The following is a 57671-nucleotide window of genomic DNA, read 5'->3' on the forward strand; positions in this document are numbered from 1 at the left end:
CAGACAACGAACCAATTATAACATTAATCCTTATTACGAATACAAAACAGATACAGACAAATTAGTCATAGATTTTAATTACGTAGATTTTACAAACGATAACACAAATACACTGTATGATATTGCGGGTAGCACTATTACTTTTGATGATAGAAAATACATTCAAGATGGTACATATAATATAAAAACATACAGATTAGACTATTCTAAAACAATTTCTGACAACCTTAAAATTAGTGCGGGTTCTAGATTTGCTGATGTTAAAACAGACAATGACTTGCAAACTTTTGAAGAAAAAGATGGCAATTTCGAAAAAAATGAAGAAGCAAGTAGCAGATTTGTGATAGATGAAACTATTTTTGCCTTGTATTCTAAAGTAAATGCTACTTTAGGTAATTGGTCTTTTTCTCGGAGGATTAAGATACGAAGATAGTAATACAGACGGAACATCTACTTTCTTAAAAGATGGTAACCTAACATCCGAAGTACAAAAAAGACCAATAAAAAAACTTTTTCCTAGCGCTTCTATTAGTAGAAAAATTACTGATGTTCTTGGTGCAAGCGTATCTTACAGCTACAGAATTCAAAGACCTTCTTATGGTAGCTTAAATTCTTTTGCTACTTTTTTAGATCCTTATTCTGCAGGAGAAGGAAACCCTAATTTAACACCTGCTTATACAAACAACTATCAATTTAATTTAACCTTTGATGGGCAACCTTTTTTTACTGTTGGTTATAGCAAAACAGATGATGTAATCTTTCAATTAATTAGCCAAGACAACGCAACTGCACAAATAAGACAACAAGATGTTAATGTAGAAAATAATGCTAATTGGAATTTTAGACTATTTGCGCCATTAAACTTAACAAAAGGTCTAGAAGGTTACACAGGTATAATTGTAACAAATACAGATTTTAAATCATCTACTTATGGAGTTGATTTAAATAAATGGAATTTAATTTGGTTTGTGCAAGCAAGTTATCAATTACCATGGGATGTGAATTTTGAATTAAGTGGAAACTACGGAACCGGTGCGTTAGAAGGTCAAATAGAAGTAGACTGGTTAGCAGAATTAGATTTCTCTTTCGGAAAAAAGTTTCTAGACGATAAACTAAAAGTAAATCTTGGTTTTAATAAAATGCTAAATCGAGGTTTTGTAGGTAACATCGATTATGGTAATGGTATTGCTGATGTAGAAAGTAATGGTTCTAGACAAAATGTACAATTAAGGTTGGTTTATAGTTTTGGTTCTAAATTCGGTAAGAAAAAATCTGGAAGAAAAACTAACAATGATGAAGAGAACAGAATTAGAGATGATAACTAATAAATTAGCAAAATGAAAACTACATTAAAACATATTCTTTTATTTACTTTTTTCCTTTTATTTTTTCTTTTATCAAGAAACTTATTTAGTAATTATTTATTAAATATTGATATTAATAGTTACAATTATCATTTAGTTTTAAAGATATTTTTAAATATCATTTTAGCCTCTGTTTCTTTTGTAGTAGCTAAGAAATTAAATCTAATTAATTTAGGAGGATTATCAAATGTAAAACCTCAAAAACTAACTTTACTAATTTTTCCAATAATATTTTTAACATTATTAAATGGTATTTTTTTAGATAACATTCCTAACTTTTCATTAACAAATCTTCTTCTACTTATAATTTACTGTATAAGTATTGGTTTTTCCGAAGAATTAAGCCTTAGAAGTGTCTTATTACCTCTATTATCTCGTTTTTTTAACAATTCAAGAAAAGCAAAAATTAAAGCAATCTTAATTTCATCTTTAATCTTTGGATTATTACATCTTATTAAGTTTGATAAAGGAATTTACGGAGAAGTTTCTCAACTATTTTTCGCCACTTTTATAGGGGTTATGTTTGGTGCTTTACTCGTTGTTACTAAAAGAGTTTATCCTTTAATTATAATACATGCTATTGTTGATTTTGTAGCAAAATTAGATTCAATAGGGTTGCCAATAAAGTCTACGATATATAATCCTATGGATTTAGAAAGTGCAATTATATCTAGTTTATTAACATTACCATGTTTAATTTATGGTTTGTTTTTGATAAAAAAACATATTCCAAAGTTAAATTAGCAAGAAAAAGCAACACATAAAAAAACCTTCTAGATTTCTCTAAAAGGTTTTTTTATTCTTTATATTTTTATTTTAAAATAAATTAATCATTCAACTTTAAAACTGCCATAAATGCTTCTTGCGGAATTTCTACATTACCAACTTGACGCATTCTCTTTTTACCTTTTTTCTGCTTTTCTAAAAGTTTACGCTTTCTAGAAATATCACCACCATAACATTTTGCGGTAACATCTTTACGCAGTGCTTTTGTAGTTTCACGAGCAATAATTTTTGCTCCAATTGCTGCTTGAATAGGAATATCAAACTGCTGTCTAGGAATTAAAGTCTTTAATTTTTCTACAATTTTCTTACCAATTGTATAAGCATTGTCTGCATGTAATAAAGCAGAAAGCGCATCTACAGGTTGTGCATTTAATAATATATCTACCCTCACTAATTTCGATTCTTTCATACCTATAGGATGATAATCAAAAGAAGCATAACCTTTAGAAACTGTTTTTAATCGATCATAAAAATCGAAAACAATTTCTGCCAAAGGCATTTCAAAAATTAACTCTACACGTTGTGTAGTTAAATATGTTTGATTTATGATTTGTCCTCTTTTCTCGATACACAAACTCATTACCTGACCAACAAAATCAGACTTTGTAATAATAGAAGCTTTAATAAATGGCTCTTCTACTCTATCTAATCGAGACGGATCTGGTAAATCTGTTGGGTTATTTAAGACAATAATCTCATCAGGATTTTTCTTTGTGTATGCGTGGTAAGAAACGTTTGGTACCGTTGTAATAACAGTCATGTTAAACTCACGCTCTAAACGTTCTTGAATAATCTCCATGTGCAGCATTCCTAAGAATCCACATCGAAAACCAAAACCTAAAGCTGCAGAACTTTCCGGTTGAAAAACCAAAGACGCATCGTTTAATTGCAATTTCTCCATAGAGTAACGCAACTCTTCGTAATCTTCTGTATCTACAGGATAAATACCTGCAAAAACCATTGGTTTTACATCTTCAAAACCATCAATAGTTTCTGTTGTTGGCTTGTGAGCATCTGTAATTGTATCTCCTACTTTTACTTCTTTTGCTGTTTTAATTCCTGTAATTAAATAACCTACATCACCTGTTTTTACAGATTTTTTAACTACTTGCTCTAATTTTAAAGTACCAACTTCATCTGCAAAATAGTTTTTACCAGTTGCCATGAATTTTATTTCTTGGCCTTTTTTAATTTCTCCGTTTAAAACACGAAAATAAGTTTCAATACCTCTGTAAGAATTGTAAACAGAATCAAAAATAAGTGCTTGTAACGGCGCTTCTGGATCTCCTTCTGGTGCAGGAATTCTATCAATAATAGCTTCTAAGATATTATCTACACCAAAACCTGTTTTACCACTTGCGTGTATTACTTCTTCTGGATCGCAACCTAATAAATCTACAATATCATCTGTAACTTCTTCTGGATTTGCAGAAGGTAAATCTACCTTATTTAAAACCGGAATGATCTCTAAATCGTTCTCTAAAGCTAAATATAAATTAGAAATTGTTTGCGCTTGTATACTTTGTGCAGCATCTACAATTAACAAAGCACCTTCACAAGCAGCAATAGATCTAGAAACTTCGTAAGAAAAATCTACGTGACCAGGTGTATCAATAAGATTTAAAACAAACTGTTCTCCTTTATGAATATAATCCATTTGAATTGCATGAGATTTAATGGTAATACCACGTTCTCTCTCTAAATCCATATTATCTAATAACTGATTTTGCTTTTCACGCTCAGTTACAGAGCCAGTATAATCTAATAACCTATCTGCTAATGTACTTTTACCATGATCTATATGTGCGATAATGCAAAAGTTTCTAATATTCTTCATACTTCGTTTTCTAACTGCTTTCAACTTACAAATATATGCTATTTAAAAAGCTTGTCAAATAAAAAAAGTACAATGAAATTGATTGTACTTTTTTATTTTTTTTGATGAGAATTATAAATCGGTTTCTAATTCTGCAATTGCTACTTTAAACTCGTCCCAACTTATAGTATCATCGCTAGATTTATCGTAGCCTTTTAGCAATTCGTTTGCTACAACTCCTCTTAAAAAACCACTAACTTCCGCAGCTTTTAATAGCTTTTTTATTTCAGATTTTCTTAACTCTTTATCACCATCTGCATCAAAAAACGCAAATGCTTCTTCTGGTGAGTCAAATTGATTTGTTATTAAAATTCTAATTTTTCTTAAAATATTCTCTTTTGTTCCCAATAGCTTTAAGTTTTAGGTTTATAATTTTATAAGATACTAATAAAAATAGATTTTAACAATTAAATTTTAAGTGTCACATAGCAAATCACATCTTTTTATAAAATTAATATTAATTCTCTAAGTTTGTATAACCAAACTTAACACTATGAAAAACATTCTTTTACTTTTAGCTTTATGTCTAATAATTTGCTGTAACCCGAATACAATTATTCAAAATAATTTAAAAAAAGATGTTTCTTTTTTAGCTTCGGATGAATTAGAGGGAAGACAAACAGGAACCAAAGGAGAAAAAGCTGCTGCTGCATATATAGAAAATCGTTTTAAAGAATTAGAATTATTACCTAAAGGAACCAACGGGTTTTTACAATCTTTTACTTTTAAACCAAAAACGAATCCGCATGAAGAGGTGAAATTTGATGTAAACGGAGACGGAACAATTACCGGAAATAATGTTATTGGTTATCTAGATAATAACGTAGAAAATACAATAATTATTGGCGCTCATTACGATCATTTAGGTTTTGGTGGCGAGGGTTCTTTATACAGAGATTCTATTAAGGCAGTACATAATGGCGCAGATGACAATGCATCCGGCATTGCAATTTTATTGCATTTAGCAGCCGATTAAAACAAAAAAACACAAATAACAATTACTTGTTTATGGCTTTTTCCGGAGAAGAAATGGGCCTTTTAGGTTCTAATTATTTTGTAAAAAATCCAACAATAAATACTAAAAAAGTTTCTTACATGATTAATATGGATATGGTTGGTAGACTAAAACAAGACTCGGCTTTAGCTGTTTATGGTACCGGAACTTCGCCTATTTTTAATCAAACTTTAAAATCAAACAACAATAATTTCAAATTAATCGAGCAAGAATCCGGTGTTGGGCCAAGCGATCATACAAGTTTTTATTTAGCAGATATACCCGTTTTACATTTCTTTACTGGGCAACATGAAGATTATCACAAACCTGGCGATGATGCAGAAAAATTGAATTATGACGGAATGGAAACCATCAGTAATTATATTTTTAATATTATTTCTGATTTAAATGACAACGAAAAACTTGTCTTTACCAAAACGAAAAATGAAGGTAAAAATACACCAAGATTTAAAGTTGGTTTGGGTGTAATACCAGATTATATGTTTGATGGCAAAGGAATGCGTATCGATGGAATATCCGAAGAAAAACCTGCACAAAAAGCTGGTTTGGAAAAAGGTGATATTGTTTTAAAGTTAGGAGATAGTCTTGTTGTTGATATGATGAGTTACATGCGTGCTTTATCTGTATTTAAAAAAGGTGATAAAAGCATTGTAGTTGTTAAACGTAATCAAGAAAAAATCGAAAAAGAAATTCAGTTTTAATGTTTAAAAAAAGCAAGATTATTTTACAAAAATACATTTAATAATATCTGTATTAATTGTTGTACCGGTTTCTTTTACCTACGGATTTAATCCTGGATTGCAATTCGACATTCAACTTCAAACAATAGACGAACACAACTTTTTTAAAGCAGTTATGGGTTTGTATTTGGGTTTTTCTCTACTATGGATTTTAGGTGTTTTTAAAAATGAGTATTTAAAAACTGCATTGATAACTAATGCAATCTTTATGCTAGGTTTAGGCTTTGGTAGATTGCTTAGTTTTATTTTTGATGGTGCACCAACTTTTGGTTATCAATTTGGTACAATTGCAGAACTTTTATTAGGTTTTTACGGAATTTGGGTTCTGACAAATAAAAACACTAATTTTGCAGAAAAATAATATACTTTGGTTAAAATAGGCAACATAGAATTACCGAATTTCCACTTTTATTAGCTCCAATGGAAGATGTTTCAGATCCTCCGTTTAGAGCACTTTGTAAAGAAAACGGAGCAGATGTTGTATATACAGAATTTATTTCTTCGGAAGGTTTAATTCGTGATGCAGCAAAAAGCGTAATGAAATTAGATATTTACGAGAAAGAACGTCCTGTTGGTATTCAGATATTTGGTGCAAATCTAGATTCAATGCTAAAAACGGTAGAAATTGTAGAAAAATCGAATCCAGATATTATAGATATTAATTTTGGTTGCCCTGTTAAAAAAGTAGTTTCTAAAGGTGCAGGTGCTGGTATTTTAAAAGATATCGACTTAATGGTTTCTTTAACAGAAGCCATGGTAAAACACACAAATTTACCAGTTACAGTAAAAACTCGTTTAGGTTGGGATCATGACTCTATAAGAATTGTAGAAGTTGCAGAACGTTTGCAAGATGTTGGTTGTGCCGCAATTGCGATTCATGGTAGAACCCGCGCGCAAATGTATAAAGGTGAAGCCGATTGGAAACCAATTGCCGAAGTAAAGAACAACCAAAGAATGCACATTCCTGTTTTTGGAAACGGAGATGTAACATCGCCAGAAAAAGCGATGGAAATGAGAGATTCTTATGGTTTAGACGGCTGTATGATTGGTAGAGCTGCTATCGGATATCCTTGGTTTTTTAATGAAGTAAAACATTATTTTAAAACTGGTAAATACTTAGAAAAACCAACAATTGCCCAACGTGTAGAAATGGCAAGAAGACATTTACAAATGTCTATTGATTGGAAAGGGCCTGTTCTTGGTGTTTTTGAAACAAGAAGACATTACACAAATTACTTTAAAGGAATTCCGCATTTTAAAGAATACAGAATGAAAATGGTAACTTCGGATGATGCCAAGGATGTATTTGCAGCGTTTGATGAAGTTGAAGCTAAATTTGGGAATGCAATTATTCCTGAAATTAAATAGAAGTTACTTTAATTTAAAACTGTCAAAAAATATTTTTTGATATTTTAAAAAATCTTCAGAATCTTTTCCTTTACAAAAAAATGAAATTTGAGATATATCATTATTTTTTTTGTAAAATCTTGTAGCCCTTTTAAAATAAGAGTGCTTTATTTTATATGTACTAATAACTTCTGTATATGAATTAAAATGATCTATCGATAAAATATTTGCAGATCTCAAAATTAAATCTTTATCGATAAGGTCGTTAATTAATTTATTTAGTTTTTCATCAGATTTATACAAATCTAATTCTAATGCAAACCATGCATTTGTGGAGGTATTATAATTAAATCTTTCTATTTTTATTGAATTTATTTGAGTATGATTTCTTCTAATTTTCCAATCTTTAGGATATTTCAATATATATTTAGAATTAACTAAAGTTTTTAATTCTACTTCTCCTTTTGGTAAATTATATCCGCTTTTACATCCTAAGGTAAAAATAAAGAATAGCAAAAACAGTATCTTTTTCATAATAACATCACTTTTCTATAAACTCTTTTGAGATTCTACTACTTGCAATTTTAGCTGCTATATATCCTAAAACGGTAATAGTGCAAAAAACGATTAGTAAATTTAGAAACCTAAATTCTACAGGATAGGCTAAATTGGGTACAATCATAAATAGTTCAAATTTCTTTTGAACAAACACTAAGATTATCCCTAAAAATAAGCCAATACACATTCCAAAGAACGTTAGCAAAAATCCTTGAAGAATAAATATTTTTTTATTTCTTTAATAGTTGCTCCTAAACTAAAGAGTGTTTTTAAATTTTGCTTTTTATCAATAATCATCATAATTATTGCTCCGATTACGTTAAATAAAGCAATAATAACGATTAGCGTAAATATTAAGTAAGAAACAAAATTTTCTGTATTAATTACTTTGTAAAAACTTCGTTTAGCTGTGCTTTAGTTTGCACCTTAAATGCATCACCAAGGGCATCACTTAAACTTTCTGCAACATTAGCTGCTGTATTAGAATCGTTTAATTTTATTTCTATTGCAGATATTTGATTTTCTTTAAATCTTAATAAAGCTCTCGCTTGATCTATCGAAGTAAAAACAAATTTATTTTCGAAATCTTCTGTCCCCATATAAACACCTACAATTTGTGTTTCAATCTTATAGAATGGATTTCTAGGGTTTATAAATCCTTTACCTGGCTTGGGCACCATTATTTTTAAAGGAGCGCCGTAATTTAATATTCCTAAAGAAAGTTTATTAGAAATTCCTCTACCAATAACGGCTGTATTTTCAAATTCTTTATACAACCAACTACCAACACTTAAAGAAGAATCTATGTTAGAAATATTTGTGTAGTTTTCTTCAACACCTTTTATATAAGCTATCTCTGTTTTTTCATTATACTCTAAAAAAACTCTTTCTTCGATTACCTTGGTATATTCAGAAATTTCTAGATTAGAAATTATTTTGTTTTGAATCGTATCATCAATAAGAAATGATTTTCCTTTAACCGAAGTTATTTTAATATCGGGGTCTGATACATCGAGTAAACTATAACTAAAAGTTTTAAGTCCGGAAAAACCGGATAAGATTATAAACAAAGCCAACGCACCTACTATAACACCAAAAGAAGCAATAATGGTAATTATATTAATTGCATTATTGCTTGTTTTAGAGAATAAATATCTTTTAGCTATGTAATAAGGAAAGCTCAAATAGTGTAGCTTGTATTATTTTTTTGACGTCTTGGTAAAACATCTCGGATTTTGAATAGGATTTTCATCTTCTCCTTTTAAAGACTTATCAATTTCTTCGATATAATCTAAAGTATCATCACCAAAAAATAATAATTCGGCATTCTTCTTAATTGATTTCTTGTTCTTTTTGCCATTTCATGGCGAATTAAAGGTGTATTAGATTGAATTCCTTTAACCATTTCTTCTCTTTTTTCTGAAGGAAATATGCTTAAATATACTTTTGCAACTCCTAAATCTGAAGTAACATGCACTTTAGAAACAGAGATTATAACTCCTTTCATTCCATCTTGCGCTGCTTTTTGCAACACATCTACCAAATCTTTTTGTAAAACACCTGCTATTTTACGTTGTCTGTTTGTTTCTTCCATGCTGCAAATTTACGATATTTTTATGGAGTATAAATCTTATTTTTTATTGCATACATTACCAAACCTACCCTATTCTTAACGTTTAATTTTGTAAAAAGAACATCTCTATAACCGTCTATAGTTTTAGGGCTTAAACACATTACATCTGCTATTTCTTTATACGTCATTTCAGAACAAGCGTGTTTCATAAAAGTAATTTCTCTTTCTTTTAGCGTAATTTCTTCTGACGAATTGCCCGAAAGAGATTTCATTAGTAAATTGGTTACTGTTTTTGTATGATAAAATCCGTTTTGTGCAATTTCTAAGAGCGCATTTTCTAACACACTTTTTTCGGTATCTTTTAGTAAATAGCCAATTGCACCAACTTTAAGCATTTTTAAAATGGTGTTATCTTCATCTTCTACAGAAAGCGCCATTACATTTACAGATTCATGGTTTTTAGTAATCCAATCTGTAGTTTCTATACCATTCATTATTGGCATGTTAATATCCATTAAAACAATATCTCGGAATATATTTAGCTGAAGCTGAAAACTTCTCTACCAATTCTTGTCCGTTTTTACAAGTATACAACACTTTAAACTTACTAAATGTATTTACCATTGTAGCAATTGCTTGAGAAAGCAATGTATGATCATCTACAATAACTACAGAATATTTAATCATAATTTATATATTATTGATAAAGAAGTTCCTTTATCTATTTCGGATTCGAAAACAGCTTCTGCACCTATTAATTTTGCTCTATTTTTAATATTCTCTAAACCTATTCCTTTAGATACAATCTCTTTAGAAAAACCAACACCGTTGTCTTTTGCCAAAATATGTAAACTATCAAGTTTAAAATTTAAAGATACAGATAGTTTAGATGCCTTAGAGTGTTTAATTGTATTAGAAAAGAATTCTTGCAGAATTCTAAAGATTATAATACTCGATTTTTTTCTATATCAAATTCTAACCCTTTAATTTCTAATTTAGAATCTATAAATTGTAATCTATTAAACCTATCTATTTCTAACTGAATTGCTTCTCTTAAGTTTATATTTTTAATAGCTTCTGGATTTATTAATTTTGATAATGCCCTAACTTCTGTTAATCCTTTGGTAATTGTGTTAGAAACATCTTTAATAGATTCTGGGCTTGGATTTTGTAATTGTATTTTTGCTAAAGTTAATAATTGCCCAATATTATCATGCAACTCCCAACTTATATTTCTCAAAGTTTCTTCTCTAATTTCTATTTGAGTTTCTGCTATTTCTCTTTCAAAACGTTTTTTTCTTCTTCTCTTTGCTTTAAAAGAAAATCTTTATTTTTTTAAACACAGAAAATAGCACCAACAAGGCGATAGTAATTAATACAATAATAAAAGTAGAAATAAGTACTACTAATTCTTCTTTTTCGAACTGCATATTAAACCATATATATAACATAAGTTAGTAACTACTACCAAAATTTTCTGAACTAAAAATAAACTTTGACTTCCTTCTCTTGTATCAATTTTTAGAACGTACAAAACCAAATAAAAAGGCACTGTAGATAAGTAATATATTAAAAAAGCTACAGTAATCCAAAATGGTAAATGTTTTTGAAAAATTAAAATTGAATCTGATTTTAATAATTCTTTCAAATAAAATATCATAAAAACACAAACTGTTATTGCACCTAATAAATAAGAGTAGTCTTGTAGATCTTGATAATAAAATCCTGTAAAATAAAAGACATTAAAAATTCCTATCAGATAGAATATCAGTTTGTGTGATTTCTCCTCTTTAGTAAGTTTGTAATAGATAATAGCTATTAAATTGTATTCGAAAAATGTATAAATATTGTAATATGGTGCAGATAAAACTCCATACTGTCTTAAAACGACGCCAAGTGTTTCTATAAAGACTAAAGCAGAAAGATAGGCTACAAAATATGAGTAATAACTTTCTTTATATTTTTTGATATAAAAAATAGCTACCAATAAAGATAACACCTCTAAGAAGTAAAAATAACTATTAAACATTCTTATTAATTAGGTGGGTTTGTTTCTAATCTATTAGTACCAGAACTATCCATATCTTCTAAATCATCTTGAAATAATGGAATCATTGAAGCTCTGCTTACACGCTGAGTTTCCTTAGTACTATATTTATGTAAAAACTCTGTAAATTTGATAGGATTCTTATATTCTGAATATAATGGTTCGAAAGCTACATTATTTTTATTTCCTATTTTAGCTGTTGGCATAAAAACCAATGTATGTCTGCCTCTTAAACTTTTATCAGCATAATTTTTTGGATATGCAGCAGAAAAAATTCTTAAACCAGTTAATGGAATCTCTTTTTCTTTAGAAATTCTTTCTAAATAACTAATATATTGTTTCAGTTGATTAATTTCATAAAAATGAGAAACCGTTTCTACAGCATCATTTGAATCGCCAGTATAGTTTTCTCTGTATTTATCTAAAACAATCTTCTGCCCTGTATCGTATTCATGAAACATACTTGCCATTTCTTTATAAGTTATCGCGTTAGAAGGCCTTTTACTATTAACGATTGCCTCTGCATGATGCATTATCTCTTTTTTTGTTTCTTTTCGTTATTGCAACTCATTAAAACAATTGTAAATGACAAACAAAATAATAATTTATTAGTTTTTTCATAATGTAAAATAGTTAAGTTAATTGTACACAAAATACAATTTTTATAAAATTGAAAAAAATATAACATACATAAAAAAATAATACCCTATAAACAAAGGAAGTAAGATTAAAAACAAAAAAATAAAAAAGGTGTTTTTCCTTATTTAAAAGGATAATTAACCTCTAATAGTATTTTAAAAATAGTTAGACATTTACAAAAAGAAAGAAAAAATTTTAACCGCTAAGTGGGAAAATTGTTATTGCATTATTTGAATTTAAATTTCCCCAAAAAAACCTCAAAACAAACGTTTTGAGGTTTTTAATTTAATGTATTATATATGATTAATCTGCTAAAATAATAGCTTTGTTATCATTTAATTCTAAAGTACCGAGTTGATTTTTAAAGTTAAAACTTTATCATCATCTATATGAGACTCTAACTTACCATGTAAATCATCTAAAACCAAATGATCTTGATTGTGTACATGTATTTTAATCTCTCCATCAACTAAATTAGAAACTATAGGAGCATGATTATTTAATATTTGAAACTCTCCATCAATACCTGGTGCCGAAAATAAATCAACTTCAGATGAAAATAAGATTGCTTCTGGTGTTACAATTTCTAAATACATATTTCTATTCTTTAGGCTTTAGCTTTCGCTATAGCTAGTTTTTAAGCTTCTGCTAACATTTTCTCTCCAGCATCAATTGCATCTTGAATTGATCCTCTTAAGTTAAATGCCGCTTCTGGATATTTATCTAACTCACCATTCATAATCATATTAAAACCTTTAATAGTGTCTTTAATATCAACTAAAACTCCTGGTATACCAGTAAATTGTTCTGCAACGTGGAAAGGCTGAGATAAGAAACGCTGAACACGTCTTGCTCTATGTACAACTAATTTATCTTCTTCAGATAATTCTTCCATACCTAAAATTGCGATAATATCTTGTAATTCTTTATAACGCTGTAAAATTTCTTTTACATTTTGTGCACAATTATAGTGTTCTTCACCTAAAATATCAGCAGATAAAATTCTAGAAGTAGAATCTAATGGATCTACTGCAGGATAAATACCTAATTCTGCAATTTTACGAGATAATACTGTAGTTGCATCTAAGTGAGCAAATGTTGTTGCTGGTGCTGGATCTGTTAAATCATCTGCAGGTACATATACTGCTTGTACAGATGTAATAGAACCTTTTTTAGTAGAAGTAATACGCTCTTGCATAGCCCCCATTTCAGTAGCTAACGTTGGTTGATATCCTACTGCTGAAGGCATACGACCTAATAACGCTGACACCTCAGATCCTGCTTGTGTAAAACGGAAAATGTTATCTACGAAGAAAAGAACATCTTTACCTTCTGCTTCACCTGCTCCGTCTCTAAAGTATTCTGCAATCGTTAAACCAGATAATGCAACTCTTGCACGTGCTCCAGGTGGTTCATTCATTTGACCAAAAACGAAAGTAGCTTTAGAATCTCTCATACCAGGTTTATCTACTTTAGATAAATCCCATCCTCCTTCTTCCATAGAATGCATAAAGTCGTCACCATACTTGATAATACCGAGACTCTAACATTTCACGAAGTAAATCATTTCCTTCACGAGTTCTTTCTCCTACACCTGCAAATACAGATAATCCTCCGTGACCTTTTGCAATGTTATTAATTAATTCTTGAATTAATACAGTTTTACCTACACCTGCACCTCCAAATAAACCAATCTTACCACCTTTAGCATAAGGCTCAATTAAATCGATTACTTTAATACCAGTAAATAAAACTTCAGTTGAAACAGATAATTCTTCAAACTTAGGTGCAGACCTGTGAATTGACAAACCGTCTTCACCGTCTTTTTTCAAATCACCTAAACCATCAATTGCATCACCAGTAACATTAAATAAACGACCGTATATGTCATTTCCTATTGGCATTTGTATTGGATTTCCTGTAGCTAAAACCTCTGTTCCTCTACTTAATCCATCAGTAGCATCCATAGAAATGGTTCTTACTGTATCTTCACCAATATGTTGTTGTACTTCTAACACTAAAATAGAACCATCAGCTTTTTTAATTTCTAATGAATCATAAATTTTAGGAAGTTCAGTATTTTCTGTATTGAATTCAACATCAATTACTGGCCCAATAATTTGAGAGACTTTTCCTGTAGTTGTAGACATCTATATCTAATTATAATTATTATTAAATTTTGAGATTTAGCATCTCATTTTCAGGATGCAAAGGTAATTGTTTTGGTTGTAATTAAAAAAGTTTTTTTATTTAAAAAATAAACTCTCTTAAAACAAAAAACCTCACCAATTGGTGAGGTTTTTATTATAGAATTGAAATAGAATTATTTCTTGTTAGTTACTTTAACAACAACTCTTCTATTTTGAGCTCTTCCTGCTCTTGTTTTGTTAGTTGCAACTGGCTCTCCTTCTCCAAATCCGATAGCTTCTAATCTTGTAGTGCTAACTCCTTGTTTTACTAAGTAGTCTCTTACAGCGATTGCTCTCTTTTCTGAAATTCTTAAGTTTAATGGTGCAGAACCTGAACTATCTGTATGACCTTCGATTACGAAAGTAGCACTTGGATTGTTGTTCATTACTTTAACCATTTCGTTTAACTTAGCAGTAACACCTGGCTTGAAAGAAGATTTACCTACGTTAAATAAAATTGCTTTAGCATATTCAGATAACATGTTTTCATCTTCTACATTGATAACTGGCTTAGGACAACCGTTGTTAGAAGCTGGTCCAGCAACACTAACACACTTGTCATCTTTATCTAATACACCGTCACCATCAGTATCCGCCAAGGACATCCACCGTTTGCCATTGGTCCTGCTTGAGAAGGACACTTATCGTTTTTATCAACAACACCGTCACCATCAGCATCAGGACAACCTTTGTTAGCTTTAGTTCCTTTTGCATTAGGACACATATCATCTTTATCAGCAACACCGTCACCATCAGCATCAGGACAACCATTCATAGAAGCTAAACCTGCAACATTAGGACAAGCATCATCAGAATCTTTGATTCCGTCACCATCAGCATCAGGACAACCGTTAAATTCTTTTAAACCTGCAACCTCTCGGACAAGCATCATCTTTATCATATACTCCGTCACCGTCAGTATCTTTTCCTCCAAATTTAATTACTAAACCTAAAGTAGTTTGGTAGTGAGCTTTTACTTCGTCAGCAAAACCTTTTTTAGTACCAGTTTGGAAGTTTAAACCTAAATTATCGTTAAACCAAGTATTGAAACCAACACCAGCATTTAACATACCTTCACCGTTAGAATCAACTGAAGTATAACCACCACCTAAATATACATAAGGATCGAACCAAGCAGTTTCACCTACTAAGTTATTTAAATCATACTTTACAATTGCATCTACAGCCCAGTATAAAAAGTCTGAATCATCTTTTCTTGTAACTGTTTCAATTTTGTTTAAAGACCCTGCTAATTGTAAAGAAAAACCTTTGTTAAGGTATTTATCTGCAGAAATTCTAGAAATTGACGGTAATACATTCCAGTCATTGTTTCCTAATAAATCTTTTACTTGCTCACTGAAATCATCAGTATTGTAAAAATCTACATTGTTTAAACCAAAACCAACAGCCCACGGGTTGTTTTCATCTTGTGCATTTACGTTGCTTACAGCTACTAACGCAAATAAAGCTATCACAGCTAATTTTAATCGTTTCATTATCAAATTTTTAAATTAAAAGTTCGTTATTATAATACGCAAAAGTAAACTCTTAAAACGTATCTACAAAGACAAATCTACAAAATATTCGTAAAACATCAAGTTTTTATAAAACTAAATTACCTTTAACTCTTTACCCACTTCGGTAAATGCAGAAATTGCTTTATCTAAATGTTCTTTAGTATGAGCAGCAGATAACTGTACTCTGATTCTTGCTTTTTCTTTTGGCACAACCGGAAAGAAAAATCCAATCACATAAATTCCTTTTTCTAATAATTTGTTAGCCATTATTTGAGACAATTTTGCATCATACAACATTACAGGTACAATTGCTGCATCTGCACCAACTAAATCAAAACCTGCTTTTTCCATCTCTGTTCTAAAATAGTTTGTATTCCATTCTAGCTGATCTCTTAAAGTTGTGTCTGTAGCTATTAAATCAAAAACTTTTAATGAAGCACCAACAATAGCGGGAGCCAAAGAGTTTGAAAATAAATAAGGTCTAGAACGTTGGCGTAAAATTTCTATAATTTCTTTTTTACCTGTAGTATAACCTCCCATTGCACCACCTAAGGCTTTACCCAAAGTTCCTGTTACGATATCTACTCTATCCATAACATTTTTTAATTCTACAGTTCCTCTACCTGTTTTACCGATAAAACCAGTTGCATGACACTCATCTACCATTACCATAGCATCATATTTATCTGCTAAATCGCAAATTTCATCTAGTTTTGCTACAATACCATCCATAGAGAAAACACCGTCTGTAACAATTATTTTAAATCTATGGTTTTCTTTATTGGCTGCAATTAATTGCTCTTCTAAAGAAGCCATGTCATTATTATTGTACCTATAACGAGCTGCTTTACACAAGCGAACTCCGTCGATAATAGAAGCGTGATTTAAACTATCAGAAATAATGGCATCTTCTTTTGTTAAAAGTGGTTCAAAAACACCCCCGTTTGCATCAAAAGCTGCGGCATATAAAATAGTATCTTCCGTGGTATAAAAATCTGCTATTTTTTGTTCTAATTTCTTATGAATATCTTGTGTACCACAAATAAATCTTACAGATGACATACCAAAACCATGCGTATCCATAACATCTTTTGCTGCCTGAATTACCTCTGTATTATTAGACAAACCTAAATAATTATTGGCACAAAAATTAATAACTTCTTCTCCTGTAGAAATTTTAATAACTGCATCTTGCGAAGAAGTAATAATTCTTTCAGATTTATACAAACCTGCTTCTTTAATATCTTGAATTTCTTTTTTTAAAGTATCTTTAATTTTACCGTACATTTTTTATCAATTTGAAAAAACAAAGTTACAAAGTTTATTTTTTTTGTTTATACTTCAACAACATCAATTTTATCATTTATGTAGACAAGTAATTTTCTAGATACATTAAAATGCATTGATTCTAAAACAATTCCATATTTTAATAATTGCTGATGGTGTTCATTTGATGGCGCACCGGTTTTGTAATCTATAATTATCGCTTCATTTTTTGAATTAACCACCAATCTGTCAGGAATAATAATTTGGTTGTCAAAATCTACAATTTCGCGCTCATTAAAAACGGTTACTTCTTCAGAAAAATAACTATTTAAATCTTTGTGGTTTACAATAGTATTTACACTTTTTAATATATATTCTAACTGTTCTGTATTGATAAAACCTTGCTGATGATATTGATTTACAATAAAATCAACATCGTTTTTAGTTTTTATTTTAGATAAAATCTCATGAAACAAATTACCAAAATCAATTGCTTTTCCTTGCTCTGTATTCCATAATTTTGAAGCACTTGCCAACAAGACAATATTGTGTTCTTGCCACGGATTGGAAATAAATTTTTGATGCACTTCTGATAAAGATTCTTGTTTTACTTTCTCTATCTTACGAGAAACATCACCAAACTCATACTCTAAAAGATCATCTTGCCAAAGATTTTGTTCTTTTAAATAATTGATAAAAATACCTGAATAATAATTGACACTTTCTACACCTTTTGCAGATATTTTCTTCTCGGTAATAACATGTAATTGCTCTACAGTTCTTGTTAACGCTACATATAAAAGATTAAAATTATCGAGTTCTAACTCTTCTCTCTGTTGATTAAAAATATCTAAACCTCTTTGATTTATTAAACTTAAATCTTTCTTGTAATCTATTAAAAGCTCTTTAAAATTGTAATCTTCTGGCAAATCGTTAAACCAAACTTTCGGTTTAATTTGCCTGTAAAGTTCTACATCACAAGGAAAAATTACTACAGGAAATTCTAATCCTTTTGATTTATGAATCGTCATTACCTGAACAGCATCTGAGTTTTCTGACGCCACAATACTCAACTTGTCTTTCTTTAATTCCCAAAACTCTAAAAAGTCGCCAATTTCTGTACCTTTTCTTTGTTGCTCTAATACTACATCTAAGAAAAACTGAATATAAGCATCCGAAGAATTCACCAAACAAAACCCTCTAACAATCTCTTCTATTTTCTCATAAAAAGGCGCTTGCTGAAAAACATTGTAATCAAATACAATATTATGCTGTTGCAGTTCTGCAAAAATAGTAGCATTATCGGATTTTATGTGTTTTTGAAAAAATTGATGTTTTGGAATTTCAATCTGCAAATGTTCATGTAAAAAATATAAAAACTCAAATCTCCTTTCTTCATCTTTAGGGTTTTGAATAATTTTTAAAACATCTATTATAAAGTTGATTTTAGCATTGTTTTTTAATAGTAAAGTTTCAGAAGAAATTATAGAAATTCCGTTTTCTGATAAATAATCAGCAACTGCAATTCCATCTTTTTTAGTACGAGTTAAAACACAAATTTCATTTAAATAAAAATCTTCTTTCAAGAGATTTATTTTCTCTAAAACTTTTTTCGGATACTTTAATTTCTCTTCATCTTTTTCTAACTTATCTAAAAAATTTAAAGAAACATAGCCACCTTTTTTAGAATTTTCTAACTGCGTATTCCCTTCTACAAATAATTTTTTGTACGATTCATTTTGAATGAATTTAGCAGTATGTTGAAAAAATGAATTATTAAAATTAATTACTTCAGAATAGCTTCGATAATTCGTTTCTAAATTTTGTACATTTTTTTGAATATGAAAAGGGTTACCATTTTCAGATCCTAAATCGATAAACTGTTCTGCCTTTCCACCTCGCCACCTGTAAATTGCCTGTTTACCATCGCCAACCAATAACAAATTACTATTTTCTTGCGCTAATGCATTGTCTATTAACGGAATTAAATTTTGCCATTGCAACTCAGACGTATCTTGCATTTCATCAATAAAATAATTCTGAAACCTTTGCCCAATTCTTTCATAAATATATGGCGCAGGCTGGTCTTTAATATTATCTGAAATTAATTGATTAAACTCTGCATTTAAACGAATATTATTATCTTCTTTTATAGTGTTTAGTTCTGAATTTATATTGTTTAAAACCGCTAAAGGAATAATACTTTTTAAAGCAATTTTGTTTAACAAATACCCGTAAAAATTATTTTCATACAATACTTTAGATTCGTAATAAAAAGCCCTTAATTCAGGAGAAATGTCTTTAATTGTTTCTTTAACGTCTGCAGAAGCCTTTCCTGCAAATAAGTTTTTTTCATTCTCTATTGTAGCATTTAATCTACCATCAAATTTTAGCTCGTCACTTTTAAGAAATCTTAACTTTGTAAATTTTTTGAAATGTTTAAAATACTCACCTGTGTATGCAAAATCAGAAATATTTAAACCATTTTGATTGATGAAACTTAAAACCTTATTACCAAGTTCCTCAAAAGAAGCTTCTATTTTTTTATTTTTTTGCTGAAGTTTTTCTTTCAGTTCAAAAAAATCATCTAAACTCTTATCTTGTAATTTTCTAAAATGTTTTACATCATCTTCGTTTAACAAAACCCTAGAAAACTCGTTAAGATCATTTGAAATATCCCAAGATTTATCATCATCTGTTTTATCAAGAGAATAATCAATTAAAAGTTTGGTTAATTTTTTATCCGTTCCTATTTTAGAAATCAATACATCTACAGCTTCATTCAATAAAGAAACTGCATCCATTTCTACTTCAAAATTTAAAGACAACCCTAAATCGTATGCAAAACTTTTAATAATTTTATGCGTAAAGCTATCTATTGTTGTAATTGAAAATGCAGAGTAATTTTGCAAAATTGCATCTAAAATTCTTTTACTTCTCTCTACAATTAATGTTTTATCTAAAGAAGTTTCATCAATAATAATCTTTAGTACATCATTTTGTTTACCAGCTGCAAATTCTTCCAAATTAAAAAGAACTCGTTCTTTCATTTCACCAGCAGCTTTATTTGTAAATGTAATTGCCAGTACATTTTGAAACGTAAAAATATTATCTGATGCTAACAGTACTTTTAAATACTGTTTGACCAATGTAAAGTTTTACCGCTTCCGGCAGAAGCGTTATAAACATTAAAAGTTGAAGGTTGTTGCACTGCGAAATTTTATTGCAAAATACAAAAAGCCAAACAGAAATTGTTTGGCTTTTAATATTAAATTTTTTGATAAAGATTTTAACCTAAACCAACATCTAAAGACATCATTACTATAAAACCACCTATAAAACCAAGTGTAGCAATATCTGTATATTTATCTCTTTGAGTTTCTCGAATTACTTCTTCTACTACAACAAAAATCATTGCTCCTGCAGCAAATGCCAACGCATAAGGTAAAATCGGTGTAAAAAATGATACAGCTAAGGCTCCTAAAACCGCTGCAATGGGTTCTACAATTGCAGACATTTGTCCGTACCAAAAACTTTTTAACCTACTTACACCTTGCCTTCTTAAAGGCATTGCAACAGCAAAACCTTCTGGAAAATTCTGTATACCGATACCAATTGCTAAAGAAATTGCCGCTATAATCATTTCGGTTTGCTCTACACCAACTAACGTAGATGCTGCACCAAAAAGTACACCAACTGCCAAACCTTCTGGAATATTATGCAGTGTAATTGCCAAGACCAATAAAGTAGTTTTATGCCATTCTGTTTTTACACCTTCTGCTTCACTTTCTTTAAAATTTATGTGTAAATGTGGTAAAATTTTATCCATACCAAATAAAGACAAAGCTCCTAAACCAAAACCAACTGCCGCAGGTAAAACTTTTACGAAACCTTCTCCAGGACTGTTTTCTATAGCCGGCGCTAACAAACTCCAAAAACTTGCCGCAACCATAACACCACCAGTAAAACCTAACATACCATCTAAAACTGCCCTATTTGCTTTCTTAAAAAGAAAACTAACGCGGCGCCTGCAGCAGTTAAACCCCAAGTAAATAATGATGCGTAAAGCGCTGCTAAAATTGGATGTTCTTTTCCAAAATCAACTAATTGATCAAATGTACTCATGCTTTTTTAATGTATAAATTGTTTGCTATTTTATTAGAAATATTTAGTTTTTTATCTTCTATTAATATTGATAATGAATTATCGAAATCTTCTTTATCTATAATGGTAATTTTCTTACCCAATGTTATTCCTTTTTTATCTAAAAACTGTAAAAACTCTGATGAAGAATCATCAACCCCAACACAAATACCACTTTCATTTTTAGATAACGTAGCTAATAAACTTTTCTCTATCGTTTTTAAATTACCATCTTTATCTCGGTATAGGATCTCCGTGAGGATCGTGTGTAGGAAAACCTAAAAAACTATCTAATTGATCTATTAATTTAGCCGATTTTATATGCTCTAATTGTTCTGCAACATCATGCACCTCATCCCAAGAAAAGTTTAATTCTTCCACTAAAAAACCTCCCACAACCTATGCTTTCTAACAACATTTGCTGCAATTGTTTTTCCTAGCTCGGTTAATGTAACCCCTTTGTACTTCTTATAAATAACAACTTCTTTTTCAGATAGTTTTTTAACCATATCTGTAACAGAAGAAGCTTTTGTAGCTAATTTTTCTGCAATAGCATTTGTACTAATACCTTTATTAGCATCTAACTCTAAATGATATATTGCTTTTAAATAATTTTCTTCAGAAAGGGTAAACATTCATTTTTATTTAGACAACAAATATATACTTTTTATTTTTATCAAAATATATTTTTAGACAAGTCTAAAAATTAAGTTATATTTGTAAAAAAATATATTTACAATAATGAAAATATTTGCAAATTTTTACTTGTTATTTATTTTAGGTGTTTTTACTACCAATGCACAATTAAATTCTATTAAAGGTAAAATTACCTCTAACGGAAAGCCATTACCTTATGTAAATGTATATTTAAAAAATACAAAAATCGGAACCTCTTCTAATGAAAACGGCTTTTTCGAATTACAAAACATCGAAAATGGAGTATATACAATTGTAGCAAGTAGTATTGGTTTTAAATCAAAATCTGCAAAAATAAATGTAAAAAACGCATCTACAATTACTAAAAATTTCGACTTAAACGAGAACAATGATTTAGATGAAATTGTAGTCTCGGAACTTTAAGACCTGTATCAAAATCTAACAGTCCTGTTCCTGTAGAAGTCTACAGCAAAACTTTTTTAAAAAAACCCTACGCCTTCTATTTTCGAATCACTTCAAAATGTTAACGGTGTAAGACCTCAATTAAATTGTAATGTTTGCAATACTGGTGATATTCACATAAATGGTTTAGAGGGACCTTATACATTCGTTTTAATTGACGGAATGCCAATTGTAAGTGGACTTTCGACTGTTTATGGTTTAACCGGAATTCCGCAAGCTTTAATAGAACGAGTAGAAGTTGTTAAAGGACCTGCATCGACATTATATGGTTCTGAAGCCGTTGGAGGAATCATAAATATAATCACAAAAAAACATCTAATGCACCTGTTATTTCTACTGATGTATTGGGAAGTTCTTGGGGAGAAATTAATACAGATATTGGTGTAAAATATAATATTTCTGAGAAAACAACCGGTCTTTTAGGTGTAAACTACTTTAACTACCAAAATAGAATTGATAATAACAACGATGGTTTTACAGATTTAACACTTCAAAATAGAATTTCTGTTTTCAACAAAATTAATATCGAAAGAGAAAGCAAAAAACTCTTTACAATTGCTGGTCGATTTGTATATGAAGATCGTTGGGGAGGAGAATTAGATTGGGAAAAAGAATTTAGAGGTACAGATGTTAAATACGGCGAAAGTATTTACACGAATAGATGGGAAACTTTTGGGACTTATCAACTACCAACATCCGAAGATATCAGTTTTCAATTTAGTGCAAATGGGCATTATCAGAATTCTTTTTACGGCACAGACAGTTACAATGCAGAACAATTAATAGGTTTCGGACAATTTATCTACAATAAAAAAATTGCAAAAAAACACGATTTCCTATTTGGCTTAGCCTACAGATACACTTATTATGAAGACAATACTTTTGCAACTTTAGAAACAGATGGTGTTACCAACAAACCGTCTGTTACGCATTTACCTGGTGCTTTTGTTCAAGATGAAATCTCTTTAAATTCTCAAAATAAATTATTATTGGGTGCAAGATGGGATTATAATAGTTTACACGGAAACATTGTATCGCCAAGAGTAAATTACAAATGGAATTCTAAAGATAATTCTAACATTTTTAGAGCAAGTGTTGGTAACGGATTTAGAGTTGCCAATGTTTTTACAGAAGATCATGCGGCTTTAACCGGTGCGAGAGAAGTAGAATTCGACGGAGAATTAAATCCTGAGACTTCTTGGAACGCAAACGTAAATTTTGTAAAAAAATAAATACAAAAAATGCCTTTATAACGTTAGATGCAAGTGCTTTTTACACTTATTTTAACAATAGAATTTTACCTGATTACGAAACTGATCCTAATAAAATTATCTATGCAAATTTAGAAGGTCATTCGGTTTCTAAAGGAATTTCTCTAAATACAGATTTTACGTTTACAAACGGTTTAACAATTAATGCAGGTGCAACACTTATGGATGTTTCTATTACCGAAAACAACATTAAAAAAAGACAATTATTAACAGAATCTTTTAGTGGTGTTTGGTCTATTTCTTATCGATTTAACAACAACTACACATTAGATTATACAGGCAATGTTTACGGGCCAATGCGATTACCTTTGTTAGGAGAAAATGATACAAGAGATGCTAATTCACCTTGGTTTAGTATTCAAAATATTCAGCTAACAAAAAAGTTTTCGTCTAATTGGGAAACTTACGGCGGCATTAAAAATCTATTAAATTTTACACCAGCAGCAAACAGTATTAATAATGCTAGTAATCCTTTTGATAAAGGAATAGACACAGAACAAAATCCAGAATTAGCATTCGACCCAAGTTATGTTTATGCTTCAAATCAAGGTATAAGATTATTTTTAGGCGTTCGATATACACTCTTTTAAAACAATGAAAAAATATTTTATTCTTTTAGTTTTCTTCGGATGTATTTCTAGCTTTGCTCAAAAGAAAGAACTACTATTAAAAACTTATACTTTTAAAGAAGTTGAAAAAAATGAAGCAAACACCAAAGCCAATTGTCGTATTTAATTATACAGATTGGTGCAAAATTTGCTTCGGAATGAAACAAACTACTTTTAATAATAGCAACGTTATTGCGCTACTAAACAAACATTTCTATTTTATTAAACTAAATGGAGAAGAGAAAAAACATATCCGTTTTTTAGGTAACATTTTTAAATATTTACCTTCTGGTTCTAATACCGGCGTTCATGAACTTACAAAAGCACTTGCAACGAATCATAAAAAAATTGCATATCCAACAACCACTATTTTAAACTCAAATTTAGAAATTGATGCGCAATTAGTTGGCTTTTATAACTCTAAAAAATTTAGAAAAGTTTTAGAAAAACTGCTTTAATCGTTCCAAATTCTTGGATTTAAAGATCTATATCCAAAACTATACACCAAACCAACCGATGGATATAAATGAGATTTTTGACTTTCGAATTTAGATTCAGAAAATTTATACATTAATTGAAAGTTTAAACCATATTTCTGATTAAACCAAAATGTAGAACCCGCACCAAAATTAGCTGTTGGTGTCGTTTTTATTGCACTTATAAAACTTCCTCCTACTAGAATATATGGTACAACTTTATCGTGAGAAGTACCAAAATCGTATCTTAAAGAAGCATCAAAAGTTGTATAACTTTGGCTATCTCCAACAGTAGTTGCAACTGCTGCATCTGCAATTAAACCTTTATAAAGATATTTAGAAACATTAAATCGTGGCGTTTGATGTGCCAATTGGCCACCAACTATCTTAGCCGCTTCGAAAGAATATTTTGCACCTGCAAAACTTATTCCTGCGGTCCAAGGTTGTTTTTCTGTCTGAGCATTTATGCTAATTATATGTACAAACAATAAAACTATAATTGCTGTTATATTTTTCATGATTTGAGGTAGTTAGTATAATTTACACATCATTATTAACAAATATATCGCAAAGTTTAAGAAAACAAAATAGATAATGGGTTTTTATTAATATACGCACTACATTTGCAAAAACTTTTACTTTGAGCAAGCAGAATATTGTAAATCAATTTCAAACATCTGCGAGTGTATCGCAGATTGTAGCACAATTAAAACAAGAAAAAAACCATTTTCAAATATCGAATTTGGTGGGTTCTTCGTTGTCTTTTGTGATATCAGAAACTTTTAAAAAAGCAGATAAACCTTATCTTTTAATTTTTAACGATAAAGAAGAAGCTGCCTATTATTTAAATGATTTAGAACAACTTTTAGGAGACAAAAACGTACTTTTTTATCCTGGTTCTTACAGAAGACCTTATCAAATAGAAGAAACAGATAATGCTAATGTTCTACTGCGTTCTGAGGTTTTAAATAGAATTAATTCTAGAAAAAAACCTGCAGTAATTGTTACATATCCTACAGCTCTTTTCGAAAAAGTAGTTACAAAAAAAGAATTAGACAAAAACACATTAAAAGTAACTATTGGCGAAAACTTATCTTTAGATTTTGTAAATGAAGTTTTGTTTGAATACAAGTTTAAACGCGTAGATTTTGTTACAGAACCCGGTGATTTCTCTGTAAGAGGTGGTATAATAGATGTATTTTCTTTTTCTAATGATGAACCTTATCGAATAGAATTTTTTGGTGATGAAATAGATAGTATTAGATCTTTTGACGTAGAAACTCAACTTTCGAAAGAAAAGCTTAAAAAGGTTTCTATAATGCCTAATGTAGAAAATAAAACTCTACAAGAAAACAGAGAAAGTTTTTTAAAATACATCCCTTCAAAAACTGCAATATTCACAAAAAATATAAACTTACTATCAGGCAATTTAGACAAGTTTTTCTCTAAAGCAGAAGATGCTTTTAATGATTTATCCAAGGAAATCAAACATGCAAAACCATCAGAATTATTTTGTGATGGTAACTTTATAAAAAATCAGTTACAAGATTTTACTTTGGTAGATTTTGGCAATCAAAATAAAGAAGAGGTTGCGATTGAGTTTAACACGATTCCGCAGCCATCATTTAACAAACAGTTTAATTTATTAATTGATAATTTAGAGGAATATCATAAAGCAGATTTTACCAATTATATTTTTTGCGCCAACGAACAGCAAGCAAAACGTTTTCATGATATTTTTGCAGATTCTGACAAAGAAGTACATTATGAGACCATAGTTTTTCCTTTATACCAAGGTTTTGTTGATGTTGATAATAAGTTAGTCTGCTATACAGATCATCAAATTTTTGAGCGTTACCATAAGTTTAGATTAAAGAATGGTTATGCAAAAAAACAAGCAATTACACTTCAAGAATTAAATAAATTAGAAATTGGTGATTATGTGACACACATGGATCACGGAATTGGAAAATTTGGTGGTTTACAAAAAATTGATGTTCAAGGAAAAAAACAAGAAGCTATTAAACTAATTTATGGTGAAAGAGACATATTATATGTTAGTATTCACTCGTTACACAAAATCTCTAAGTTTAATGGCAAAGATGGTAAAGCTCCAAAAATATACAAATTAGGTTCGGAGCTTGGAAAAAATTAAACAGAAAACCAAAGCAAGAGTTAAACACGTTGCTTTTAATTTAATACAACTTTACGCAAAAAGAAAACTACAGAAAGGCTTTGCTTTTGGTCCAGACACACACATACAACATGAACTAGAAGGTAGTTTTATGTATGAAGATACACCAGATCAATTTACAGCAACACAAGATGTAAAAAATGATATGGAAAAGGAACAACCAATGGATAGATTGGTTTGTGGTGATGTTGGTTTTGGTAAAACAGAAGTTGCAGTAAGAGCAGCTTTTAAAGCTGTAGATAATGGCAAACAAGTTGCAATTTTAGTTCCTACAACTATTTTAGCTTTTCAACATTACAAAACGTTTTCAGAAAGGTTAAAAGATTTTCCTGTAAGAATCGATTATTTAAATAGATTTAGAACCGCAAAACAAAAAACTGAAGCAATTAATGGCGTAAACGATGGCTCTGTTGATATAATTATTGGTACGCATCAGTTAACAAATCAAAGAATTAAATTTAAAAATTTAGGACTTTTAATTATTGATGAAGAACAAAAGTTTGGAGTTGCTGTAAAAGACAAATTAAAAACTTTAAAAGAAAATGTAGACACTTTAACTCTTACCGCTACTCCAATTCCTAGAACTTTACAATTTAGTTTAATGGCTGCAAGAGATTTATCAGTAATAAAAACGCCACCGCCAAACAGACATCCAATAGAAAGTAATGTTATTCGTTTTGGTGAAGAAACTATTCGAGATGCAATTTCTTATGAAGTTTCTCGTGGTGGACAAGTTTTCTTTATCCATAATAGAATCGAAAATATAAAAGAAGTTGCTGGTTTGTTACAAAGGTTGGTTCCTTCTGCTAAAATAGCTGTTGGTCATGGCCAAATGGAAGGAAAAAAACTCGAACAATTAATGCTTGGTTTTATGGCTGGTGATTTTGATGTTTTAGTTTCTACAACCATTATAGAAAGTGGTTTAGATGTACCTAATGCTAATACAATTTTTATAAATAACGCCAATAATTTTGGTTTATCTGATTTACACCAAATGCGTGGTAGAGTTGGTAGATCTAACAAAAAAGCATTTTGTTACTTTATTACGCCACCTTATCACATGATGACAGATGATGCTAGAAAACGTATAGAGGCCTTGGTTTTATTTTCTGATTTAGGAAGCGGAATTAACATTGCCATGAAAGATTTAGAAATTCGTGGTGCTGGTGATTTATTAGGCGGTGAACAAAGTGGATTTATTAATGATATTGGATTTGACACCTATCAGAAAATACTACAAGAAGCCATTGAAGAATTAAAAGAAAATGAATTTAAAGAATTGTACCCTACAGACAATTCGAAACCTAAAGAATATGTAAAAGAAGTTGCTATTGATACAGATTTCGAAATTTTGTTTCCAGATGATTATATCAATTCTATTACAGAAAGGCTAGCCCTTTATAACAAATTAGGTAATTTAGAAACAGAAGAAGAGTTACAAGTTTTTGAATCTGAAATTATTGATAGATTCGGAGAAATACCAACACAAGTAGAAGACTTATTAGATTCCGTAAGAATTAAATGGTTAGCTAAAGAACTTGGTTTAGAAAAAATCATTTTAAAACAAAAACGAATGATTGGTTACTTTGTTTCGAATCAGCAAAGTGATTTCTATCAAACAGATGCATTTTCTAGAATGCTTAAATACGTGCAACAAAATAGTAAAAGCTGTGTAATGAAAGAGAAAGAAACTAAAAACGGCTTGCGTTTATTAATAACATTTATAAGAATAGATACAGTGAAAACGGCATTAAATATTTTACAAAAAATTTAATGGAGAATTCTTACATAAAAAACTTATCGTTTTTATTACTAGCAACACTATTTGTAAGTACCTCTCGGTGTTTTAGGAAAATATATAAACCTTTCTGCAGAAGCTATTATTTTATTTAGAGCTTTTTTAGTTGCAGTTTTTATCTATGGCTTTTGTAAGTTTAAAAAAATAGATTTAAAATTAAAATCTAAAAAAGATAGATTCTCTTTAGTTTTAGTCGGTTTTTTTATGGGTGCACATTGGGTAACCTATTTTTATGCTTTAAAACTTTCTAATGTAGCCATAGGTATGCTATCTATGTATACTTTTCCGGTAATTACAGCATTTCTAGAACCTCTTTTTACAAAAAGTAAACTTAATTTAATACATGTTGTTTTAGCAACTTTAGTATTAATAGGTATGTTTATTTTAGTACCGAATTCTCTTTAGAAAATACATACTTACAAGGTATTTTATTTGGGGTTGTTTCGGCTTTTTGCTATTCTTTAAGAAATTTAATGTTAAAAAAGCATGTAAAAACATATAATAGCAGCATGTTAATGTTTCATCAAATGATAATTGTTACTATTCTATTAACACCTGTGCTATTTTTTGGTGATTTTTCTAACCTAAAAAGTGAGTTACCTTTATTAATGTTAGTCGCTATTTTAACTACAGCAATCGGACATACTATGATGGTAAATTCTTTTAAACACTTCTCTATATCTACCGCAAGTATAATAAGCAGTGTTCAGCCAATTTTCGGAATTATAATTGCTTATCTCTTTGTTAATGAAATTCCAGATTTTAATACTTTTATAGGCGGAAGCTTAATTTTATTGACAGTAATTATAGAAAGCATAAGAAGTAAAAAATAATTCTTTAAATTTTTACTTTCTGATTGATTTTAGAATAAAATCTAATAAATCATCAAAAATTGTGTCTTTAAATTCTGCTTTCTTAAAACTCCACTATATAGAATCATTAAAAATAACATCAATTTATTTAGAATCATTAAAAATAATATAGTTAAAATTGTGATACTTTTTGAGTATGCAGTTAAAAATTAATTTTTCTGTAAATCAACTAAATTTATTTAGACTAATTATAAATAAAAGTATATTTGTCAAAAATAATAGACAATGCTTTTCTTTAGAACGCTACTTTTTTCTTTTTAACTTCTGTAACATTTAGTCAGAATGGAGACTTTTATGGAAAAATTAAATTTAATAATAACGAGCCAGCAATTGGTGCTTATGTGGTTGTTAAAGGAACAGGTTTCTATAAAGAGTTAAGTACAGATATTAATGGAGACTTCTATTTAAAAAGTGTTCCATATGGCACATATTCTTTTAAGGTGCACTCTTTAAATTCTTTACCAAAAACCATCAACGTTACTTTAAATTCGAAAAAGAAAGTACTTAATTTTACTTTAAATTTTATAGACAATGCATTAGATGAAGTAAAAATCACCGCGAAAACAGAAGAAACTAAAAAAGAAACGCAAGGTTTTGCTGTAAATGTGATAAAAACCAAAGAAGCAAGTTTAAGAAATATTCAAACAAACGAATTACTAAACACAACAGTTGGTGTTAAAATAAGACAAAATGGTGGTTTAGGTTCTGATGTTAACTACAGTTTAAATGGTTTATCTCGGTAATGCTGTAAGAATTTTCATAGACGGAATACCAAGTTCTATGTATGGTTCTTCTTTTAATTTAAACAGTATTCCTGCTTCAATGATTAAAAATATTGAAGTTTATAAAGGTGTAGTTCCAGGGCATTTAGCAGATGATGCTTTAGGAGGAGCAATTAATATTATCCTTAATGATGATGCAAAAACCAATTTAAACGCTTCTGTTTCTTACGGATCTTTCAATACAATACAAACAAACGTTAACGGTTTGTATCGTTTTAAAGAATCTGGTTTTACTGTAAAAGCATCACTTTTTCATAATTATTCAGACAATGATTATAAGGTTTACGGTAGAAGTATTGTTACCACAGGTTTAGGAGGTGTACAAACGCCAATTACTGCCGAAGGTTTAACGATGCTTATCGATCTACAGGTGGTATGGCACAAATTGGTTTTACCAATGTTAAATGGGCAGATCAATTTTTTATTGGTCTTACTGGTTCTGATGATTATAAAGAAGTACAACATGGTGCTTTTACGACTATTACTCCTTATAAGAATCGATTTTTAGAATCTGATGCTTTAGTTACCAACTTAATTTATCAAAAGAAAAACTTTATAACCAAAGGTTTAGATTTAAACATTAACGGATTATATGGAAACAGAAATCGTGTTGTTAATGATACTGTTGCAGCTGCTTATAGTTGGAATGGAGAGAGAGCTATCGATTTTAGAGGCGATGAGTATGATTATACTTGGGGTTCTCAGCAAGAAGGTGGGCCAACCTTAGCTACCATTAAAAGAAAAGTAGCATCTATTAGAACAGGATTGTCTTATGCTATTAACGATAATCATAAGGTTTTAGCAAATCACGTGTATAGTGGAACAGATAGAAAAGATAGTGATGTTTTACTTTCTTTATTAGAAAACACATTTACAGGAACCAGAAACCTTTATAAAAACATTTATTCTTTAACGTATGAGTTAACTGCTTTAGACGATAAATTAAAAGCAAATATTTTCGGAAAACATTATCAACAAGAAACCGTTAGTATAGATCCGAGAAATAGTAACAAATTCTGACGGAATTAATGAAATAATAGATGAAGTTATTAACAGCAATAAAAAAAATAACGGATATGGATTTGCGCTTTCTTATGAGCTTTCTCCTAAAACCACATTATTAACATCTGCAGAAAAGGCAGTTCGTTTACCTGATGAAACAGAAGTTTTTGGTAATGATGGAGACAATGTTGTTGCAAATCCAACTATTAATCCCGAGCAAAGTAACAACTATAATCTAGGTTTTAGGTTTGGTACTTTTAATATCAACAATCATAATTTTACTATTTCTACAAACTTATTTACAAGAAATATTAAAGACAGAATTGGCTTACCTATAGAAACTTCTTTTAATGTAGATGATGAATTAATAGTCTATGTAAACCAAGGTAGCGGAACATCTAAAGGATTTGATGCACAATTAAATTATAACTACAAAAACAATTTCGGATTAAACTTTAACATATCTCGTTTCGATTTAAAAATTAAAAATAACGGCGTAGAAATAGACGTACCAAACACTCCTTTCTTTACCATGAATGGTAGTTTACGTTATTCTTTTAAAGACTTATTTCAACAAAAATCTCAATTAAACCTTTTTTACTCAATCTATTTTACTGATGAATTTTCTTACCTAGCGCCACAAGGTTCAAACACTGTTGGTAATGATTTTTTCGAAGTTCCTACGCAATTATCACAAGATTTAGGACTTAGTTATGCATTTCCAAACAAAAAGTTGGTAGCTAGTTTTGATGTAAAAAACATTTTTGACAAACCCGTATACGATAATTTATCCGTACAAAAACCAGGTAGAGCTTTCTACCTGAAATTAAATTACACAATTAATAATTTTTAACCATTCAAAACACAAATAAAATGAAACTCAATTTTTTAAATCTAAAATCTTTAGCAATACTTACTCTTGGTATTGGTTTAATGACTGCTTGTAGCGATGAGAATATTACTGACCCAATAGAACCTGTAGATCCTATTTCTGAATCTAGATGGATTACAATTGCCGGAGCTAAAATGGGAGATAATCCTGGTGATGGTAACGGAGGAACTTTAATATATTCTGTAAGTAGTGAAGATGCAAAAGACCCAACTGTATCTATCAACCCTTTCGAAAACGGATTTATTGCCCCTTCTAACAGAACCGCTAGATTACAAGCATCTGAAGATGGTAACACAATTTTTAATATTTCTTATGCTGGTGATACTGGTGGAAATTACACGAAATATACCGTAGAAGGCGGCCAAAACTTTGTACAAACTGGTACAGAGATTAGTATTGCTCCTTATGTGGGTACTGCTCCAAGATGGATAAAATTATTTGACGGAGATCAAACAGGTGCAGCAGTTTACGTTTCTACAGAACACGAAATTGATGATAATGGCACACCAGATGATGTGTCTGATGATGTTTATACAAGCACAGAAGCAACAATTGGTGTAGTTACTTTAGATTTAGTAAATTCTGCAATTAACAACTTTCAAGAACATGTTGTTGCTTTAAGCGCAGAAGAAGAAGCTGCAGGTTATTATATTTCTAGAATAGATATGCCTACTTTAAATACTGCAGGAAACAAATTATACATTGGCGCGCGTTTAAGCAAAGTAAACCCAGCAACTGTAGAAAGCGATAGCGGTTACGAAATTTTAGGTTCTAAAACAATTGTATTAGATTATCCTTCTTTATTAAACCCAACTGTAATTACATCTACTGTTGGTCACGGAAACACAAACGGATACAGAAGTATTAATGCTTTTGAATATAATGGAAGTGTTTACCAAGCAAACCAAAGTGACCCAGAAGGTTCTCATATTTTAAAAATTGATGCAAATAATGAATATGACAATTCTTATGATTTTAATTTAGATGAAGCATTAGGTGTGCAAGGCGCTTATGTACTTGCTTGGAGACCTGCTGCAAATGGTAAAGCTGTATTAGCTTATCGTCATGAAGGTTCTGCTGATGGTATTGCAGGTGCTCAAGGATTTTTTGCTTTAATTGATTTAAATACTAAAACTGCAGTTAAAATTGATGCAATTCCGTATGATCCAGATTTTTACTTATTCCAATACCAAGGTTTTGCTGTAGATGGTAATGAAATATACTTAACGCAAGCTCCTGTTGGACAAAATGGAAACATTTATGTTGTAGATACAGAAACTGGATCAGTAACAAAAGGTGCTGAATTAGTAAACGCAGAAGGAAGTCACTTTATTGGTGCTTGGTAAACTGCAAATAAAAATAATAAAAAAGGGCGTAAACTTTGGTTTACGCCTTTTTTATTAAAACAATTCTTTATTACTAATATCTAAATAATTACGCTTTACGAAAGCTAAAATAGTTTCTAAAATTTCTCCCATATTTTCGCAATCTTTAAACTTTACATCACCAACATATTTAATTAAATGCTCTTTTAAAAGCTCTACATTTTCTGGATACGAAATAGAATCTGCTTTCATACATTTAATTAATCTTGCAGTTCTTCTTGGTGCAGTAATCATTCTCTTTGCCATAAAAGAACGTTCTTCTAATTTATATTGCCTAATAGAATCGTTTTGTAATTTTTTACTAACCATTTCTACCATCTTAAAATTCTCTTTCATAAATTGTAAGTTGTATACTTTTAAATTTCCTTCAAAAGATTGCTGATCAAAATCTATAGCTCTAAACTTATATATAATATGATCAAAATCATGAGTTGGTGTAATCACGTAATTATACGAACGCATATCACCTAAAAGACGCACCAAACATCTTTCTTTAAATTTTACAAACTCCTTTGCAATTTGTGCTTTTTGAGATTCTGTACATTTTGGTAAAAAATCTCTAATAAAATCATCTCCCGGAATTCCGGCAATATGTTCTTCAATTAGAGTGTCTCCAAAAACTAGAAAATTCATATTATGTGGAGATAAAATATGCTCTAATTCTAAACCATAAATACGAGATGCATCTGCTTTTTTTACATAGAAATAAGAAAAATTGTCATTTAAAATATTACGAATTTTAATTCTAAAAGGTTTCGAATTCCCAAACGTACAATAATCGATTGCATCTACATTTAAAAAAGGAATTGTGTCATCATTACCATCAGAATGCAACATTGTATACACCTTTTTTAAACTTCTATCTATTTCTTCTCTATCAAATTGAGAATAGTAAGTTCTTACCCAAAGTGTATCTTCGTCATTTTTATCATAAACCGTTACAGAACCTTGAAAACGTAATAAATCATCGTAAAAAATAGAAATTTTAATGTTTCTATTGTAATTTTTAAGATACGCGTTAAACATTTCATTTACTGGAAATGTGGGTTTCTTTTTGGACATCAATTTTTTCTCTACCGCCATCTTTACTATTGATTTTCCTCAAAAATAAGAATATTTAACTCAATTCGAACATCTTTCCGGGTAAAGGTTTTGTAACACCTTTTAATTCTAACTGTAATAATATAGACGACAATTGATATGTTGGTATATTGCATTCTAATGCAATTACATCTAATAATTGTTGTCCTTTGGCATGTAATAAATCGTATATTTTTTGTTCATTTTCATCTAATTCTACAAATAATTGTTTCTGTATTGTTTTAGGTTTTTCTTGAATATCCCAATTTAATATTTTTACAATATCTTCTGCAGAGTTTAACAAAAAAGCATTGTTACTTTTAATTAAATGGTTACATCCTTTACTATATAAATCTGTGGTTCTACCCGGTACAGCAAAAACATCTTTATTATAAGAATTAGCAATATCTGCAGTTACTAAAGAACCTCCTTTTGCTGCAGATTCTATAATTATAGTTGCTTTAGAAATACCCGCAACAATTCTATTTCTTTTTAAAAAATTTTCTCTTAACGGTGCTTCGTCATGCCAAAACTCAGTTAAAAAACCACCTTTTTTATTTACATCATTTATATACTTTTTATGTACTTTCGGATAAATTTGATCAAACCCATGCGCTAAAACCGCAATGGTTTGCAGGTTATTTTCTATTGCTGCTTTGTGCGCACAAATATCTACACCATAAGCAAAACCACTAACTATTACAGGATTGTAAGTTGCCAAATCTTTTATCAAGGTATTACAAAAGTCTCTACCATAAGAACTCATATTTCTTGTACCAACAATAGAAATCATTTTTTTATTAGAAAAATCGATGGCACCGTCTTTAAAAAGTAGAATTGGTGAATCGATACAATGTTGAAGGTTCTCTGGATAATCTTCATCCAAAAAATAAGAATATTTTATGTTATTTTTTTGATGTATTGTAGTTCGTCTAATGCTTTTTCTAAGTTTTCTTTATCAAAAAGATGGTTTAGTACATTTTTACCAATTCCGTTTATTTTAGCTAAATTTTGTGGCTTTTCCTTAAAAATCCGGGAGACATCTCCCACATTTACAATTAGTTTCTTAGCTAAAATATCGCCCACAGCTTTACTTTTTTGCAATCTTAAGATTGCAAGCAATTTTTCTTCTTTCAATAGTTAACAATTTGACAACCAATATATAAAAAAATTGTTGATAATTTTTACAGAACTTTTTTCTATGAAAGGTCTAAAATTATATATTTGTTTATATGAATTTAGCCAACTATATAAACGATTTATTATACAGATACGATTGCGTAATTGTACCAGATTTTGGGGGTTTTGTTACAAATAAAATTGATGCAAAATTAGATGAAAGCACAAACACTTTCTACCCGCCTTCTAAGCAAATTACGTTTAATAGTCTTTTAAAACATAATGATGGTTTATTAGCAAATTACATAGCTTCTAGCGAGCAAATCTCTTTTGAGAAAGCTTCTACAGCCATTTCTTTGTCTGTAATTAAATGGCAAACAGAACTTCAAAAAAACGAAATCTCGTTAAATAATTTAGGTGTTATTTCTCTTAATGAGAATAAGCAAGTTATTTTTGAACCAACAACAAATGTTAACTTTTTAACGTCTTCATTTGGTTTAGCTACCGTAGAAACTTCTGCAGTAGAAAGATACAAACAACAAGTTAAGCCTTTAATACCTGTTACTAGTTCAACAGAGAAAAAAGGCATACCAACATTTATAAAATACGCTGCTTCTGCCGCTATTTTATTAACATTAGGTTTTGCTGGCTTTAATGGTTATCAACAAAATAAACAAAACGAAGTTTTTGCAAATCAGCAAAAAGAATTAGAAAAAAAGATACAATCTGCAACTTTTGTAATTTCTAATCCGTTACCAACTTTAGAATTAAATGTGGTTAAAGAAATTGCTAAACCTTACCATGTGGTAGCTGGCGCTTTTCAAATACCGGAAAATGCAGAAACCAAAGTAAAAGAACTTATTGCAAAGGGTTTTGATGCTAAAATTATTGGTGTAAACAAATGGGGATTAACGCAAGTCACATTTAATAGTTATGCTGATAAAAATGACGCCATTAATAACCTTAACAAGATCAAAAGAACAGTTTCTAAAGACGCTTGGTTATTAGTTAAAGCCCTTAAATAATTTCAGTTTTCTTTAGCTATTTTACATCACTTTTAAAAGTGTGATTGCGTATCTTTGCAAAAATTTATTTTTTGATGGAAGCAAAATCACCTAAAGAATCTTTAACCATATTAACAGATTTAGTTTTACCAGGAGAAACTAATTATTTAGACAATCTTTTTGGAGGAGAATTACTAGCAAGAATGGATAGAGCCTGCAGTATTGCAGCAAGAAGACATTCTAGAAGAATTGTGGTTACAGCATCTGTAAACCATGTTGCATTTAACAAATCTGTACCTGTTGGTAGCGTTGTTACAGTTGAAGCTAAAGTATCTAGAGCCTTTAAATCTTCTATGGAAGTTTATGTTGATGTTTGGATAGAAGACAGACAATCTAGACATAGAACTAAAGTAAACGAAGGTATTTACACTTTTGTGGCTGTAGATGAAACAGGTAAACCTGTACAAATAGCACAAATAGAACGAGAAACAGACTTAGAAAAAGAACGTTTTGAAGGCGCTCTAAGACGTAAACAATTAAGTTTAGTATTAGCGGGTAGATTAACACCAAACGAAGCTACAGAACTTAAAGCATTATTTCAATAGAAATTAATACCAATGGAGTTTTTAAATCATTTTAAGATTTTAGAATCTGTAATTATTGTAGTAATTGCCTTTTTTTACGATTGTTTATAACAAATTCTCTAAAAAAATTCAAACAAAATTCGGCTTTCAAAATGCAAGAATTCTTGTTACAAATAAGATTATAACAATTCTTATATACATAACTACAATTGTAGTAATTGCATTTATTTGGGGTGTAGATGAAAAGCAATTGTTAATTTATATTTCTTCGTTTTTAACTATTTTAGGTATTGCGTTTTTTGCTCAATGGTCTATTTTATCTAACATAACTGCTGGTATAATTTTATATATTAATTACCCAGTTAAAATAGGAGACACAATAACCATTTTAGAAAAAGATAATAACATCACCGGAGAAATAAGAGATATTGGTGCCTTTTTTATCACTCTAAAAACTAAAGATGATGAATTTTTAACAGTACCAAACTCTATAATTCTTCAAAAAAATATAAAATACAAATAAAAAAAAGCGCAATTTAATTGCGCTTTTTTTATTCTAACATTCTAATTATGCCATTTGAGCCTCATGCTTACCCTCATAAACCTCTTCTACTAATTTATCATTAAAAGCTGGCAAATCTTTAGGATTTCTACTTGTTACTAAACCTTCATCTACAACAACCTCTTCGTCTACCCAATTTGCACCAGCATTAATCATATCTGTTTTAATAGAATTAAAAGATGTAATTTTTCTTCCTTCTAAAACACCCGCTTCTGCCAATAACCAAGGCGCATGACAAATTGCTGCAACTGGTTTATGATTTTTGAAAAATGATTTTACAAATTCCACTGCATTTTTATCTCTACGTAAAACATCAGGATTTATAACTCCGCCAGGTAACATTAATGCATTATAATCAGATTGAGAAACCTCATCTAAAGTTTTATCTACTTTGTAATTTTCACCCCAATTACCATCGTCCCAAGATTTAATCTCTCCAGATTCTAAAGAAACAATTTCTACTGTTGCTCCTGCTTTTTCTAAAGCTTTTTTTGGTTCGCTTAATTCACTTTCTTCAAATCCATTAGTTGCTAAAATCGCAACAGTCTTTCTATTTAAGTTTTCCATTTTAATGTAATTTTTTAATTAATAAAATACAGAACCTAGATGTCTTCTAAATTCTTACACAAAAATAGACACTATAAAAAGCAAACATTATTGCAATCAATTTAATAATTGACACAAATAAAAAATTCTAAAAATTTATCTTTTAAGAATCCAAGAAGCAGGATTAAGCTTTGTTGTGTTTTTGTACAACACAAATATTAAAGTAGTTTTACCGAAACTTTGTCTGTAAAAATTTGCCCTATTTTTTGACCCGTTTTTACAGTATCACCTTTTTTAACATACAATTTTTCTAAATTATTATAAGATGTAATATAGTTACCGTGCTGTATTAAAACGTTTCTTTTACCGCCTGATGTTACTAAAACATTCAAAATTTTACCATTAAAAATAGCTTGAGCACTTTTACCTTTTTTAGTTATCATATGTAAACCTGTACTATTAATTGTAATACCAGGATAAATAGGATGCGATTGTTTACCAAACCTTCTCGTAATTAAACCTTCTTCTATTGGCCAAGGTAATTTACCTTTATTAAGCTCAAATCTTGCGGCTAAAGCCTTAGCTTCGGCGATAAAACAAACTCGTTCTTTTTGGTTGTTTTTGGTTTGTTTTTAAGTTTTGCATTTGCCAATCTATTTGCTTTGGCAATTTCATCTTTAATAATTTTATCTATTTTTTCTGCAATTCTTTTTTCAGCATTAATTTTATTCTGAATCTCTCTTTTATATTTGCGCTCCTTCTTTTTAATTGTAGAAATTAATTGTTCTTTATTTTTCTTGTCAAGTTCAATTTGTTGTTTCTGATCTTTTTCTATAGATAGTAAAGTATCTTTAACCTTTTTCTGATACAATAAAGAGTCGTTTTTCTTTTTGATGACCGAGTTTGCGCTCCTATTTGATCTCCTTGTCTTTTTCTGAACGAAGTATATTGTTTCATATACTCTAAACGTTTGTATGCTTGGTAAAAGTTCTGAGAAGACAGAATAAACATCATTCTACTTTGCTGAGATTTACTCTTGTAAGACTTATAAATCATACTTGCATAATCTTTTTTAAGTGCTGCAAGTTCTTTTTCTAACTTAGAAATTTCTAACTTATTTTTATTTATTTCTGATGATAATAATTTAGCCTCAGAATTAATAGTTCTTATTAATTTTTGCCTAACATCTATTTTTTGATTTAAATCTTTTAAATCTTCAAGAACATTTTTTCTCTTTTTTGCTCTTTAAATAACAAGTTATTAACCTGAACAATTTCTTTTTTTAATCTTTTACGCTGCTCTTCTAACTCTTTCTTTGTTTGACCAAATACGGTTAAACAACTAAAAAGTAAAATAAAAAATGATATGTGTAAACGAAATTTTATCACTATAAATTAATGCGTTTATATCCTTTAGGTAAAGAAAAAGATGTGTTTAATGCTGTATTAAATTCAACAGATTTTAACGTAAAATCAATCTTAGTTGTTTTGTTAATTTGCTTTGCTGTGATATTAATTTCTGATGGAAAAACTGTATTATCTATTAATTTATAAGAAGGGTACTTAATTTTTAAATTCTCTTTTTTTAATGGTGATGTTATTGCTTGAAAATCTAACTTAAAGTGATTAGGATTTACTGCTGTAAAAACATTAACAACAACGTCTTTTACTACAGGAGAAAGAACGTAAGAATTATTAACAATTTCTACACTTTGCTTATTCTTCTTTAAATTTAACATAGCTTGCCCCAAAAACAAACTTTGTAATTGCTCAAAATTAATTTCTGTGCCTAAAATTTTCTTTAGCATTTTAAAATCACCTTCAAAATAATTCTTAGCATATGGCGAATAGTACGCTATAGATGTTGGTGTAATTTTTGCTTTAAAAACTGTTATAAATTTAGTTCCTTTTAAAAAAATTTCTTTGTCTTTGGTAATTTTTAAATAAACGGTAATACTTTGTTTTGTTTTACCATCATTAAAATTTGCTTTAAACTTTGCGTCTATAGTTTCCTTTTTAAAATTTGCTGCAACATGTTTTCTAACGACCTTATTTGCAGAAATTTCTTTTGCTTTTACGTTAGCATCTAAAACTAACTTTTTCGATTTACAAGCTGTAAAAACTAAAGTTAGTATCAATACATATTTTAGATATCGCATATTATTTTTTTAACTTTTTTGACTTTTGTTTGTACTTTTTTCTTCGATAGTATTACCTAAACCATTGTAAGAAACAGCCATTTCATTATAAAATTCGGCTTCCATATCATCTTCAATTACAAAATCGATACCATTTTTTAAAGAAGTAATAGCTTCGTTAAACTTCTGTTTTGCATTTAAAGCCTTACCGTTCATTAAATACACAAATGGTTGTGCAGGAAACAAAGCAATTCCTTTTTTACTATAATCTAATAATAAATCAGGATCTTGTTTTACACTTTCTAAAATCTGTTTTAAAAGCACATATGATTTATCGGTTTCAAACTGTTTAAAAATATTACTTACTGCAGAGCTCTTTACAGGTCCGGCTTTTCCGGTTTGTTGTAAATTATCTTTTATATTTTTTAAGCTAGAAGACAAAGAATTTTCATCTTCTAAAACCTCCATTAGATGTATTGCGTTTTTAAAATCTCTATTTTTCAAATAAAGCCTCACTAAATATTCGCGTTCTTTTTTATTGATAGTAGCAATACTTTTCTGAACTCTAATAGCTTCAGAAAAATCTCTATCAGCAACATTAATTTTAACCAAATGCTTTTGTAACCAAATATTTTTAGGCTCTTGGTCGATGGCTCTTTTAATATATTCTTTAGCTAAAAGCTTTTTATTCAATTCTAAATAGTTCTTAGAAAATTCAAAAAAAACAACACTATTGTTAGGTAATATTTGATTACAGTTTTCTAAATTTTCTATCGATTTTTGATAATTACCGATAGATTTTTGCGATAATGCTTTAAAGAAAAACTGCTGAAACTTTAGTTCTTTTTCTTCTGATAGATCTACAGCCGCAGGTATACTATCTTGTGCAAAACCATTAATAGATATTAAAAAAAGGAACAAAGAAAAAAGAGACAACTTAAAATTATGAAATTGCCCCTCTTTTAATATATTTATTTCTTTTTTTATAAAACCCATTAGATTAACTCTGTATAATCACCAATACTTACTGAAGTATATTCACCGTTATATTTTGCATGATTACCAATCATTGCATTGTCTAATTTTGCATTCGAAATTAGAACATTTGTTTGTATTAAAGAGTTTGTTATGGTTGCGTTTTCTACAACACTATTTTCTCCAATAGAAACGTAAGGACCAATTTTTGTGTTTTTAAGCACAACATTTTTACCAATAAAACAAGGTTCTATAATTTCAGAATTCTCTAATACAACGTCTTTAGATACCAAATTATTACCGGCTTTATGTTCAAAATCTAAAACTTGTTTATTGGTATCTACTGTTGGATCTTTTTTACCACAATCCATCCAAGTGTTTACAGTTCCAGGAATAAATTTAGCGCCGTCTTTTTTTAATGTTTCTAAAACATTTGTTAGCTGAAACTCGTTATTCTCTTTTAAATCGTTGTCAATTAAATACTGAATTTCATCTCTAACTCTATCACCGTCTTTAAAATAGTATATACCAATTATTGCTAAATCAGAAACAAACTCTTTTGGCTTTTCTACAAAATCGGTAATAAAACCATCTTCTAATTTTACCACACCAAAAGCACTCGGGTCTTCTACTTGCTTAACCCAAATTGCACCATCTGCGTTAGAATCTAGTTTAAAATCTGCTTTAAATAATGTATCTGCGTAAGCAACAACACAAGGACCGCTTAATGAATCTTTAGCACAAAATAATGCATGCGCGGTTCCTAATGCTTCTTCTTGAACGTAAACAGAACCTTTAGCACCTAATTCTTTGGCTATTTCTAATAAATTATTTTTTGTATTTGCTGGAAATCCTTTTTTTGCAGGACCAATAATAAACGCAATTTCTTCTATTTTTTCATCAACCACAGATGCAATATCTTCTACAAGTCTTTGCACAATTGGCTTTCCTGCGATTACGGTTAAAGGCTTAGGAACTGTTAATGTATGTGGTCTTAAACGAGAACCTATTCCGGCCATTGGTACTATTATCTTCATGTTCTTTTTATCAAAAATTATCGTTGCAATATACCATTATTAAAAAGATTTTAAAAAAATTGAATCTATTAAAGCAGAATGATTTTCACAAGAAAAATCTATTCACAGGTTTTACTTAAGCTATCAATATTTATTAAAATCTTCAAGGCGCTATCCCTGAATTCAGGGATAGTAAAAAACCCTGAATTCAGGGATTGCACAATGTTTAATAAATTAATACTTTTGATACGTATTTAATAATATATTAAGATTTTTTAATAAATTATTAATACAAAAAATAATAATGTTATCAAATTAATTCAATCCCCAAATTTTTAAAAATTTTATTCACATGAAAAAAAACACTTACCTTAAGTTATTATTTAGCTCAATAGCTATTTTAATGTTCTCCTTTTTTTATCAAAAACAATTATCAAAAAGAAAGAGAAAGAAGAACTATTATCTAAAAGAAAAAAATTAGAAAACTTTATTAAAAACAGCCCATATAAAGAAACATTAACTTGGGATAAAAAGAAAAGAAAACAAAACGGATTGCCTCCTAACAGGTATTTCGAGCAGATGTGGGAACTTACCATAAACCCTGAAACAGGAAAATTAGATGATGGTGAGTTAAATGAGCTTAGAAAAAAGATAATGCAAAAAGAGTTTCTAGAAAAACCCCAGGAAACACTTCTAATGCTTGGAAAGAAAGAGGCCCAAATAACGTTGGTGGTAGAACAAGAGTTATTATGTTCGACCCAAATGATACTTCTAACAACACCGTTTATGCAGGTGGTGTTTCGGTGGATTATGGAAAAATACAAACATTACAAATGCAAATTCTCAATGGAGCAGAGTGCAAAATGTACCAGGAAACCTTTCTGTAACCTCCATTACTGTAGATCCTAGAAATTCTAATAGATGGTATGTAGGTACCGGAGAACAATATACCGCAGGAGATGTTGTTGGTAACGGTGTTTATGTTACTACTGACGGTGGTAATAATTGGTCTGCAATCACAATTCCTGCCGCCGGACCAGATTCTTTTGATTACAACGCTTCTAATTTATTTTTAAAAGGTATTTATTACGTAAACGATGTTTTAGCCTGGGATAACGGAAACTCTACAGAACTTTTTGTTGCCGTCGGAGCTCATGTTTACGGAGATTCTTCAAGTCCGAAAAATTGGTTGGGTTTACAGTCTGCTGGTATTTATAGATCTACAAATAATGGTAGTTCTTGGAGTAGAATAGAATCGTCAAACCTATCTTACTCTTTTGGTGGATCTACTTATTATTACATTCCTAATGATTTAGAAGTTGGTGCAGATAATAAACTTTGGATGGGAACCATTGGTTCTGCTCTTGGCGAAGGTGGCGGTCGAGTTTACAGCTCTACAAACGGATCTACTTGGACAGAGGCAAATGCTTCTCCTTTAACAGATTCTAATAGAGTAGAACTAGAACCATCAGCAACAAATGGAAATAAAATTTATGCTTTAACTCAAGGTGTTAACTCTCCTGTTCATATTTACGAAACAACAAATAGTTTTAGCACAATTACTTCTAAAGCTCTGCCAAATGATGCAGATACAGGCATTTCTGCAAATGATTTTACAAGAGGTCAAGCATTTTACGATTTAGTAATCGAAGCTGACCCTGCAAATGATAATATTTTATACGTTGGTGGAATCGATTTATTTAAATCTACAAACGGAGGTAGGTCTTGGTCTCAATTATCACATTGGTACGGTGGCTTTGGTCAACCAAATAATGTACATGCAGATCAACACTCAATAGCCTTTGGTAATAATGATGCTTCTAAAGTTTTGTTTGGTAATGATGGTGGTATTTATTATTCCGGCAACTCGGGTAATTCAATTAACTCAAGAAACAATAACTACAATGTTACACAATTTGTAAAAGCAAGTATTGGACCAGATGGTGTTGGAGATTTAAATGGAATTTTTTCGGCTGGTGCACAAGACAACGGTACACAAGCTTTTAGAGACGCAAACACAGCAAACGGAATAAATTCTTCTGAAGATTTAAGCGACGGAGATGGTTTTTACACTTTTGTAGATAAAGATGGGCAATACATGATTGCAACGTATGTTTTTAATGTAATTTATAGATTTAATTTACCATGGAATGGTCAAGGAAGGATTGATGGAGGAGCAACAACTTTGTCGAGTGATCAAAGTACTGGTGATTTTGTAAACCCGATGGATTATGATAGTAATGCAAATAGATTATTATCAAATCAATCTACAGCTAGCAGTAACTCTATATTAAGTATAAATGTTGCTTCTAACAGTAAAGGATCATTAACAAATGCTGCGTTAACTTCTAGTCCAACAGCATTTAGAGCTTCCCTTTCGAAAACAATGCTTGGTATGTTGGTTTGTCTAACGGCGGATTGGTTAAATTAACAAATGTCACCAATAATTCTGCAACATTTACAACAGTTAATAATCCTTTTATTGGCGCAATCTCTTCTATTAGATTTGGAGAAACTGCTAACGATTTAATTGTAACAATACATAATTACGGCGTTACTAGCATTTGGTATTCTTCTAATGCAGGTAGCACTTGGTCAAGCAAAGAAGGAAATCTTCCAAATATCCCGGTAAGAGACTTTTTATTGAATCCTTTAGCACCAAACGAAGCAATTATTGCAACTCAATTAGGTGTTTGGTCTACAGAAAACTTTAATGACACAAACCCTAATTGGTCTCAATCATATAACGGCATGAGTGATGTTAGTGTAACTTCTTTAGATTATTGGAATGTTTCTCGGCGACAATACAAATAATAAAATTATAGCTTCTACATACGGTAGAGGTGTATTTACAGGTACATTTACCTCATCATCAGCACCTGATACAGAAGCCCCTACCACTCCAACTAACCTAATTACTAGCAATATTACAGAAAACTCTATTCAACTTTCTTGGAGCGCATCTACAGACAATGTTGGCGTTACTAATTATGATATCTATAGAAATGGCAACTTACTAACAACTGTTACAAACACAAGTTATACAGCAACAAACCTAAGCGCCAATACCAACTATAACTTTTACGTTATTGCAAAAGATAGTGCAGGCAATAGTTCTGTTAAAAGCATCACCGTAAACGCAACAACATTAGCACCAGACACAACTGCTCCTACTGCTCCGACAGCGTTAGTTTCAAACAACAAAACTGATACATCTGTAAATTTAAGTTGGACAGCTTCTACAGATAATGTTGCAGTAACTTCTTACGATGTTTTAAACGGAAGTACAGTTGTTGGAAACACCGCAAATACTAATTTTACCGTAAACGGATTAACCTCGAACACATCATATTCGTTTTCTGTAATAGCAAAAGATGAAGCGGGTAATATTTCTACCGCAAGTAATACTTTAACTGTTACAACAGATGTTACTCCTATTAATTATTGTGCATCTCAAAGTTCTAATGTTAATGATGAATTTATAAGTAACGTACAACTTGGTTCCATCAATAATAATTCAGGCGCTCAGTTTTATTCAGATTTTACTAGTACATCAACTAACCTAGTAAAAGGTGATAATTATACTGTAACTGTTACACCAACATGGACAGGAACCAAATACAACGAAGGTTACGCCGTTTGGATTGATTTTAACAAAGATGGAGATTTTACAGATGCTAATGAACAAGTTTTATCAGTTGCACCAAATCAAAACGCAACAGTTTCAGCTTCATTTATTGTTCCGTCATCAGCACTAGAAACCTCAACAAGAATGAGAGTTTCTATGAGTTACAATGCTATTCCTACATCTTGTCAAAGTTTTTCTTACGGAGAAGTAGAAGATTATACTGTAAATATTCAAGCAGCATCCGCAGATACAATAGCACCAATAATAACATTAAACGGCGCATCAACTTTAGACTTAAACGTTGGCGACACCTATTCTGAACAAGGTGCAACAGCAACAGATAATGTAGACGGTAATTTAACATCTAACATAATTATTACTGGTAATGTAGACACAAATACAGCAGGAACATATATTAAAAATTATAATGTAAGTGACAATGCAGGAAATGCAGCGGCACAAGTTTCTAGAACAATAAATGTAAATACAATAAGTACTAATGATTGTGTAAACGGAGTATCAACTTTTCCTTATACAGAAAGTTTTGAAGGAAATTTAGGCGCATGGTCTCAATCTTCTTCGGATGATATTGACTGGTCTATTAATTCTAACGGAACGCCTTCTGGGAGTACAGGACCTTCTTCTGCAACAAACGGAAACTCATATATATTTGTAGAAGCGTCCGGAGACGGAACAGGTTACCCTAACAAACAAGCTATTTTAAACTCACCTTGTTTTGATTTGACTAATGAAACATCTGCAAACTTCAGTTTTAATTACCATATGTATGGTGCTGCAGATATGGGTACAATAGCCTTAGAAATTAGTACAGATAATGGAACAAATTGGACGAACATTTGGAGTGAATCTGGAAATAAAGGTAACCAATGGTTGTCTGCTAATATTAATTTAAATGCATTTATAGGATCTAGTATTCAATTAAGGTTTAATAGAATTACAGGTAGTACTTGGCAAGCAGATATTGCATTAGACAACATCGAATTATATAGCGGCAGCAGCAATAATAATGGTTGTACTGCAGAAGTAACTTCTTTTCCTTACAACGAAGGTTTTGAAGGAAACATTGGTAGTTGGTCTCAAAATTCAAATGATGATTTAAATTGGATTGTTGATGCGAACGGAACACCGTCTAACAATACAGGTCCTTCTTCTGCAACAGAAGGTAATTCGTATTTATTTGTTGAAGCTTCGGTAACAACACCGGCTACCCAACAAAACAAGCTATATTAACTTCACCTTGTTTTGATTTATCTAGTTTATCTGCAGCTTCGTTTAATTTTAATTATCACATGTATGGCGCAACAAACACGGGAACTTTAGATATAGAAATTAGTAATGACAACGGAGCTTCCTGGTCGAGTATTTGGACAGAATCTGGTAATAAAGGAAACCAATGGTTAAGCGCTAGTGTAGATTTATCGGCATACTTAGGTAATAATATTCAGTTAAGATTTAATAGAGTTACCGGTAATACATGGCAAGCAGATGTTGCCATAGACAATGTGAGTTTAAACAATGTTGCAGCCTCTAACAACATTAGCATAGTAAATAATGATAATTTCTTTAACACTACAGACGGATCGTTTAAGATTTATCCAAGTCCAGTAAAGACTTTATTAAATGTGCAGTTGTCTACTAACACTGTTAATTCGTATAAAATTATTAATTCTATCGGGCAAACAATAAAATCAGGCAAATTACAAAACAACTCAATTGAAGTTTCTAATTTAAAAATTGGTATGTATTTACTAGAAATAAGCGACGGTGAAGAGAAGTTAATTAAAAAGTTTATTAAAATATAATTTTAACCAGCATACTAAATAAAAATTAAAACACTACTAGACAATAATTTAAATTTATTGAAATACTGAATTCAGGGTTTTATATCCCTGAATTCAGGGATAGTGAAAATATACTGAATTCAGGGATTGACAAGTATGTACTTAACTACTATTTTTACAAGTATAAAAGTCATTTAATTAGCACCCCTAATGCGACCCCTAAAATTAAATGACTCAAAAACCCAAGCCTTTGCTTGGGTTTTTTGTTTCTTTGTAAAAAAATACAAGTAGTGAATTATTTATCAGTAGAAAACATTTCTAAATCTTACGGAGAACGCATTTTATTCGACGACATCTCTTTTGGTATTAATAAAGATCAAAAAGTAGCTTTTGTTGCAAAAAACGGAAGCGGTAAAACATCAATATTAAATATTATTGCAGGTTTAGATGTACCCGACTCCGGGCAAGTAGTTAGCAGAAAAGGAATTTCTATTGCTTATTTAGCACAAAAAGATGATATCAATCCTGATTTAACAATCGAAGAAACAATCTTTGCAACTGATAATAAAATTCTATCTATTGTAAATCAATATGAAAAAGCGTTAAAAAACTTAGACGACACAGACACTTACCAAGCTGCTTTTGAGCAAATGGAACAGTTTAATGCTTGGGATTTTGAAACGCAATACAAGCAAATTTTATCTAAATTAAAATTAGACGATTTATCTTTAAAAGTTGGTGCTTTGTCTCGGTGGACAAAGAAAACGTTTATCTCTTGCTATCGTTTTAATTAATAAACCAGATTTACTAATTTTAGACGAACCAACAAACCATTTAGATCTAGAAATGATAGAATGGTTAGAAGCTTTTTTTGCTAAAGAGAAAATAACACTTTTTATGGTTACGCATGACCGTTACTTTTTAGAACGCGTGTGTAACGAAATTTTAGAGTTAGACGAAGGTAAAATTTACAAATACAAAGGTAACTACTCTTATTACCTTCAAAATAAAGAAGAACGATTAGCTTTAGAAGCGACAAACTTAAGCAAAGCTAAAAGCTTATTTAAAAAAGAATTAGATTGGATGCGCAAGCAACCAAAAGCTAGAACTACAAAATCGAAATCTAGAACAGATGATTTCTACGCAATTAAAGAAAAAGCACATCAACGGAGAAAAGACCACCAAGTTCAATTAGAAATTAATATGGAACGTTTGGGAAGTAAAATTCTAGAACTACATAAAGTGCATAAATCTTGGGGAGAAAAAAAGATTTTAGATGGTTTTGATTATGTTTTTAAAAGAGGCGAAAGAGTAGGAATTATTGGTAAAAACGGAACAGGAAAATCATCATTTTTAAATATTATCACCGAAAAAGCACCTTTAGATGGTGGTAAGGTAGTTTTAGGTGAAACTGTAAAATTTGGCTACTACACACAAGCTGGTATTCAAATTAAAGAAGGACAAAAAGTAATAGAAGTTGTAAAAGAATTTGGTGAAGAAATTCCGTTAGCTAAAGGAAGAAGAATTTCTGCATCGCAATTATTAGAAAGATTTTTGTTTGACAAGAAGAAACAATATGACTTTGTAGAAAAACTATCCGGTGGAGAACAAAAACGTTTGTATTTATGTGCAGTTTTAATTCAGAATCCTAACTTTTTAATCTTAGATGAGCCTACCAACGATTTAGATGTTGTTACTTTAAATGTTTTAGAAAACTTTCTTTTAGATTATCCAGGAAACCTTTTAGTGGTTTCTCACGACAGATATTTCATGGATAAAATAGTAGATTCATTATTTGTTTTTAGAGGTGAAGGTGTTGTAGAAAATTTTCCAGGTAACTACTCAGATTTTAGAGCTTACGATAGTTCTCTTTCTAAAGACAATTCAGAAAAAACAACAATTAAAAAAGAAGAAAAAAAGCAACTAAAAAAAATACAAAATCTGCTTTAAGCTTTGATGAAAAAAGAGAGTTTGGCGCTTTAGAAAGTGAAATAGAAAGACTTCAGAAAAGAAAAGAAACAATTGAAAAACAATTTTTAAACGTAGAAATTGCTACAGAAGATATTCCAAAAAAATCTGAAGAATTACAAGAAATTATAGACAATTTAGAAGCAAAAGAAGAGCGTTGGTTAGAACTTTCTATGAAACTAGAAGATTAATTAATGGTTTTGTAAGATGAGAACAGTAAAGTTTTTTACATCACCCTTAATACTTACCGTAGTTATTTACTTGTTGTTAATTCAAAATTTAATACTTAAAGGAAGCTTTGAAGTATATCGTTTTTCTGAATACGAGTATATCTATAAATACGGTACTTATATTTCTAAAGTTTGCGTTTATATTGGCTTACTACTTTCAATAGCATCACCTTTTATAATTTGGCTACAGACAAAAAATAATTTTAAAAAATTTAAAGTAATATTAGCAATTGCTTTTTTACCAGCTTTTTATCATCTATTGTTATTTATACTTTTTAAATTTAATTAAACATTTACAATATCCTTTTCTTCTAACAAAGGTTGATTATTAAATCTTAATAACACCTGTGCTACCGTAATTGTATCTTTTTCGCAGTAATTAACTATTCTTTTAATATTTTTTTCTTTGTAATAAACTCTAGCAACTTCACTACCATCAATATCATCTTTTGGCGAAGGTATTCCTAAGATTGATGTTAATAAGTTTAGAGAAGTATAATGCTTGTAATCACCAAATTTCCATAATTCTAAAGTATCTAAATGCGGAATTTCCCATGGTTTTTTACCAAATAAATTAAGTTTTTTAGGTAATGGTAATTGATGTACAATCATTCTTCCGGCGATAAAAGGAAAATCGAACTCTTTACCATTATGCGCACATAATACGTTTGCTGGTTTAGAAAAATGTGTTTCTAATAAGTTTTTAAATTCGGATAATAATTTAAATTCATCATCACCGAAAAAAGAAGTCACTCTAAATTGATTTTTTTCATCATTCAAAACAAAATAACCTACAGAAATACATATAATTTTGCCAAATTCGGCCCAAATTCCTGCACGTTCATAAAATTCTGCTGCTGTAGTTTCTTCTTTTCGTTGATAACTTGTTTTTTTCTTAAATAACTCTTGAGTAGTTGTTGTTAAATTTTGCCAATTACTTTCTGCTGGCACAGTTTCTATATCTAAAAATAAGATATTACTTAGTTTTAATTTTAAATTCATCTTTTTCTTTTTCTCCTCTAAATATAGTCAAAAAAAGCTCCGATATAAATCGAAGCTTTCTTAATATTAAAAAGTATACTCGTAATTATCTTATTACCAACTTTTTTGTAGCTGTTTTACCATCTTCAGTAACCTTTACAATATAAACTCCTGCATTCATATCAGAAACATTTATTGTAGATTTTACTCCGGAAAAACTAGCAGCATAAACTTTTTTACCTAAAACATTAAAAATTACAATTTGCTTTACACTTGTATTATTTGTTGATACAGTAAATTCTTTATTTGTAACAGGGTTTGGAAATGTTTTAAAACCTTCGATACTATTTCTAGAAACAGCTGCGGTTGCAGGTTGAAAAGTACCAATAGGAAAAGGAGTTGTTGCAGTAGCATTATTTGTACCACCTTCTAGTCCATCTACACCACTATACGACCAATTAGTATCGGTAAAAGTAGTTCCCTGTGGGCTAGAAGTAGAATTTCTATAAGCCCAACCATCAAGATACTCCCAAGTTTCACCGGAACCATCTTTATTTACGTTACCAAAAACATCTATAATTTTTCCGTTTTCATATAATTCAATCGAATCGTCTCCATTAATATTTACAACACCTGTTATATAATCTGCATTCTTGCCAAAAAAATCTGTAAATCCAGCTTCGCTTGAAGAAATATATATAAAAGTTCCGGCAGTAACAGCTATAGAAGGAAAATTAAATTCTATGTCTCCATCCGTAGAACCTCCTCCGTTAGAAACAGAGCTTAATCCGAATAAACTTAAATCTGCAACATCTTCTAAAACATATAATTCAACTCCTTTTGGAATTCCACCAGTTAAGCTACCATCAAAAACACCTGAAATAATAATATTATTTGTTAATTCTCCGTATACAACTCCTTCAGCATTAAAAGTAACAGCTGTTACTCCTGCAGAAGAAAGAGTTACATCTCCTTGATAATTACCAGGAACTGTAATACCCGCTTTTAAACGAATGTAAATAATATCTTCAATTTTACCGTCAGCAGGTGTAATTGATAAAGAACTAGCAAAATCTGTATCTTGAGAAAAAGAAATTTCAAAATTTTCTGGTGCAGCAATAATAAAATCATCTGTTAAAAACAGACCTTCTACAGAAAAGTTTTGAACATCAGAAGGTCCTTCTTCTAGTGTATAACTAAATTTACTTAAAGATTCTGCATATGTAAATTGAGGATCTGCATTTTTTACCTCACCTGTAACTGCAATTGTAACAGATTCTGCACCCGCAGAACTTAATGTGATATTATCTGCAAATGTACCTTCACCTAAACCTTCTTTTAAACGAACATAAATTGGTGTAGAAGCAACTTCACCGAAGTTTGTGCTAGAGCAATAGATTGCGAATATGTACCAGTAGCATCAACCGAAACCTCAAAGTTTGTTGGAGCAGTAACGGTAATGTCTGATGTTAGGTTTGTACCTTCTACATTAATTCCTTTTTCTGGTGACGGCCCATTTCCTTCAAAATATTCTAATAAAGATATTGTACCAATTGTATTTATTGCTGGGTCTGAACTTGGAGCTGTCCAAGAAATATCATCTACAATAACTTGTTTTTCTGTTATATTTTTAATTTCTATCACTATATCTCCGAAAACATTTATACCAGAAACAGAAAATACGTGTTCATCAAAATCATCAAAAGCTACTGATGTTCCTTTAGATTCACCATTTATAAATAATTCTACTTGTCTATTTCCAGCACCCGTAAACCCTTTGTAAAGTTTCACAGAAAAATTTCCAATACCGCCGGATATAGTACTTGATGTTATTTTACTATCACTACTAGATCTTCTTAACATAACTGCTGGTAAAGTTACACCTGCAGTATTATTTGCATTTCTAGAAGCAACATAAGTCCAGGTTATTCCTCCATCACCAACAAAACTATTATCTGCATAAGAACCTGTAGCATTTGAGTTTGCAAAAGATTCAGAACCTTGGCCGTATGACAAAGCCCCAAAACAAAGCATTAAAAATAATGTAATAATGTAATTTTTTTCATGTGAATAGGATTTATGATTTCAAAAAACAAATATAACTTTTTAGATTTCTTATTTGTTATCTAATCATTAACAAACTCAATATCAAGAAGTAAAAAAAGACATTTTATTTTATCGTTAAGTAAACGTTATCTATAATCTTTTTAAAATTAAATGTTTGTTAAGGATACTTTTGCTATAATAATAATTACTATTTTTGATACTTATATTTATTTAAAATCATGAATAAAAGCGATATTAAAATACTATTAGTAGATGATGAACCAGATATTATCGAAATAGTTGGTTATAATTTAAGAAATGAAGGCTATCAAGTTTTTACTGCAAATAATGGCCAAGAGGCAATAAAATCTGCTAAAAAAAACACACCGCATTTAATTTTATTAGATATAATGATGCCGAGAAATGGATGGTATCGAGGCTTGTGAAAAAATCAGAAAAATTAATTCGCTAGAAAATGTTATCATCTCATTTTTAACTGCAAGAGGAGAAGATTATTCTCAAGTAGCAGGTTTTGAAGCTGGCGCAGATGATTATATTACAAAACCTATTAAACCCAAAGTATTGGTTAGTAAGGTAAAATCTCTTTTAAGAAGGTTAAAATCTGAAAAAGAAAGCGAAGAGACTTTTAAAATTGGCGATATAGTTATTGATAGAGAAGAATATGTAGTTTATAAAGCTGGTAAAAAGATTTTATTACCTAGAAAAGAGTTTGAGCTATTCTCTTTACTAACTTCTAAACCAGGTAAAGTTTTTAAAGAGAAGTAATTTTAGATACCGTTTGGGGTAATGAAGTTGTAGTTGGTGGTAGAACAATAGACGTACATATTAGAAAATTAAGAGAAAAAATAGGAGACGACCATTTTAAAACTGTAAAAGGAGTTGGTTATAAATTTGTATTACTAGAAGCAGATAAATAAATTTGCTTTTATGAAGTTTAAAAAAACCTATTCATACGCACTTTGGTCTGCAACTTACTTAACAATACTATCTTCTAGTATTGCTATAATAACATATTTTTTTAGTACAGATAAACTTAATTTAAGTACAGCAATAATTGCTGTACTTATTTTGTTTATCATCTCATTTTTTATAATTCAATATAGAACAGAACATTTTATTTATAGAAGATTAAAAAAATATACGAAAACGTTTCTATATTAGATGTTAACGATCTAAGAAAACAATCTGTAACCACAGATATCGAAAAACTTTCTAACAGAATGCAAAAATATGTAGAAGGTAAACGATTAGAAATTAAAAGTTTAACAGAAAGAGATTCTTTTAGAAGAGATTTTTAGGAAACGTTGCTCATGAACTTAAAACACCTTTATTTACCGTACAAGGTTACATTCTTACACTTTTAGAAGGTGCTATGGATGATAAAAATATTCGCGAAAAATATTTAGAAAGAGCCAACAAAGGTGTAGAAAGACTGGTAGCTGTTACCAAAGATTTAGATATGATTGCTAAATTAGAAACAGACGGATTGAAATTAAACATGGTTGTTTTCAACATTTTAGAAGTTATTCAAAATGTGTTTGATTTGTTTGAAATGAAAGCTAAAAAAAGAAATATCACTTTAAAATTCGATAGAATTTATGATTTTCCGGTTTTTGTTGTTGGTGATGTAGAAAAAACAGAACAAGTTTTAATCAATTTAATTGTAAACTCAATTAAATACGGTAAACCTAACGGAACAACCGTTGTTGCTGCAGATAATTATAACGACAACAAGTATGTTATTCGTGTAGTTGATAACGGTGAAGGTATCGAACAGAAATACTTATCTCGATTATTCGAACGTTTTTACAGAGTCGATCAAAGTAGATCTAGAGATCAAGGTGGTTCCGGTTTAGGCTTGTCTATTGTAAAGCATATTGTAGAGGCTCACAACCAAACAGTTTTATTAAAAAGTACTTATGGTGAAGGATCAGAGTTTTCTTTTACCATGGAAAAGGCTAAATAAACTACTACTTAAAGTTGATTTTTTAGATTTAAAACCTGTGTAATTACTCAAATTATTCAGCATTTTTTTATTAAAATCTTCTAAATTAGCAAACGGAGCAATACCTTTTTGTTCTAAATATTTAGCAAGATATTCTTGCTCACGGTTGATTTTTAGTAGGTATAAAAAACACTTTTTTTCTAAGGTGTACAAATCTAATATTGATGAATATCCTGATCTACATATAACTATTTCTGCTTCATTAATTTTTTGCTCTAACTCTTTAGATAACAAAAAATTATAGAAAATACAGTTATTACTTGTCCATTTCTTTTGCTCTTTTTCTACTTTTCCTAAAACAAAAACAATATTTCTAGCATCATTTTTAAATGCTGATATCAATTTATGCTCTAATAATGTTCTATTGGGTTCTACACCGGAAAGCACAACTAAAACATCAACTTTACTATCTTTAATTGTAGTTTTAGAAAACCTGCTTAAGGCACCAATAAATTTATATTTAAAGTTTTCTATTTTTGATAAACGCCCGAGAAAGTTCTGCATTTTTATGATCAGGAATCCAACATTGATCAAACTTATTTATTATTTTCTGATGAACTTTACTGGTTAGAAAAGTTGTAAAACCGGATAAAACATTTACTTGATGTGTTATATAGATAGAAGGAACAACCTTACTTCTTACACCAAATCTATTGTCTGAAATTACACCAACAACATCCTTATTAGCGTTAATAAAATTATTAATGACTTCTTGTTCTTTTTTAACCGTTGCTAAAATTCTAGCGATTTGTAAAAGTAATGTAAGCTTTAAATTTTTGTGGTAAGAAATATTGTAAGACGGAAGTTCTAAAAATTCTAAATTAGAAAATTCTTTTTTTAAAAACTCTAAAGAATTTCCGTCTGACGCAATTATTGGTTGATAATTATTTTCTAACAATGCGTTTATAATAGGCACACAACGAGTTGCATGACCTAAACCCCAGTTTAATGGCGCTATTATTATTTTATTTTTGGTGATAGGCATTTTATTTAAAGTTTAAAGCTACCAAATTTTTAAATAATAACTAAGTTTAAGAAAATAGTATTTACAGCAAAAAGGTTGCGTTAAGGACTGTAATGGCATCCTTTTTTCTTTTTCTGAAAAAAGATATAATGGAAAGCCTGTTAAAACGCCCAAATAAAAAAATTATACTAAATCGAAACCAATATCTTTTCTGTAGTTCATTTTATCGAAATTAATTTTATCGATACTTTGGTAACTTTTTTCTAACGCTTGCTCTATCGTATCGCCAAAAGAAGTTACCGCCATAACTCTACCTCCGCTAGTTACAACTTTACCGTTTTTAATTGCTGTACCGGCATGAAATGTTATAGAATCTTTTACATTTTCGAAACCTGTAATTTCTTTGTTTTTTTCATATGCTTCGGGTATCCGCCAGAAACCAACATTACTGTTGTTGCAGTTTTAGAAGTTACAGAAAAAGATTTTTCGTTTAAATTTTGATGTGCAACACCTTCGAATAATTCTAACAAATCTGATTCTATTCTTGGTAAAACAACTTCTGTTTCTGGATCTCCCATTCTAACGTTATATTCTACTACAGAAGGGTTTCCGTTATCATTCATTAAACCAATAAAGATAAAACCTCTATAATCGATGCCGTCTTTTTGTAAACCATTAATTGTTGGCTTTACCACCAATTCTTCTACTTTATTTAAAAAAGCTTCATCTGCAAAAGGTACTGGAGAGATTGCTCCCATTCCGCCAGTATTTAAACCAGCGTCACCTTCGCCAATACGCTTGTAATCTTTTGCTGAAGGCAAGATTTTATAGCTTTTACCGTCTGTTAAAACAAAAACAGACAATTCTATTCCTTTTAAAAATTCTTCGATTACCACTGTTGTAGAAGCTTCGCCAAATTTTTGATTAGAAACCATATTTTCTAATTCTGTTTTCGCTTCTTCTAAAGAATTTAAAATTAAAACTCCTTTACCTGCAGCTAAACCGTCTGCTTTTAAAACAAATGGCGGTTGTAATGTATCTAAAAATGCAAAACCTTCTTCTAAATTACTTTTTGTAAACGATTGATATTTTGCAGTTGGCACACCATGCTTTTGCATGAATTGTTTTGAGAAATCTTTACTACCCTCTAATAAAGCTCCGTCTTTTTTAGGACCAATTACAGGTATATTTTTTAGATCTGTATCTGCTAAAAAGAAATCATGAACTCCTTCTACCAAAGGAACTTCGGACCAACAATTACCATATCTACATTGTTTTCTAAAACTGCAGTTTTAATTGCTTCAAAATCTGAAACTCCAATATTTAAATTGGTCGCAATTTTATCTGTACCAGCATTACCTGGTGCTACAAAAAGTTGATTAATTTTTTTGCTTTCAGATAATTTTAATGTAAAAGCGTGTTCTCTTCCTCCGTAACCTAAAATAAGAATATTCATTGTTTGTTGTGTTGTTGTTATTGCAAATATATTTTAATTTCTTGACGAAACTAAATTCCCCACTTTAAAAAATACTTTATTGCAGAAG

At 30.1% G+C, this 57671-nt stretch carries 43 protein-coding genes and 16 pseudogenes (2 of these 59 running past the window's edge); 24 read left to right on the forward strand and 35 right to left on the reverse strand.

Translation table 11 applies throughout. The features are described 5' to 3' along the window. The 3 genes in view from ACZ1HD_RS15175 to ACZ1HD_RS15185 are tightly spaced (at most 12 nt apart) and all read left to right on the forward strand, a layout consistent with a single transcriptional unit that may run on beyond the window. Positions 1-433, forward strand: partial view of an outer membrane beta-barrel protein gene (locus tag ACZ1HD_RS15175; RefSeq protein ID WP_472687918.1) — the 3' portion only. It extends 431 nt beyond the left edge of the window; 433 of the gene's 864 nt are visible here — the last part of the coding sequence; its start codon lies beyond the left edge, outside the window; its stop codon occupies positions 431-433. After that, a complete protein-coding gene (locus tag ACZ1HD_RS15180) occupies positions 396-1325 on the forward strand; it encodes an outer membrane beta-barrel family protein (protein WP_472689369.1) in 930 nt (309 codons plus the stop codon). The genes ACZ1HD_RS15175 and ACZ1HD_RS15180 overlap by 38 nt, the downstream gene beginning before the upstream one ends. Before the next feature lie 12 nt (positions 1326-1337). Further along, a complete protein-coding gene (locus ACZ1HD_RS15185; protein WP_340932266.1) occupies positions 1338-2108 on the forward strand; it encodes a CPBP family intramembrane glutamic endopeptidase in 771 nt (256 codons plus the stop codon). An 82-nt stretch (positions 2109-2190) separates the two neighbouring features. Here ACZ1HD_RS15185 and lepA read toward each other — a convergent pair whose 3' ends face one another. Both lepA and ACZ1HD_RS15195 read right to left on the reverse strand, forming a co-directional pair. Beyond that, the gene (gene lepA, locus ACZ1HD_RS15190) at positions 2191-3987 is read right to left on the reverse strand and encodes a translation elongation factor 4 (RefSeq protein WP_077810304.1); all 1797 of its coding nucleotides are present in this window, start codon (positions 3985-3987) and stop codon (positions 2191-2193) included. Between the two features lie 111 nt (positions 3988-4098). Beyond that, entirely contained in the window at positions 4099-4374 is a 276-nt protein-coding gene (locus ACZ1HD_RS15195) for an EF-hand domain-containing protein (protein ID WP_077810305.1), read from the reverse strand. A 145-nt stretch (positions 4375-4519) separates the two neighbouring features. On the opposite strand from ACZ1HD_RS15195, the pseudogene ACZ1HD_RS15200 reads away from it, so the two are divergent. The 3 genes and pseudogenes from ACZ1HD_RS15200 (at position 4520) to dusB (ending at position 7149) form a co-directional block, all read left to right on the forward strand. Beyond that, positions 4520-5742 (forward strand): annotated as a pseudogene (locus ACZ1HD_RS15200) (M28 family peptidase). A gap of 55 nt (positions 5743-5797) precedes the next feature. Further along, positions 5798-6142, forward strand: a complete 345-nt coding sequence (locus ACZ1HD_RS15205) for a DUF4345 domain-containing protein (protein ID WP_472689370.1) — start codon at positions 5798-5800, stop codon at positions 6140-6142. Between the two features lie 6 nt (positions 6143-6148). Next, positions 6149-7149 (forward strand): annotated as a pseudogene (gene dusB, locus ACZ1HD_RS15210) (tRNA dihydrouridine synthase DusB). A gap of 3 nt (positions 7150-7152) precedes the next feature. Here dusB and ACZ1HD_RS15215 read toward each other — a convergent pair. From ACZ1HD_RS15215 to ACZ1HD_RS15295, 17 genes and pseudogenes are all read right to left on the reverse strand, one after another. Beyond that, positions 7153-7662 (reverse strand): hypothetical protein, encoded by a 510-nt coding sequence (locus ACZ1HD_RS15215; protein WP_340932256.1) that lies wholly within the window; start codon positions 7660-7662, stop codon positions 7153-7155. A 7-nt stretch (positions 7663-7669) separates the two neighbouring features. Beyond that, positions 7670-7873: a hypothetical protein gene (locus ACZ1HD_RS15220; RefSeq protein WP_472687919.1), complete on the reverse strand. Its 204-nt coding sequence runs from the start codon at positions 7871-7873 to the stop codon at positions 7670-7672. A gap of 196 nt (positions 7874-8069) precedes the next feature. Continuing rightward, on the reverse strand, positions 8070-8870 hold the full coding sequence (locus tag ACZ1HD_RS15225) for an ABC transporter permease (RefSeq protein ID WP_472687920.1): 801 nt from the start codon (positions 8868-8870) through the stop codon (positions 8070-8072). 15 nt (positions 8871-8885) lie between these two features. Then, positions 8886-9280 (reverse strand): annotated as a pseudogene (rbfA, locus tag ACZ1HD_RS15230) (30S ribosome-binding factor RbfA). 20 nt (positions 9281-9300) lie between these two features. After that, positions 9301-9774 carry a response regulator gene (locus ACZ1HD_RS15235; protein WP_472687921.1) on the reverse strand — a complete coding sequence of 158 codons (474 nt, stop codon included), beginning with the start codon at positions 9772-9774 and terminating at the stop codon, positions 9301-9303. Then, the gene (locus ACZ1HD_RS15240) at positions 9764-9946 is read right to left on the reverse strand and encodes a hypothetical protein (protein WP_472687922.1); all 183 of its coding nucleotides are present in this window, start codon (positions 9944-9946) and stop codon (positions 9764-9766) included. Before ACZ1HD_RS15240 ends, ACZ1HD_RS15235 begins: the two co-directional genes overlap by 11 nt. Beyond that, the gene (locus ACZ1HD_RS15245) at positions 9943-10209 is read right to left on the reverse strand and encodes a sensor histidine kinase (RefSeq protein ID WP_472689371.1); all 267 of its coding nucleotides are present in this window, start codon (positions 10207-10209) and stop codon (positions 9943-9945) included. The genes ACZ1HD_RS15240 and ACZ1HD_RS15245 overlap by 4 nt, the downstream gene beginning before the upstream one ends. Further along, a complete protein-coding gene (locus ACZ1HD_RS15250; RefSeq protein WP_472687923.1) occupies positions 10203-10499 on the reverse strand; it encodes a sensor histidine kinase in 297 nt (98 codons plus the stop codon). The genes ACZ1HD_RS15245 and ACZ1HD_RS15250 overlap by 7 nt, the downstream gene beginning before the upstream one ends. 165 nt (positions 10500-10664) lie before the next feature. Beyond that, entirely contained in the window at positions 10665-11246 is a 582-nt protein-coding gene (locus tag ACZ1HD_RS15255; protein ID WP_472687924.1) for a hypothetical protein, read from the reverse strand. Positions 11247-11293: 47 nt separating this feature from the next. Continuing rightward, complete coding sequence (locus ACZ1HD_RS15260; RefSeq protein ID WP_472687925.1) at positions 11294-11839, reverse strand: hypothetical protein; 546 nt, start codon at positions 11837-11839, stop codon at positions 11294-11296. 409 nt (positions 11840-12248) lie between these two features. Next, positions 12249-12541: pseudogene (locus ACZ1HD_RS15265) on the reverse strand (F0F1 ATP synthase subunit delta/epsilon). A 41-nt stretch (positions 12542-12582) separates the two neighbouring features. Beyond that, positions 12583-14095 (reverse strand): annotated as a pseudogene (gene atpD / locus ACZ1HD_RS15270) (F0F1 ATP synthase subunit beta). Positions 14096-14268: 173 nt separating this feature from the next. Then, positions 14269-15630, reverse strand: a pseudogene (locus tag ACZ1HD_RS15275) (OmpA family protein). A 114-nt stretch (positions 15631-15744) separates the two neighbouring features. Continuing rightward, the gene (kbl, locus tag ACZ1HD_RS15280; protein ID WP_079737465.1) at positions 15745-16938 is read right to left on the reverse strand and encodes a glycine C-acetyltransferase; all 1194 of its coding nucleotides are present in this window, start codon (positions 16936-16938) and stop codon (positions 15745-15747) included. 47 nt (positions 16939-16985) lie between these two features. Next, a complete protein-coding gene (locus ACZ1HD_RS15285) occupies positions 16986-20066 on the reverse strand; it encodes a UvrD-helicase domain-containing protein (RefSeq protein WP_472687926.1) in 3081 nt (1026 codons plus the stop codon). 140 nt (positions 20067-20206) lie between these two features. Then, positions 20207-21042, reverse strand: a pseudogene (locus ACZ1HD_RS15290) (ZIP family metal transporter). Further along, positions 21039-21695, reverse strand: a pseudogene (locus ACZ1HD_RS15295) (metal-dependent transcriptional regulator). The pseudogenes ACZ1HD_RS15290 and ACZ1HD_RS15295 overlap by 4 nt, the downstream one beginning before the upstream one ends. A 106-nt stretch (positions 21696-21801) precedes the next feature. Between ACZ1HD_RS15295 and ACZ1HD_RS15300 the strand changes: the two are divergent. Together ACZ1HD_RS15300 and ACZ1HD_RS15305 are read left to right on the forward strand one after the other, a co-directional pair. Then, a pseudogene (locus ACZ1HD_RS15300) lies at positions 21802-24040 on the forward strand (TonB-dependent receptor). A 110-nt stretch (positions 24041-24150) separates the two neighbouring features. Next, complete coding sequence (locus ACZ1HD_RS15305; RefSeq protein WP_472687927.1) at positions 24151-24516, forward strand: thioredoxin family protein; 366 nt, start codon at positions 24151-24153, stop codon at positions 24514-24516. Here ACZ1HD_RS15305 and ACZ1HD_RS15310 read toward each other — a convergent pair. After that, positions 24513-25052 (reverse strand): hypothetical protein, encoded by a 540-nt coding sequence (locus tag ACZ1HD_RS15310; RefSeq protein ID WP_472687928.1) that lies wholly within the window; start codon positions 25050-25052, stop codon positions 24513-24515. The genes ACZ1HD_RS15305 and ACZ1HD_RS15310 overlap by 4 nt on opposite strands. 122 nt (positions 25053-25174) lie before the next feature. Between ACZ1HD_RS15310 and mfd the strand changes: the two are divergent. The 5 genes and pseudogenes from mfd (at position 25175) to ACZ1HD_RS15335 (ending at position 33420) form a co-directional block, all read left to right on the forward strand. After that, a pseudogene (gene mfd / locus ACZ1HD_RS15315) lies at positions 25175-28502 on the forward strand (transcription-repair coupling factor). A gap of 108 nt (positions 28503-28610) precedes the next feature. Further along, positions 28611-28931, forward strand: a complete 321-nt coding sequence (locus ACZ1HD_RS15320) for an EamA family transporter (RefSeq protein ID WP_472689372.1) — start codon at positions 28611-28613, stop codon at positions 28929-28931. A gap of 68 nt (positions 28932-28999) precedes the next feature. Beyond that, the gene (locus ACZ1HD_RS15325) at positions 29000-29359 is read left to right on the forward strand and encodes an EamA family transporter (RefSeq protein ID WP_472687929.1); all 360 of its coding nucleotides are present in this window, start codon (positions 29000-29002) and stop codon (positions 29357-29359) included. A gap of 341 nt (positions 29360-29700) precedes the next feature. Continuing rightward, positions 29701-32035, forward strand: a pseudogene (locus ACZ1HD_RS15330) (TonB-dependent receptor). A gap of 20 nt (positions 32036-32055) precedes the next feature. Then, positions 32056-33420 carry a hypothetical protein gene (locus ACZ1HD_RS15335; protein WP_472687930.1) on the forward strand — a complete coding sequence of 455 codons (1365 nt, stop codon included), beginning with the start codon at positions 32056-32058 and terminating at the stop codon, positions 33418-33420. 54 nt (positions 33421-33474) lie between these two features. Here ACZ1HD_RS15335 and ACZ1HD_RS15340 read toward each other — a convergent pair whose 3' ends face one another. Both ACZ1HD_RS15340 and dprA read right to left on the reverse strand, forming a co-directional pair. After that, positions 33475-34542: a hypothetical protein gene (locus ACZ1HD_RS15340; protein WP_079737475.1), complete on the reverse strand. Its 1068-nt coding sequence runs from the start codon at positions 34540-34542 to the stop codon at positions 33475-33477. 34 nt (positions 34543-34576) lie between these two features. Next, positions 34577-35676: pseudogene (gene dprA, locus ACZ1HD_RS15345) on the reverse strand (DNA-processing protein DprA). Between the two features lie 95 nt (positions 35677-35771). Here dprA and ACZ1HD_RS15350 point away from each other — a divergent pair. The 3 genes from ACZ1HD_RS15350 to ACZ1HD_RS15360 all read left to right on the forward strand — a co-directional run bounded on the left by ACZ1HD_RS15350 (position 35772) and on the right by ACZ1HD_RS15360 (position 37769). Then, positions 35772-36683 carry an HU domain-containing protein gene (locus ACZ1HD_RS15350; protein WP_375240172.1) on the forward strand — a complete coding sequence of 304 codons (912 nt, stop codon included), beginning with the start codon at positions 35772-35774 and terminating at the stop codon, positions 36681-36683. Positions 36684-36757: 74 nt separating this feature from the next. Continuing rightward, a complete protein-coding gene (locus ACZ1HD_RS15355; RefSeq protein ID WP_472687931.1) occupies positions 36758-37267 on the forward strand; it encodes an acyl-CoA thioesterase in 510 nt (169 codons plus the stop codon). 64 nt (positions 37268-37331) lie between these two features. Then, entirely contained in the window at positions 37332-37769 is a 438-nt protein-coding gene (locus tag ACZ1HD_RS15360; protein ID WP_472687932.1) for a mechanosensitive ion channel domain-containing protein, read from the forward strand. 45 nt (positions 37770-37814) lie between these two features. Here ACZ1HD_RS15360 and ACZ1HD_RS15365 read toward each other — a convergent pair whose 3' ends face one another. From ACZ1HD_RS15365 to ACZ1HD_RS15390, 6 genes are all read right to left on the reverse strand, one after another. After that, positions 37815-38375: a type 1 glutamine amidotransferase domain-containing protein gene (locus tag ACZ1HD_RS15365; protein WP_472687933.1), complete on the reverse strand. Its 561-nt coding sequence runs from the start codon at positions 38373-38375 to the stop codon at positions 37815-37817. A gap of 197 nt (positions 38376-38572) precedes the next feature. Beyond that, positions 38573-38797 carry a peptidoglycan DD-metalloendopeptidase family protein gene (locus ACZ1HD_RS15370; protein WP_472687934.1) on the reverse strand — a complete coding sequence of 75 codons (225 nt, stop codon included), beginning with the start codon at positions 38795-38797 and terminating at the stop codon, positions 38573-38575. Between the two features lie 128 nt (positions 38798-38925). Beyond that, complete coding sequence (locus ACZ1HD_RS15375) at positions 38926-39225, reverse strand: hypothetical protein (RefSeq protein WP_472687935.1); 300 nt, start codon at positions 39223-39225, stop codon at positions 38926-38928. Between the two features lie 516 nt (positions 39226-39741). Then, the gene (lolB1, locus tag ACZ1HD_RS15380) at positions 39742-40512 is read right to left on the reverse strand and encodes a lipoprotein insertase outer membrane protein LolB1 (RefSeq protein WP_340932214.1); all 771 of its coding nucleotides are present in this window, start codon (positions 40510-40512) and stop codon (positions 39742-39744) included. Positions 40513-40521: 9 nt separating this feature from the next. Beyond that, positions 40522-41487 carry a tetratricopeptide repeat protein gene (locus ACZ1HD_RS15385; RefSeq protein WP_472687936.1) on the reverse strand — a complete coding sequence of 322 codons (966 nt, stop codon included), beginning with the start codon at positions 41485-41487 and terminating at the stop codon, positions 40522-40524. Continuing rightward, positions 41487-42503, reverse strand: a complete 1017-nt coding sequence (locus tag ACZ1HD_RS15390; RefSeq protein WP_472687937.1) for a sugar nucleotidyltransferase — start codon at positions 42501-42503, stop codon at positions 41487-41489. The genes ACZ1HD_RS15385 and ACZ1HD_RS15390 overlap by 1 nt, the downstream gene beginning before the upstream one ends. Before the next feature lie 835 nt (positions 42504-43338). On the opposite strand from ACZ1HD_RS15390, the gene ACZ1HD_RS15395 reads away from it, so the two are divergent. The 5 genes and pseudogenes from ACZ1HD_RS15395 (at position 43339) to ACZ1HD_RS15415 (ending at position 50071) form a co-directional block, all read left to right on the forward strand. Next, entirely contained in the window at positions 43339-44913 is a 1575-nt protein-coding gene (locus ACZ1HD_RS15395; protein ID WP_472687938.1) for a sialidase family protein, read from the forward strand. Beyond that, a complete protein-coding gene (locus ACZ1HD_RS15400) occupies positions 44886-45296 on the forward strand; it encodes a hypothetical protein (protein WP_472687939.1) in 411 nt (136 codons plus the stop codon). Before ACZ1HD_RS15395 ends, ACZ1HD_RS15400 begins: the two co-directional genes overlap by 28 nt. Further along, positions 45271-47361 (forward strand): GEVED domain-containing protein, encoded by a 2091-nt coding sequence (locus ACZ1HD_RS15405; protein WP_472687940.1) that lies wholly within the window; start codon positions 45271-45273, stop codon positions 47359-47361. Before ACZ1HD_RS15400 ends, ACZ1HD_RS15405 begins: the two co-directional genes overlap by 26 nt. Continuing rightward, the gene (locus ACZ1HD_RS15410; RefSeq protein WP_472689373.1) at positions 47355-47933 is read left to right on the forward strand and encodes a T9SS type A sorting domain-containing protein; all 579 of its coding nucleotides are present in this window, start codon (positions 47355-47357) and stop codon (positions 47931-47933) included. Before ACZ1HD_RS15405 ends, ACZ1HD_RS15410 begins: the two co-directional genes overlap by 7 nt. A gap of 269 nt (positions 47934-48202) precedes the next feature. After that, positions 48203-50071: pseudogene (locus tag ACZ1HD_RS15415) on the forward strand (ABC-F family ATP-binding cassette domain-containing protein). A gap of 324 nt (positions 50072-50395) precedes the next feature. Here ACZ1HD_RS15415 and ACZ1HD_RS15420 read toward each other — a convergent pair. After that, positions 50396-51112, reverse strand: a complete 717-nt coding sequence (locus ACZ1HD_RS15420; RefSeq protein ID WP_472687941.1) for a 3'-5' exonuclease — start codon at positions 51110-51112, stop codon at positions 50396-50398. An 85-nt stretch (positions 51113-51197) separates the two neighbouring features. Next, positions 51198-51836, reverse strand: coding sequence for a T9SS type A sorting domain-containing protein (locus ACZ1HD_RS15425; protein ID WP_472689374.1), 639 nt, complete (start codon positions 51834-51836; stop codon positions 51198-51200). Here ACZ1HD_RS15425 and ACZ1HD_RS15430 point away from each other — a divergent pair. Beyond that, positions 51745-52068, forward strand: coding sequence for a hypothetical protein (locus tag ACZ1HD_RS15430; protein WP_472687942.1), 324 nt, complete (start codon positions 51745-51747; stop codon positions 52066-52068). The genes ACZ1HD_RS15425 and ACZ1HD_RS15430 overlap by 92 nt on opposite strands. Before the next feature lie 361 nt (positions 52069-52429). Here ACZ1HD_RS15430 and ACZ1HD_RS15435 read toward each other — a convergent pair whose 3' ends face one another. Beyond that, positions 52430-53107 carry a hypothetical protein gene (locus ACZ1HD_RS15435; protein WP_472687943.1) on the reverse strand — a complete coding sequence of 226 codons (678 nt, stop codon included), beginning with the start codon at positions 53105-53107 and terminating at the stop codon, positions 52430-52432. A 269-nt stretch (positions 53108-53376) separates the two neighbouring features. Here ACZ1HD_RS15435 and ACZ1HD_RS15440 point away from each other — a divergent pair. Both ACZ1HD_RS15440 and ACZ1HD_RS15445 read left to right on the forward strand, forming a co-directional pair. After that, positions 53377-54075 (forward strand): annotated as a pseudogene (locus ACZ1HD_RS15440) (response regulator transcription factor). 10 nt (positions 54076-54085) lie between these two features. Then, a pseudogene (locus ACZ1HD_RS15445) lies at positions 54086-55124 on the forward strand (sensor histidine kinase). Here ACZ1HD_RS15445 and ACZ1HD_RS15450 read toward each other — a convergent pair. From ACZ1HD_RS15450 to ACZ1HD_RS15465, 4 genes and pseudogenes are all read right to left on the reverse strand, one after another. Next, entirely contained in the window at positions 55089-55667 is a 579-nt protein-coding gene (locus ACZ1HD_RS15450) for a glycosyltransferase (protein ID WP_472687944.1), read from the reverse strand. The pseudogene ACZ1HD_RS15445 and the gene ACZ1HD_RS15450 sit on opposite strands and share 36 nt — an antisense overlap. Continuing rightward, positions 55624-56148, reverse strand: coding sequence for a hypothetical protein (locus ACZ1HD_RS15455; RefSeq protein ID WP_472687945.1), 525 nt, complete (start codon positions 56146-56148; stop codon positions 55624-55626). The genes ACZ1HD_RS15450 and ACZ1HD_RS15455 overlap by 44 nt, the downstream gene beginning before the upstream one ends. Positions 56149-56310: 162 nt before the next feature. Continuing rightward, a pseudogene (purD, locus tag ACZ1HD_RS15460) lies at positions 56311-57583 on the reverse strand (phosphoribosylamine--glycine ligase). A gap of 50 nt (positions 57584-57633) precedes the next feature. Further along, a protein-coding gene (locus ACZ1HD_RS15465) for a glycosyltransferase family 2 protein (RefSeq protein WP_375240180.1) crosses the window boundary here: on the reverse strand, positions 57634-57671 show its final stretch. 715 nt of this gene lie beyond the right edge of the window; the window shows 38 of its 753 coding nt (coding positions 716-753); its start codon lies beyond the right edge, outside the window — the gene reads right to left on this strand; the stop codon is at positions 57634-57636.

The organism is Polaribacter sp. HA6-7, assembly GCF_055693625.1.

Excerpts from the sequence above, each read along its gene's own strand:
- ACZ1HD_RS15420 (WP_472687941.1), bottom strand. The coding sequence starts at position 51,112 with ATGAATTTAAAATTAAAACTAAGTAATATCTTATTTTTAGATATAGAA.
- ACZ1HD_RS15365 (WP_472687933.1), bottom strand. The coding sequence starts at position 38,375 with ATGGAAAACTTAAATAGAAAGACTGTTGCGATTTTAGCAACTAATGGA.
- ACZ1HD_RS15325 (WP_472687929.1), top strand. The coding sequence starts at position 29,000 with ATGTTAAAAAAGCATGTAAAAACATATAATAGCAGCATGTTAATGTTT.
- ACZ1HD_RS15220 (WP_472687919.1), bottom strand. The coding sequence starts at position 7,873 with ATGTGTATTGGCTTATTTTTAGGGATAATCTTAGTGTTTGTTCAAAAG.
- ACZ1HD_RS15340 (WP_079737475.1), bottom strand. The coding sequence starts at position 34,542 with ATGGCGGTAGAGAAAAAATTGATGTCCAAAAAGAAACCCACATTTCCA.
- ACZ1HD_RS15350 (WP_375240172.1), top strand. The coding sequence starts at position 35,772 with ATGAATTTAGCCAACTATATAAACGATTTATTATACAGATACGATTGC.
- ACZ1HD_RS15185 (WP_340932266.1), top strand. The coding sequence starts at position 1,338 with ATGAAAACTACATTAAAACATATTCTTTTATTTACTTTTTTCCTTTTA.
- ACZ1HD_RS15385 (WP_472687936.1), bottom strand. The coding sequence starts at position 41,487 with ATGGGTTTTATAAAAAAAGAAATAAATATATTAAAAGAGGGGCAATTT.
- ACZ1HD_RS15405 (WP_472687940.1), top strand. The coding sequence starts at position 45,271 with ATGTTTCTCGGCGACAATACAAATAATAAAATTATAGCTTCTACATAC.
- ACZ1HD_RS15355 (WP_472687931.1), top strand. The coding sequence starts at position 36,758 with ATGGAAGCAAAATCACCTAAAGAATCTTTAACCATATTAACAGATTTA.
- ACZ1HD_RS15370 (WP_472687934.1), bottom strand. The coding sequence starts at position 38,797 with ATGATAACTAAAAAAGGTAAAAGTGCTCAAGCTATTTTTAATGGTAAA.
- ACZ1HD_RS15305 (WP_472687927.1), top strand. The coding sequence starts at position 24,151 with ATGAAGCAAACACCAAAGCCAATTGTCGTATTTAATTATACAGATTGG.
- ACZ1HD_RS15450 (WP_472687944.1), bottom strand. The coding sequence starts at position 55,667 with ATGCAGAACTTTCTCGGGCGTTTATCAAAAATAGAAAACTTTAAATAT.
- ACZ1HD_RS15240 (WP_472687922.1), bottom strand. The coding sequence starts at position 9,946 with ATGATTAAATATTCTGTAGTTATTGTAGATGATCATACATTGCTTTCT.
- kbl (WP_079737465.1), bottom strand. The coding sequence starts at position 16,938 with ATGTACGGTAAAATTAAAGATACTTTAAAAAAAGAAATTCAAGATATT.
- ACZ1HD_RS15235 (WP_472687921.1), bottom strand. The coding sequence starts at position 9,774 with ATGGATATTAACATGCCAATAATGAATGGTATAGAAACTACAGATTGG.
- ACZ1HD_RS15335 (WP_472687930.1), top strand. The coding sequence starts at position 32,056 with ATGAAACTCAATTTTTTAAATCTAAAATCTTTAGCAATACTTACTCTT.
- ACZ1HD_RS15215 (WP_340932256.1), bottom strand. The coding sequence starts at position 7,662 with ATGAAAAAGATACTGTTTTTGCTATTCTTTATTTTTACCTTAGGATGT.
- lepA (WP_077810304.1), bottom strand. The coding sequence starts at position 3,987 with ATGAAGAATATTAGAAACTTTTGCATTATCGCACATATAGATCATGGT.
- ACZ1HD_RS15455 (WP_472687945.1), bottom strand. The coding sequence starts at position 56,148 with ATGCCTATCACCAAAAATAAAATAATAATAGCGCCATTAAACTGGGGT.
- lolB1 (WP_340932214.1), bottom strand. The coding sequence starts at position 40,512 with ATGCGATATCTAAAATATGTATTGATACTAACTTTAGTTTTTACAGCT.
- ACZ1HD_RS15260 (WP_472687925.1), bottom strand. The coding sequence starts at position 11,839 with ATGCATCATGCAGAGGCAATCGTTAATAGTAAAAGGCCTTCTAACGCG.
- ACZ1HD_RS15310 (WP_472687928.1), bottom strand. The coding sequence starts at position 25,052 with ATGAAAAATATAACAGCAATTATAGTTTTATTGTTTGTACATATAATT.
- ACZ1HD_RS15390 (WP_472687937.1), bottom strand. The coding sequence starts at position 42,503 with ATGAAGATAATAGTACCAATGGCCGGAATAGGTTCTCGTTTAAGACCA.